This window comes from Pacificoceanicola niger (genome assembly GCF_048553275.1).
GTDB lineage: Bacteria > Pseudomonadota > Alphaproteobacteria > Rhodobacterales > Rhodobacteraceae > Pacificoceanicola.
The window spans coordinates 1-42,005 of the sequence record NZ_JBLZMW010000026.1; the positions used below are offsets into that span (position 1 = coordinate 1).

45 protein-coding genes are annotated in these 42,005 nt (G+C 62.3%); 24 read left to right on the forward strand and 21 right to left on the reverse strand.

Features of this window, described 5'->3' with window-relative positions:
- Positions 1 to 25: 25 nt before the first annotated feature.
- From istB to ACN2XU_RS22290, 11 genes are all read left to right on the forward strand, one after another.
- A complete protein-coding gene (gene istB, locus ACN2XU_RS22240; protein WP_419412591.1) occupies positions 26 to 793 on the forward strand; it encodes an IS21-like element helper ATPase IstB in 768 nt (255 codons plus the stop codon).
- Between the two features lie 367 nt (positions 794 to 1,160).
- Positions 1,161 to 1,331 carry a twin-arginine translocase TatA/TatE family subunit gene (locus ACN2XU_RS22245; RefSeq protein ID WP_419412551.1) on the forward strand — a complete coding sequence of 57 codons (171 nt, stop codon included), beginning with the start codon at positions 1,161 to 1,163 and terminating at the stop codon, positions 1,329 to 1,331.
- Between the two features lie 170 nt (positions 1,332 to 1,501).
- Positions 1,502 to 3,682 (forward strand): 4Fe-4S binding protein, encoded by a 2,181-nt coding sequence (locus tag ACN2XU_RS22250; RefSeq protein ID WP_419412552.1) that lies wholly within the window; start codon positions 1,502 to 1,504, stop codon positions 3,680 to 3,682.
- Positions 3,683 to 3,695: 13 nt separating this feature from the next.
- Positions 3,696 to 5,594 (forward strand): TAT-dependent nitrous-oxide reductase, encoded by a 1,899-nt coding sequence (nosZ, locus tag ACN2XU_RS22255; RefSeq protein WP_419412553.1) that lies wholly within the window; start codon positions 3,696 to 3,698, stop codon positions 5,592 to 5,594.
- A 14-nt stretch (positions 5,595 to 5,608) separates the two neighbouring features.
- Positions 5,609 to 6,862, forward strand: coding sequence for a nitrous oxide reductase family maturation protein NosD (locus tag ACN2XU_RS22260; protein WP_419412554.1), 1,254 nt, complete (start codon positions 5,609 to 5,611; stop codon positions 6,860 to 6,862).
- The gene (locus ACN2XU_RS22265) at positions 6,859 to 7,764 is read left to right on the forward strand and encodes an ABC transporter ATP-binding protein (protein ID WP_419412555.1); all 906 of its coding nucleotides are present in this window, start codon (positions 6,859 to 6,861) and stop codon (positions 7,762 to 7,764) included. Before ACN2XU_RS22260 ends, ACN2XU_RS22265 begins: the two co-directional genes overlap by 4 nt.
- Complete coding sequence (locus tag ACN2XU_RS22270; protein WP_419412556.1) at positions 7,761 to 8,588, forward strand: ABC transporter permease; 828 nt, start codon at positions 7,761 to 7,763, stop codon at positions 8,586 to 8,588. Before ACN2XU_RS22265 ends, ACN2XU_RS22270 begins: the two co-directional genes overlap by 4 nt.
- On the forward strand, positions 8,585 to 9,112 hold the full coding sequence (locus tag ACN2XU_RS22275) for a nitrous oxide reductase accessory protein NosL (RefSeq protein WP_419412557.1): 528 nt from the start codon (positions 8,585 to 8,587) through the stop codon (positions 9,110 to 9,112). The genes ACN2XU_RS22270 and ACN2XU_RS22275 overlap by 4 nt, the downstream gene beginning before the upstream one ends.
- The gene (locus tag ACN2XU_RS22280) at positions 9,109 to 10,005 is read left to right on the forward strand and encodes an FAD:protein FMN transferase (RefSeq protein ID WP_419412558.1); all 897 of its coding nucleotides are present in this window, start codon (positions 9,109 to 9,111) and stop codon (positions 10,003 to 10,005) included. Before ACN2XU_RS22275 ends, ACN2XU_RS22280 begins: the two co-directional genes overlap by 4 nt.
- A 200-nt stretch (positions 10,006 to 10,205) precedes the next feature.
- Positions 10,206 to 11,327, forward strand: a complete 1,122-nt coding sequence (gene nirK, locus ACN2XU_RS22285) for a copper-containing nitrite reductase (protein WP_419412559.1) — start codon at positions 10,206 to 10,208, stop codon at positions 11,325 to 11,327.
- Between the two features lie 72 nt (positions 11,328 to 11,399).
- The gene (locus tag ACN2XU_RS22290) at positions 11,400 to 12,188 is read left to right on the forward strand and encodes a formylglycine-generating enzyme family protein (protein WP_419412560.1); all 789 of its coding nucleotides are present in this window, start codon (positions 11,400 to 11,402) and stop codon (positions 12,186 to 12,188) included.
- Positions 12,189 to 12,203: 15 nt separating this feature from the next.
- Here ACN2XU_RS22290 and hemN read toward each other — a convergent pair whose 3' ends face one another.
- From hemN to ACN2XU_RS22330, 8 genes are read right to left on the reverse strand one after another with little or no spacing between them, the layout of a single operon-like run.
- A complete protein-coding gene (gene hemN, locus ACN2XU_RS22295; protein ID WP_419412561.1) occupies positions 12,204 to 13,559 on the reverse strand; it encodes an oxygen-independent coproporphyrinogen III oxidase in 1,356 nt (451 codons plus the stop codon).
- Between the two features lie 51 nt (positions 13,560 to 13,610).
- Positions 13,611 to 14,282, reverse strand: coding sequence for an NnrU family protein (locus ACN2XU_RS22300; protein WP_419412562.1), 672 nt, complete (start codon positions 14,280 to 14,282; stop codon positions 13,611 to 13,613).
- Entirely contained in the window at positions 14,279 to 14,497 is a 219-nt protein-coding gene (locus tag ACN2XU_RS22305) for an NnrT protein (protein ID WP_419412563.1), read from the reverse strand. Before ACN2XU_RS22305 ends, ACN2XU_RS22300 begins: the two co-directional genes overlap by 4 nt.
- Positions 14,494 to 14,667, reverse strand: coding sequence for a hypothetical protein (locus ACN2XU_RS22310; RefSeq protein WP_419412564.1), 174 nt, complete (start codon positions 14,665 to 14,667; stop codon positions 14,494 to 14,496). The genes ACN2XU_RS22305 and ACN2XU_RS22310 overlap by 4 nt, the downstream gene beginning before the upstream one ends.
- Position 14,668: 1 nt before the next feature.
- Positions 14,669 to 16,546, reverse strand: coding sequence for a nitric oxide reductase activation protein NorD (locus tag ACN2XU_RS22315; RefSeq protein WP_419412565.1), 1,878 nt, complete (start codon positions 16,544 to 16,546; stop codon positions 14,669 to 14,671).
- A gap of 4 nt (positions 16,547 to 16,550) precedes the next feature.
- Positions 16,551 to 17,345, reverse strand: coding sequence for a CbbQ/NirQ/NorQ/GpvN family protein (locus ACN2XU_RS22320; protein WP_106268896.1), 795 nt, complete (start codon positions 17,343 to 17,345; stop codon positions 16,551 to 16,553).
- Between the two features lie 3 nt (positions 17,346 to 17,348).
- On the reverse strand, positions 17,349 to 18,692 hold the full coding sequence (locus ACN2XU_RS22325) for a cbb3-type cytochrome c oxidase subunit I (protein WP_419412566.1): 1,344 nt from the start codon (positions 18,690 to 18,692) through the stop codon (positions 17,349 to 17,351).
- A gap of 13 nt (positions 18,693 to 18,705) precedes the next feature.
- Positions 18,706 to 19,158: a c-type cytochrome gene (locus ACN2XU_RS22330; RefSeq protein WP_106268900.1), complete on the reverse strand. Its 453-nt coding sequence runs from the start codon at positions 19,156 to 19,158 to the stop codon at positions 18,706 to 18,708.
- A gap of 125 nt (positions 19,159 to 19,283) precedes the next feature.
- Here ACN2XU_RS22330 and ACN2XU_RS22335 point away from each other — a divergent pair, with 125 nt between their 5' ends.
- Entirely contained in the window at positions 19,284 to 19,493 is a 210-nt protein-coding gene (locus tag ACN2XU_RS22335; protein ID WP_419412567.1) for a DUF1858 domain-containing protein, read from the forward strand.
- Positions 19,494 to 19,496: 3 nt separating this feature from the next.
- Here ACN2XU_RS22335 and ACN2XU_RS22340 read toward each other — a convergent pair whose 3' ends face one another.
- Positions 19,497 to 20,186: a Crp/Fnr family transcriptional regulator gene (locus tag ACN2XU_RS22340; RefSeq protein WP_419412568.1), complete on the reverse strand. Its 690-nt coding sequence runs from the start codon at positions 20,184 to 20,186 to the stop codon at positions 19,497 to 19,499.
- Positions 20,187 to 20,285: 99 nt separating this feature from the next.
- On the opposite strand from ACN2XU_RS22340, the gene ACN2XU_RS22345 reads away from it, so the two are divergent.
- From ACN2XU_RS22345 to ACN2XU_RS22360, 4 genes are all read left to right on the forward strand, one after another.
- Positions 20,286 to 20,714, forward strand: a complete 429-nt coding sequence (locus tag ACN2XU_RS22345; RefSeq protein WP_419412569.1) for a pseudoazurin — start codon at positions 20,286 to 20,288, stop codon at positions 20,712 to 20,714.
- 74 nt (positions 20,715 to 20,788) lie between these two features.
- Positions 20,789 to 21,985, forward strand: a complete 1,197-nt coding sequence (locus tag ACN2XU_RS22350) for an NnrS family protein (protein WP_419412570.1) — start codon at positions 20,789 to 20,791, stop codon at positions 21,983 to 21,985.
- A gap of 124 nt (positions 21,986 to 22,109) precedes the next feature.
- Positions 22,110 to 23,363, forward strand: coding sequence for a molybdopterin molybdotransferase MoeA (locus ACN2XU_RS22355; protein ID WP_419412571.1), 1,254 nt, complete (start codon positions 22,110 to 22,112; stop codon positions 23,361 to 23,363).
- A 3-nt stretch (positions 23,364 to 23,366) separates the two neighbouring features.
- Positions 23,367 to 23,891, forward strand: a complete 525-nt coding sequence (locus tag ACN2XU_RS22360) for a DUF2478 domain-containing protein (RefSeq protein ID WP_419412572.1) — start codon at positions 23,367 to 23,369, stop codon at positions 23,889 to 23,891.
- A 67-nt stretch (positions 23,892 to 23,958) separates the two neighbouring features.
- Here the strand turns inward: ACN2XU_RS22360 and ACN2XU_RS22365 are convergent, their stop codons facing one another.
- From ACN2XU_RS22365 to napF, 8 genes are read right to left on the reverse strand one after another with little or no spacing between them, the layout of a single operon-like run.
- Positions 23,959 to 24,231: a hypothetical protein gene (locus ACN2XU_RS22365; RefSeq protein ID WP_419412573.1), complete on the reverse strand. Its 273-nt coding sequence runs from the start codon at positions 24,229 to 24,231 to the stop codon at positions 23,959 to 23,961.
- Positions 24,232 to 24,252: 21 nt separating this feature from the next.
- Positions 24,253 to 24,939 (reverse strand): NapC/NirT family cytochrome c, encoded by a 687-nt coding sequence (locus ACN2XU_RS22370; RefSeq protein ID WP_136464681.1) that lies wholly within the window; start codon positions 24,937 to 24,939, stop codon positions 24,253 to 24,255.
- Between the two features lie 12 nt (positions 24,940 to 24,951).
- A complete protein-coding gene (locus tag ACN2XU_RS22375; protein ID WP_419412574.1) occupies positions 24,952 to 25,392 on the reverse strand; it encodes a nitrate reductase cytochrome c-type subunit in 441 nt (146 codons plus the stop codon).
- Between the two features lie 21 nt (positions 25,393 to 25,413).
- The gene (gene napH, locus ACN2XU_RS22380; protein WP_419412575.1) at positions 25,414 to 26,325 is read right to left on the reverse strand and encodes a quinol dehydrogenase ferredoxin subunit NapH; all 912 of its coding nucleotides are present in this window, start codon (positions 26,323 to 26,325) and stop codon (positions 25,414 to 25,416) included.
- Positions 26,322 to 27,143 carry a ferredoxin-type protein NapG gene (gene napG / locus ACN2XU_RS22385; protein ID WP_419412576.1) on the reverse strand — a complete coding sequence of 274 codons (822 nt, stop codon included), beginning with the start codon at positions 27,141 to 27,143 and terminating at the stop codon, positions 26,322 to 26,324. The genes napH and napG overlap by 4 nt, the downstream gene beginning before the upstream one ends.
- 19 nt (positions 27,144 to 27,162) lie before the next feature.
- Positions 27,163 to 29,655, reverse strand: a complete 2,493-nt coding sequence (gene napA / locus ACN2XU_RS22390; protein ID WP_419412577.1) for a nitrate reductase catalytic subunit NapA — start codon at positions 29,653 to 29,655, stop codon at positions 27,163 to 27,165.
- A gap of 1 nt (position 29,656) precedes the next feature.
- Complete coding sequence (locus ACN2XU_RS22395) at positions 29,657 to 29,935, reverse strand: chaperone NapD (RefSeq protein WP_419412578.1); 279 nt, start codon at positions 29,933 to 29,935, stop codon at positions 29,657 to 29,659.
- Entirely contained in the window at positions 29,932 to 30,468 is a 537-nt protein-coding gene (gene napF, locus ACN2XU_RS22400; protein WP_419412579.1) for a ferredoxin-type protein NapF, read from the reverse strand. The genes ACN2XU_RS22395 and napF overlap by 4 nt, the downstream gene beginning before the upstream one ends.
- 253 nt (positions 30,469 to 30,721) lie before the next feature.
- On the opposite strand from napF, the gene ACN2XU_RS22405 reads away from it, so the two are divergent.
- Positions 30,722 to 32,083: an ISNCY family transposase gene (locus tag ACN2XU_RS22405; protein WP_419412580.1), complete on the forward strand. Its 1,362-nt coding sequence runs from the start codon at positions 30,722 to 30,724 to the stop codon at positions 32,081 to 32,083.
- Positions 32,084 to 32,327: 244 nt separating this feature from the next.
- Here the strand turns inward: ACN2XU_RS22405 and ACN2XU_RS22410 are convergent, their stop codons facing one another.
- Positions 32,328 to 32,702 carry a helix-turn-helix domain-containing protein gene (locus tag ACN2XU_RS22410; protein WP_419412581.1) on the reverse strand — a complete coding sequence of 125 codons (375 nt, stop codon included), beginning with the start codon at positions 32,700 to 32,702 and terminating at the stop codon, positions 32,328 to 32,330.
- Between the two features lie 2 nt (positions 32,703 to 32,704).
- Positions 32,705 to 32,998, reverse strand: a complete 294-nt coding sequence (locus tag ACN2XU_RS22415; RefSeq protein ID WP_419412582.1) for a type II toxin-antitoxin system HigB family toxin — start codon at positions 32,996 to 32,998, stop codon at positions 32,705 to 32,707.
- A gap of 201 nt (positions 32,999 to 33,199) precedes the next feature.
- Between ACN2XU_RS22415 and ACN2XU_RS22420 the strand changes: the two genes are divergently transcribed.
- The 3 genes from ACN2XU_RS22420 to ACN2XU_RS22430 all read left to right on the forward strand — a co-directional run bounded on the left by ACN2XU_RS22420 (position 33,200) and on the right by ACN2XU_RS22430 (position 37,811).
- Entirely contained in the window at positions 33,200 to 34,585 is a 1,386-nt protein-coding gene (locus tag ACN2XU_RS22420; protein ID WP_419412592.1) for an IS1182 family transposase, read from the forward strand.
- 350 nt (positions 34,586 to 34,935) lie between these two features.
- On the forward strand, positions 34,936 to 36,498 hold the full coding sequence (locus tag ACN2XU_RS22425; RefSeq protein ID WP_419412583.1) for an LA2681 family HEPN domain-containing protein: 1,563 nt from the start codon (positions 34,936 to 34,938) through the stop codon (positions 36,496 to 36,498).
- Positions 36,499 to 36,809: 311 nt separating this feature from the next.
- Positions 36,810 to 37,811 carry a GSU2403 family nucleotidyltransferase fold protein gene (locus ACN2XU_RS22430; protein ID WP_419412584.1) on the forward strand — a complete coding sequence of 334 codons (1,002 nt, stop codon included), beginning with the start codon at positions 36,810 to 36,812 and terminating at the stop codon, positions 37,809 to 37,811.
- 83 nt (positions 37,812 to 37,894) lie between these two features.
- On the opposite strand, the gene ACN2XU_RS22435 is transcribed toward ACN2XU_RS22430, so the two are convergent.
- Positions 37,895 to 38,182 carry a helix-turn-helix domain-containing protein gene (locus ACN2XU_RS22435; protein ID WP_419412585.1) on the reverse strand — a complete coding sequence of 96 codons (288 nt, stop codon included), beginning with the start codon at positions 38,180 to 38,182 and terminating at the stop codon, positions 37,895 to 37,897.
- Positions 38,183 to 38,250: 68 nt separating this feature from the next.
- Between ACN2XU_RS22435 and ACN2XU_RS22440 the strand changes: the two genes are divergently transcribed.
- From ACN2XU_RS22440 to ACN2XU_RS22455, 4 genes are all read left to right on the forward strand, one after another.
- Positions 38,251 to 38,664, forward strand: a complete 414-nt coding sequence (locus ACN2XU_RS22440) for a hypothetical protein (protein ID WP_419412586.1) — start codon at positions 38,251 to 38,253, stop codon at positions 38,662 to 38,664.
- Positions 38,665 to 38,950: 286 nt separating this feature from the next.
- Positions 38,951 to 39,346: a hypothetical protein gene (locus tag ACN2XU_RS22445; protein WP_419412587.1), complete on the forward strand. Its 396-nt coding sequence runs from the start codon at positions 38,951 to 38,953 to the stop codon at positions 39,344 to 39,346.
- 656 nt (positions 39,347 to 40,002) lie between these two features.
- Positions 40,003 to 40,704 (forward strand): hypothetical protein, encoded by a 702-nt coding sequence (locus ACN2XU_RS22450; RefSeq protein WP_419412588.1) that lies wholly within the window; start codon positions 40,003 to 40,005, stop codon positions 40,702 to 40,704.
- Positions 40,704 to 41,369, forward strand: a complete 666-nt coding sequence (locus ACN2XU_RS22455; RefSeq protein WP_419412589.1) for an RES family NAD+ phosphorylase — start codon at positions 40,704 to 40,706, stop codon at positions 41,367 to 41,369. Before ACN2XU_RS22450 ends, ACN2XU_RS22455 begins: the two co-directional genes overlap by 1 nt.
- 20 nt (positions 41,370 to 41,389) lie before the next feature.
- Here ACN2XU_RS22455 and ACN2XU_RS22460 read toward each other — a convergent pair.
- On the reverse strand, positions 41,390 to 42,005 hold a 616-nt coding region (locus tag ACN2XU_RS22460), incomplete at its 5' end, for a HipA domain-containing protein (protein ID WP_419412590.1).

Below are 42,005 nucleotides of genomic sequence, written 5' to 3' on the forward strand. Positions count from 1 at the left end.
AAACTTGTTGGTTGTCTTGCTCATGATGCTCCACCTTACTCAGGAGTTGGAGCCTCCGGCAAACCCGGCGCGGTTCATACCGACATTCTTGCGGGAATACGAGAAGGTTGCGCGTCAATGTGCTGCCGAGGGGCTGGATCATGTGCAGTTCCTGACGCGGCTGGTCGAGATGGAACTGATCGACCGTGAGCGGCGGATGATCGAACGGCGGATCAAAGCCGCCAGATTCCCGGCCACCAAGAGCTTGGACAGCTTCGACTTCAAGGCGATCCCCAAGCTGAACAAGATGCAGGTGTTGGAACTGGCGCGTTGCGAGTGGATCGAACGGCACGAGAACGTCATCGCTCTCGGCCCCAGTGGCACTGGCAAGACCCATGTCTCATTGGGGCTCGGCCTCGCCGCATGCCAGAAGGGCATGTCGGTTGCCTTCACCACGGCCGCCGCGCTGGTCAACGAGATGATGGAGGCCCGCGACGAACGACGCCTGCTTCGTCTGCAAAAGCAGCTGGCCGCCGTCAAGCTCCTCATCATCGATGAATTGGGCTTCGTGCCGCTCTCCAAAACCGGCGCCGAACTCCTGTTCGAACTGATATCACAACGCTACGAGCGCGGGTCCACGATGATTACGAGCAATCTGCCGTTCGACGAGTGGACTTCAACCTTTGGCACGGAACGCCTGACTGGCGCACTGCTTGACCGACTGACCCACCACGTCAACATTCTCGAGATGAATGGCGAGAGCTACAGGCTCGCACAAAGTCGGGCCCGCACGGCCGAACCGAAAACACCCTGACGGCCTGCCACCCCAACCCAACGATCACTTACAGTCCGCACCGTGCTACTTCGGGCGAGATTTTGGGGGCAGCTACGGCCGGGCTACGCCCGACCTCCGCTGCCCCCAAAATCATGGTCTCCACATGCCGCGAGCGCCCCCGTAACTGGCCTGGTTTTGCGCCGCCACGTGGCCGGATTTTACTCCGGCGTTGACAAGTCTTTGCGCTTCAGCGCGAGTTCACACTGGGCGAAGTGATACCCAAAAGGTTGTTGCATCGCAACGACGGTAGGGGATTCCCTTTGTATCCATCGGACTGGCTCCGGCTACGGGGCATGGTTCAATGTTCGGCGCCTTACGCGATCGAGCTGCTCAAAAGGAACTCATTATGTTGAATACGATCGGTTTGCCGGGGCTGGCCCTTATCCTTCTGGTTGTTGTCGTGCTCTTCGGACGGGGAAAGATCTCGTCGATCATGGGCGAGGTAGGACAAGGTCTGACAGCCTTCCGGCGTGGCGTCCGCGAAGGCCAGCATGGGGATGAAACCTCAGACGCCTGAGTCACGGACAGAGTAAGGACAACGATCATCGGGGCCGATCAGGGCCCCGTTTTTCATTTTCGGCCAGCGCAAATCGTCTGCGATATTGCGGAAACGCAAACTTCGACCGGCCGATCGCCGCTACCCCTTGCCTGACAGGACGACCCTGATGCGAGGCGAAGCGAGACCCTATGCAACACGTGATGATTCGGATGCTGCTTGCGTTGGTCCTGCTGTGGGGCAGCGCGTTTTCGGCCAAAGCCGATCCGCTGATCGGCAAATTTCTGGGAAAACTGGAGATCGGCTCGGTTGTGCCCGGCGCAACCAGTCTCGGGCCGGTACGTGATGATGGTCTTGTGCCCGCGTTGAAAGGCACTGAAACGGTTGGTTGGATATTCCTGACGTCGGATTTCGTCCCAACCACGGGGTATTCCGGCAAACCGATCCATGTCGCCGTCGGCATTGCTTCGGATGCCGTCCTGACCGGCGCGCAATTGCTGAAACACTCGGAGCCGATCGTTTTGGTCGGCATTCCCGAGGCTGACATTCGCGCCGTGATCGAACACTACACGGGGTTCGACCTGCGCGGCGTTTCCGGTCCGCGTGACGCCGATGAACTGGAAATCGTCTCGGGGGCCACGGTCACCATCATGGTGATAGACGACTCGATCCTGCGTGCCGGGATCAAGGCGGCGCGGGCCCTTGGTCTGGATGGCTTTGCCGCGCCCGAGGCGCGTGGGCCTGTGCGTGAGATTGATCGCGACGCCGGTCAAGTCACCGATTGGCAAACGCTGGCGGGCAATGGCGCCTTGCGGCGGCTGACGCTGGACGTGGCTTTGATCAACTCGGATTTCGCGGCGCTTGGCGATCCGCGCACTGCGAAGAATGCCGAGCCGGGGCCGGAGACAGATCCCTATGTCGATATCTGGACTGCGGTGGTCAACCAACCTGCGATCGGGCGGTCGCTGCTGGGCGATGCCGGGTGGGAAAACCTTTCGACGCGGCTGGAACCGGGCGACGAAGCCATCGCCGTGTTCGGGGCCGGGCGCTGGTCGTTCAAGGGGTCGGGCTATGTGCGCGGCGGAATCTTCGACCGGTTCCAGCTGATCCAGGGCGACATGTCCGTGCGGTTCCACGACCGCAACCACAGCCGCATCGTGCAGGTGGCCGCCGAAGGCTCCCCAGCGTTCACCGAGATGGACATCTTTGTGATCCCCGCCGAGGCCGGCTTCGACCCAGCCGCGCCGTTCCGGCTGCAGTTCCTCGTCAGCCGGGCGGTTGGCCCGATCGAGAAGGTCTTTCTGACCTATGATCTGGGATACGAACTGCCCGAAGCCTACACGCGCACGACTGCCCCGGCGCGGGTCGCCGAGACGCAACCCGACGTGCCCGACGCCGATGCCCGCGATGCCCTGTGGCAACGCATCTGGCAGACGAAGCGCCTTCAGGTCATCGTACTGGCCGTCGCGCTGGCGTTGCTGTCGGGGATCTTCTTCTTTCAGGGCTTTGCCACGCGGAACGCCCGTCACTTTGCCATCCTGCGCAACGCCTACCTCGTGTTCACGCTGGTCTTCGTCGGCTGGATCGCCAACGCGCAGCTGTCGGTCGTCAACATCCTCGCGGTGGTGAACGCGCTGTTCAGCGATTTCCAGTGGAACACCTTCCTGATGGATCCGCTGATCTTCATCCTGTGGTTCGCGGTCGCGGCGGCGCTGCTGTTCTGGGCGCGCGGGGCCTATTGCGGCTGGCTGTGCCCGTTCGGTGCCCTGCAGGAACTGTCGAACAAGGTCGCACGGCGATTCCGGGTGCCGCAGGTGACACTGCCCTGGGGTCTGCACGAACGGCTCTGGGCGGTGAAATACATCCTCTTTCTCGGGCTGTTCGGGATGTCGCTGTACTCGCTGGAACTGGCCGAACGCTTTGCCGAGGTCGAGCCCTTCAAGACCGCGATCATCCTGAAATTCGCGCGCCCGCTGCCCTATGTGCTGATCGCGCTGGCCTTTCTGCTGCCGGGTCTGTTCATCGAACGCTTCTACTGCCGCTATGTCTGCCCCTTGGGCGGCGGGCTGGCGATCCCGGCGCGGATGCACATGTTCCGCTGGCTCAAGCGCTACAAGGAGTGCGGCACCCCCTGCCAGCTTTGCGCCACCGATTGCCCGGTCGATGCGATCCACCCGACCGGCGAGATCAACCCGAACGAGTGCATTTCCTGCCTGAATTGCCAGGTGCTTTACCAGGATCACGCGCGCTGCCCGGTCGTCATCAAGACAGACAAGCGCCGCGCCAAGGATGCGGCATCGACAGCGGCCCTGACCGCCCATGCCGAACGGCCGAACCTCGGCCATCCCAACCAGCTTTCACACGCGAAATGAAGGAGAGAAGATCATGACAGACGAAACCAAAGGCGTATCCCGCAGGGGCTTGTTCAAGGGCACGGCAGGGGTGGCGGCGCTGGCCACCGTTGCGGGCACGGGCGGGCTTGGCCTGCTGGCCTCGGCGCGCAGTGCGCATGCGGCGACCGGCGCGCCCGAAATCGCCCCCGGCCAGTTGGACAGCTATTATGGCTTCTGGTCCTCGGGTCAGTCCGGCGAGGTGCGCATCATCGGCGTGCCGTCCATGCGCGAGCTGATGCGCATCCCGGTGTTCAACCGCTGTTCGGCCACCGGCTGGGGCTCGACCAACGAAAGCCTCAAGATCCTGACCGACGGCCTGCTGCCGGAAACCAAGGAGTTCCTCGCCAAGCGGGGCCGCGTCACCTATGACAACGGCGACCTGCACCACCCGCACATGTCCTTTACCGAGGGCACCTATGACGGGCGCTACCTGTTCGCCAATGACAAGGCGAACACCCGCGTCGCACGCATCCGTTGCGACATCATGAAGACCGACAAGATCATCGAGATTCCGAACACCTCGGACATCCACGGTCTGCGCCCGCAGAAATACCCGCGCACCGGCTATGTCTTTGCCAATGGCGAACACCGCATCCCGCTGCCGAATGACGGGGTGATCCTTGACGATCCGACACAGTACCATTCGATCTTCACCGCCATCGACGGCGACACGATGGAGATCGCCTGGCAGGTGATCGTCGACGGCAACCTCGACAACTGCGATGCGGATTACGAGGGCAAATGGGCCTTCTCGACCTCGTATAACTCCGAAGAAGGCGTGACGCTGGCCGAGATGACCGAGAACGAACAGGACTGGGTCGTCGCCTTCAACATCGCCGCGATCGAGGCGGGCATCCAAGCCGGGGATTTCAAGGAATACAACGGCGTCAAGGTTCTGGATGGGCGGCACGGGTCGAAATACACCGCCTATATTCCGGTCTCCAACAGCCCGCACGGTTGCAACATGGCCCCCGACAAGGTGCACCTGTGCATCAACGGCAAGCTGTCCCCCACCGTCACCGTGATCGACGTGACCAGGCTTCAGGCGGTGTTCGACGGGGCAGAGCCGCGTTCGGCTGTGGTGGCCGAGCCGCAACTGGGTCTTGGCCCGCTTCACACCGCCTTCGACGGCAAGGGCAACGCCTACACCACACTGTTCCTCGACAGCCAGATGGTGATGTGGAACATCGAGGACGCGGTGCGCGCCTATGACGGCGCGGATGTGGACCCGATCCTGAAAAAGATCGACGTACATTACCAGCCCGGCCACAACCACACCACGATGGGCGAGACGCTGGAGGCGGACGGCCAATTCCTGATCTCGCTCAACAAGTTCTCCAAGGACCGCTTCCTGAATGTCGGCCCGCTGAAGCCCGAGAACGATCAGCTGATCGACATTTCCGGCGGCGGGATGGAGCTGGTGCACGACGGCCCGACCTTTGCCGAGCCGCATGACTGCATTCTGGTGCGCGCCGACAAGGTCAACCCGGCGTCGGTCTATGACCGGGCCGATCCGCTGTGGGAAGAGGCACGGGTTCAGGCCGAAAAGGACGGTGTCGATCTGGATTGGGGCGCCGACGTGATCCGCGACGGCAACAAGGTGCGCGTCTACATGCACTCGGTCGCGCCCGCCTTCAGCCTTGACAAGTTCGAGGTCAACCAGGGCGACGAGGTTACGATCTATGTCTCGAACATGGATGAGGTCGACGACCTGACGCACGGCTTCACGCTGGGCAATCATGGCATAGCCTTCGAGGTCGGGCCGCAAGCTACGGCGTCTGTCACCTTCACCGCCGATCGGCCCGGTGTGCATTGGTTCTACTGCCAGTGGTTCTGCCACGCGCTCCACATGGAGATGCGCGGCCGGATGCTGGTCAAACCGGTCGCGTAAGAGGAGGGCCCGTCATGCGTTTCCTGATCCCGGTCCTTGTGTTGATCCTCACCCCGCTCGCCTGTCTGGCGGAAAGGGTAGAGGTGCGGCCGGGGCAGGGGGCGCTGGCACGGGCCATCGCGACCGCCCGGCCCGGCGATGACCTGGTGCTTGGGGAAGGCACCTATGCCGGGCCGGTGCAGATCGACAAGCCACTCACACTCACGGGGCCTCTCGCCCGGATCGCTGGTCCGGGCGAGGGATCGGTCATCACGGTGACGGCCCCGGACGTCACGATTTCCGGCGTCACGATCACCGGCGCGGGTGCGCGGCTCAGCGCGTTCGACAGCGGCATTCGCCTGCTGAAGGGGGCGCAGGGCGCGCGGGTCGAGGGCGTGACCCTGATCGGCAACCTGATCGGCATCGACGTGCATGGCGCAACGGATGTCACGATCCGGGGCAACCGGATCGAGGGCCGCAACGACCTTCGGGTGCCTGAACGGGGTCCGGGCATCTACGTCTGGAACGCACCGCGCCTTCTGGTCGAGAACAACACGATCACCAAGGGCCGCGACGGCGTTTTCATCACCACATCGAACGAGGCCGTGTACCGGGGCAACCGCTTCAGCGACCTGCGATTTGCCTTTCATTCGATGTACGCCAACCGGATCGAGGTGACGGACAACATCAGCCAGGGCAACGACATGGGTTTTGCCTTCATGTATTCGACCCGGCTGACCGTAGAACGCAATCTGTCCGAAGGCGACGCCAACCACGGCTTTTTCATGAACTTCGCCAACAAGGCCAAGCTGCGCCAGAACGAGGTCCGCACTGGTGGCGAGAAGTGCCTGTTCGTCTACAATTCCAATCACAACCTCTTTGAAGCCAACCGGTTTGCGGGCTGCGGGATCGGCGTGCATTTCACCGCCGGAAGCCAAGGCAACGTGCTGACGGGCAATGCCTTTGTCGGCAACCGGACGCAGGTGAAATATGTCGGAACCCGCTGGCTGGAATGGTCGGACGGCGCGCGCGGCAACTACTGGTCCGATCAGGCGGGCTTTGACGTCAATGGCGACGGATTGGTCGACAGCCCGTATCGCCCCAATGACAGCATCGATCGGCTGGTCTGGTCACAACCGGCGGCGCGCCTGTTGATGGGAACGCCTGCCGTACAGCTCATCCGCTGGTCGCAATCGCGGTTTCCGGGCCTGCTGCCCGGGGGCGTGATCGACAGCCATCCTCTGGTCTCGCCCGAGGGTGCAGGCCTGCCGCAGGGAGATCCCTCATGACACAACCCATTCTCGACATCCGCAATGTCAGCCTGTCTTTCGGTGCGCTCAAGGCGCTGGACGGCGTGACACTGGCCATGTCGCCCGGCGAACGGCTGGCCCTCTTGGGCCATAACGGCGCGGGGAAATCCACGCTGTTCAAGGCGATCCTCGGGTTTCTGGCGCCGGGTGAAGGGGCGATCACCGTGGCCGGGCACGCGCCCGGCTCGGACGCGGCGCGGATTGCCATGTCCTATCTGCCCGAAGTCGTGTCCTTTCCGCAAAGCCTGACCGGGCGCGAAGTGTTGGCCTATTTCTCGGGTCTGCGCGGGGCGTCCCGGGCCGGGATCAACGGGCTGCTGGACCGGGTCGGGCTGGCAGACGCCGCCGACCGCCGGGTGCGCACCTATTCCAAAGGCATGCGGCAGCGGCTTGGCCTTGCACAGGCCCTGATCGGCGCGCCCCGCTTGCTGTTGCTGGACGAGCCGACAAGCGGGCTTGACCCTGTATCGCGCCACGATTTCTATACGGTCATCGCCGAGGCCGCGGCGCGCGGCTGCGCCGTCTTGCTGTCTTCGCACGGCTTGGAAGAGGTGCAGGGGCAGACTGACCGCGTTGCGATCCTGTCGCGGGGGCGCCTGCGTGCCTCCGGGACATTGGCAGAGCTTGCTGCTGCCGCCGCGCTGCGGACGACCATTCGCGTGACCGCAAAGCAGGGGCATGCAGACCGACTTCAGGCCGATCTGGGCGGCCGCCGGGTGAACGGATGCCGGCTCGATATCGACTGCGCGCCCGACGCCAAACTCGGGGTGTTGCTTCAACTCGGTCACCACCGGGATGCCCTGCACGAAATCGACGTCTTTGCCCCCGGGCTGAACGACATCTACCGCCATTTTTCGGAGCACGAGGGGGATCAGGCATGACCACGCGTATCGGCACGATCTTTGCGCAGGAATTCAGGCTGGCCCGGCGCAACCTGTGGGTCGGATTGGCGACCGGCATCCTGGGCCTGTTTGCCGTGGTGCTGGGTATTTTCGGCGCAGGGCAGGGGGCGGCGCTGGACGCCGATGCCCTGACCCTGACGGCGGCGAGCCTTGCAACGCTGTCGGTCTACCTCATCCCGTTGATCGCACTGCTGATGTCCTACGATTCCTTCGCCGGAGAAATCGAGCGCGGCGCCTTGGCCCTGACACTGGCCAGCCCCGTCCGCCGGTGGGAGATCTTTGCCGGAAAGTTCGCGGCCCAGTCGCTGGCTGTCGGCGTTGCAATTGTTCTGGCTTTCGGCGCTGCGGGCGCGTTTCTGGCGCTGTCCTTTGGCACCGGGTCCGACGGCATCGCCGCATGGCTGCGCCTGATGGCCACGGCCTTTGTCCTGGGGTCGGTCTTTGTCGGCTTTGGCCTGATGCTGTCTGCCATGGCCGGGCGCACGGCGACTGCGGCAGCTTCGGCTGTGGGGCTTTGGCTGGTTCTGGTGGTGATCTATGACTTGGCACTGCTCGGCAGTGTGATGGCGGCCAGCGACGGCATCTTCGCGTCACAGGTTTTCCCCTGGCTGGTGGTTGCCAATCCGGCAGACGCATTTCGCCTGTATAATCTCGCTTTGATCGAAACCGCGCCGGTGGCCGGAATCGACGGGCTTGCCTCAACCCTGCCATTCCCGCCGACAGCGGCGCTTGCTGTGCTGGGGCTATGGCTTTCGGCGGTGCTGGCACTTGGCATTCGCCGTACGAAAAGGATCGTCCCATGAAACCTGTTGTCCTTGCCATCCTTGTCCTGGGCCTCGCCGCCTGCAAGGAGGACATCGCCACCATTACCCCGGTTGAGATGACCGATGAGGCGCTTGGCCATTATTGCCAGATGTTCGTCGCCGACCATCCCGGTCCCAAGGCGCAGGTTCACTTGAAGGGCCAGTCTGCCCCGCTTTGGTTCAGCCAAGTCTCTGACGCGGTGGCCTATATGTATGACCCGGAACGCGATGCCGAGGTCATGGGTGTATTCGTGTCCGACATGTCTCGTGCAGAAAGCTGGGCTTTGCCCGGTCTCGACAACTGGCTGGCGTCCGGCAACGCGGCCTTCGTGATCGAAAGCGACCGGCTTGGCGGGATGGGCGTGCCCGAGGCCATCCCCTTTGGCTCCACCGATGCGGCGGCGGCATTTGCGGCGGATCATGGCGGGCGGGTCGTCGCGTGGGACGCGGTGCCCGAAGCCTATGTCAGGCCGGACATGGCGCAGATGTCCGGCCATCAGGCGAACTTGGGAGTGGACCAATGACGCTGACCCGCAGACGTTTTCTGACACTGGCTGGCGCGACTTGTGCGGCCACCCGATTGACAGCTGGTACGCCGGTGGCCGTCTGGCGCGGAACCGCGCTTGGGGCCGGGGCGCAGGTCGTCCTTTCAGGTCTGTCCGAGGATGAGGCCACCCCCATCTTTCGCGCGATCGAAGCGGAACTGTCCCGTATCGAAGGGCTGTTCTCGCTTTATCGCGCTGACAGCGCCCTGTCGCGCCTGAACAGGGATGGCGTGTTGCACGCGCCGGACCCTGACATGCTGGCCCTGCTGTCTTTGGCACGTGAGATGTATCATGCCACCGAGGGCGCATTCGACCCGACCGTGCAGCCGCTGTTTGCCGTCCATGCCAAGGCGGCTGCTTTGGGCCGGACGGCGTGGCCTGACGAGATCGCTGCGGCACAAGATCTTGTCGGATTTGACCGTGTGACGATGGATGAAAGTTCCGTGCGCCTCCGGCGGTCCGGGATGGCCCTGACGCTGAACGGCATTGCGCAGGGATATGCCACGGACCGCCTGTCGGGGCTCATGCGCCGACAAGGCTTGCACGATGTGATGGTCAACGCGGGCGAGATCCGGGCAATGGGGCGTTTGAACGGGCAAGGCTGGCCGGTGCGCTTGCCTTCGGGGCGCAGCTTGGCCTTGACGGACCGGGCTGTCGCGACCTCGGACGCTGCCGGGACGATGATCGCGGCGTCTCTCGGCGTTGGCCACATCTTCGCTCCGAATGGCGGGACCGGGCTTCGCGCCGGTCCGATCAGTGCCCTGCACGACAGTGCTGCCGTGGCGGATGCAGCGTCGACGGCTGCCGTCGTCCTGCCCGATGATCGGCTGCACCTGCTCGGCAAGGTCGGGGTCGATCTCCTCCGCGCCTGAAAAACTAACCTTCTCAACTGTCGCCCCCGCGCAACTCGTGGGGGCGTTGCTTTTTCTTATGGCCCCGAGTCGGCAGACCCCTGCCCGCACCGGTCAAACGCGCGCCAAGTTGGGCGGAGTTTGCCTTTTCGCAACGTTCCGCGCCGGGCCTCTGGGTAACCTTGATTCAACGCGCAGACATACCGAGAAGGAATGAGAACATGCTTACGAGAAGAGCCGCACTGATGGGCGCAGCCGGTGTTGCGTCGCTTCCGATCCTGGCCAAGGCTGTCAGTGCCGAAACGGTGGCGGCCCCGCTTGCGGCCTCTGCGGACCTGTCGAGCCTCACCCGCATCAAGCGTGAACTGGTCGCGCCGCCCTTCGTGCACGACCACGAACAGGCCGCACCCGGCGCGCCGCGCATCGTCGAATTCGAGATGACCATCGTCGAAAAGGAGATCGAGGTCGATGACGGGGCCTACCTTCAGGGTATGACCTTTGACGGGTCGATCCCCGGGCCGATGATGGTGGTGCATGAGGGCGACTATGTCGAGCTGACCCTGATCAACCCCGAAGACAACATGCTTCAGCACAACATCGATTTCCACGCCGCGACAGGGGCGTTGGGCGGGGGCGCGCTGACCCATGTGAACCCCGGCGAAAAGACAATCCTGCGGTTCAAGGCGACCCGTCCGGGCACCTTCGTCTATCACTGCGCGCCGGGCGGCCCCATGATCCCGTGGCACGTGGCCTCGGGCATGGCGGGCACCATCATGGTTCTGCCGCGCGACGGGCTGAAGGATCACGAGGGCAACCCGGTCGGTTACGATCGCGTCTACTACATCGGCGAGAACGAGTTCTACATCCCGAAGGATGAAAACGGCGAATACAAGCGTTACGCCGATGCGGGCGAAAGCTATCCCGACACGCTTGACGTCATGAACGGGCTGATCCCGACGCACGTGGTGTTCAATGGCAAGGTCGGTGCGCTGACCGGCGACAACGCCATGACGGCCAATGTCGGTGAGCGGGTTCTGTTCGTCCACAGCCAGGCCAACCGCGACACGCGTCCGCACCTGATCGGCGGGCATGGCGACCTTGTGTGGGAACACGGCAAGTTCAACAACGTGCCCGACCGCGACATGGAGACATGGTTCATCCGCGGCGGCTCGGCGGGGGCGGCGCTGTACACCTTCCTGCAACCGGGGGTCTACGCCTATGTGAACCACAACCTGATCGAGGCGGTGAATCTGGGTGCGACCGCGCATGTGAAGGTCGAGGGCGATTGGAACAATGACCTGATGGAACAGGTCCTTGCGCCGACGGATCTGGCCGCCTTCTGAGTTTGGCACAAAAGGAAAGGGCAGGGGCGGTCGCATGATGCGGGCGCCCCTTGCGTTTTCGAGGAGAGACCGATGAAATTCTTATTGCTCTTGCCGCTGCTTGGTGTGGCGGGCGTGATGGCCATGCTGGAACCGCGCCCCGACGCGCCGCCCTTTGCCCCGCCCGACATGGTACGCATCGCCAGCGGAGAGATTGCCTTTCGTCCGTTCGGGAATTTTTCGCAGAACGGCAAGACGCGTACGCCTCGGCGGGTCTCGATGACCGTGCCGGGTTTCGAGATCATGAAATATCAGGTGACGGGCGGGCAATACGCGGCCTGCGTGGCCGACGAAGCCTGTGAACCGGCCCGGATTGTGCTGTCGGACGCGCCTCAGACCGGGGTGAACTGGAACGACGCCAGCGCCTTTGCCGCGTGGTATGCGGACCAGACAGGAGAGCCGTGGCGCCTGCCGACCGAGGCGGAATGGCAACTGGCCGCAGCCGAGCGCCATGGCGACAGCGGGCCCGACTACGCCGCCGCCGATCCCGGTGCGCAGATGCTGGCCAGCTACGAAAACGGCATCACCCTGCGCCGCAAGGCCGATCCCGCCCTCTACCGGGCGGGGGCGTTCGGGCTGAATTCCAATGGGTTGGCGGACGTGTCCGGCAACGTATGGGAGTGGACCGACGGGTGCATGCAGAACGGGACACTTGCGACAGATGGCACGGTGGCCGAGACCGCCCCCTATTGCGGTGTACGCATTGCCGGGGGCGTGCATCGTGCCGCGGTGATCGATTTCGTCCGCGATGCCAGTGTCGGCGGCTGTGCCGTTGGCCTGCCGCCGGATCACCTTGGGTTCCGGTTGGTGCGGGGGGAGTGACCCCCCCAGACCTGCCTAAGAAGCCTGACTGTATCGGATGCCCTCGGGCACATGCGCGTCAAAGGCGCTGGCGATGATCCGCGTCAGCGCGCGGCCCTCGGGCGCGATGGTCAGCGCGTCATCCGTCACCTTGACCAGATCGCCGAACCGCTCTCCCACCAGCGCGATCTGGGCGTCCAGCGTTGCAGCCTGCACGCCAAAGCCGTCGCGCAGCGCCACCCGGTCCAGCCGGAAATCGCACATCAGCATCTCGATGGCGCGGGCGCGCAGCAGGTCATCACCCGTCATCATGTGGCCCCGGGCCACCGCCAGCTGGCCGGACTCGATCCGCTGGATATAGGCGGCGGTGGCGGGCGCGTTCTGCACGTAGCCATCCGGCAGCCGCGAGATCGACGAGGCCCCAAGGCCGATCAAGGTGGCGCAGGTGTCATCGACATAACCCTGGAAGTTGCGCCGCAGATGGCCGCTGGCGGCGGCGCGGGCCAGCCCGTCTTCGGGCTTCGCAAAGTGGTCGATGCCGATGGCTGTCATGCCCGCGCCGGTGAACCGGGCGGCGGCAAGGTTGGCCAGCGCGTGCCGGGCCTCTTCGGCGGGCAGCGCGTCCTCGGGGATCAGCTTTTGGCGCTTCGACACCCAGGGCACATGGGCATAACCGAACAGCGCGACACGGTCGGGATTCAGGTCCAGCACCTTGGACACGGTATCGTCCAACCGTTCGGCGGTCTGGTGCGGCAGGCCATAGACGAGGTCGGCATTCAGCGACCGGATGCCCGCCGCGCGCAGATCGTCGACACAGGCCCGCGTGATGTCAAAGGGTTGCAAGCGACCGATGGAGGCCTGCACCAGCGGGTCAAAGTCCTGAATACCGATGCTGGCGCGGTTCATACCCTCGGCAGCCAGCGCCACGATCTTGGCGCGGTCAACCATCGTCGGGTCGATCTCGACCGAGAATTCGCAGTCCTCGGTGGGCGGGATCACCGCACGGACGGCCTGTGCCAGACGGTGGATCATCTCGGGCGGCAGGATCGTCGGCGTGCCGCCGCCCCAATGCATCCGCCCCATGCGCAGACCCTTGGGCAGGATATTCTTCAGCAGGGCCAGTTCCTGTTCCAGCGTGCCGAGGTAGCTTTCCACTGGCGACAGCGTCTTTGTCCCCTGCGTGCGGCAGGCGCAGAACCAGCACAGGCGTTCGCAGAACGGGATGTGCAGGTAGACGGAAACCGGCTGGTCCGGGTCCAGCGCAGCCAGCGCGCGGGTTTGCTCGGCTGCGCCCACCTCGGGCGAAAAGACCGGGGCGGTGGGATAAGAGGTGTAGCGGGGCACCCGTTGGTCGAACAGGCCAAGGGATCTGAGGCGGTCAATGTGTTTCATGCGCCCGATATGCGCCTTTTCGCAGGGCGCGACTTTGCGCAGGATCAACCTTCAGACCGGAAAGGGCGAGACGCCGACGACCAGCGCGTGCAGATGCAGCGTAGCGATCCACAGGATCAGGCCGATGGCGGTGCGGATCAGCAGGCGGCGCAGGTTGGCGCGGCGCCAGTGCGGGTTGGCAAGCGGGCGCAGCGAGAACAGCGCCGTGTGGCTGAGCAGGTCGGATACGCGGCGGGCCTTGGCATCGAACGCCGGGATGGCGGCCAGCGCCATGGCGGCAAAGCTGCCGAACAGGATGACGTGGGCCAGATCGCCATTCGGCACCAGATGCGCCCCGGCCCAAAGCGCCAGCGCAAGGAACAGCGGATGGCGGGATATGGCGGCGAAACCGGGCCGCGCGGGATCGAATGTCTTGCGGCCTCCCAAGGTATAGGGCTGCGACATCCCGACCCCGCAGGCGACCAGCACCAGCGCCACGGGCATCGCCACGTTCGGCACCCAGCGCGTCCAAGGCATTTGCGGCCAAAGCTCGACATAGGGCGCGCGCCCGGCGGCCGAGATCACCCAGACCAGCAGCGCCAGCGAGATAACGCCATAGACCGAGAAATAGACCCGCCGTCCGACCGCGCCGATCAGCCTGTCCCGCAGCCCCCAAAGGCGGGGGACGAAATGGCTGGCGGCGAACAGTGCCAGCGCAAGGGTGTATTCCGTCCAGCCGGTCATGCCTCATCGACTTCCTTCATCAACCGTGTGATGTGACAGGCAAAGGCATAGGTCGCGGGTAGGCCGATCACCAGCCCCCCGGCGGCAGACTGCCAGGGCGTCAGCACGGGCCAGCCCAGCCACGACCCGATCAGCGACGCAAAGAACAGGTTCACCCCCATCGCGCCTGCGCCAAAGGGATAGAGCCCCGCCAGCAGTCTCCAAGACGGTCTCATCGGCGGCTGACCAGCATCTGCGCGGCGACCAGTGCCGCGATCAGGGCGACGGAGCCGACGAAGAACCAGAACTCGGCGACGTCGGTTTGCGGCTGTGGGATAGGCCGGTCGAACCCGGCGGCCAGCGCAGGGGCAGGGATCAGGGTGGCAAGGACGAAAAGGCGTTTCATGTCAGCTCTCCATGGTCAGGGTCTGGTAGATGTCGGGCAGGGCGCGGGGCAGGCGCTGCGGATCGGGCAGCAGGGTAAAACCGGCGCGGCCAAAGATGCGGGCGAACCAGTCCTGCCCGTCCTGATCGACGATCACGCCATGCACCGCCTGCCCCAGCGCGCGGGCTTCGCGCACGGCCATGCGGCTGTCCTCGATACCGTGCGGGCCTTCGTAGTGGTCGAGGTCATTGGGCTTGCCATCGGTCAGCACCAGCAAAAGGCGGCGGGTTGCGCCCTCGTCGGCCAGCTGCGCCGAGACATGCCGGATCGCGGCCCCCAGCCGGGTATAGTGGCCGGGGCGAAAACCGCCGATGCGGGTGGTGACGGCATGGGTCATGGGTTCGGCAAAGGTCTTGGCCCGGTGCAGGAACACGCGGTCGCGTTTCAAAGACGAGAACCCCCAGATGCCCAGCCGGTCGCCCGCCGTATCGATGCCGCAGGCCAGCGCGGCCAGCGCCTCGCGCGCGGTGTCGATCACCGTGGTCTGCCCAAGCGCGGCCTCGGTCGAGCGTGAGCAATCCATCAGGATCGCAACGCTCAGGTCACGCGCCATCGGGCGGCCGGATTGCCAGACGCGATCAGATCCTTCATGCCCACAGGCCATGTCGGTCTGCGAGGTGACAACCGCGTCAAGGTCCAGATCATCGCCGTCCAATTGTCGCGGCAGGATCACGCGGCGGGGATGCAGGGGCGCGAACTGGCGGCGGACGCGGGCCACAAGGCGCGGATCGGGGGCATAGTCGGCGCGGGGCACGGCCTCTGCCTCCAGCACGCGGGTATGATCGGGCATGTAGGCGCCGGTGCGGCGGTTCCATTCGGGATAGGTGAACTTGCCCGCAAGGCGTTCGTGATCGGCATCCTGCGGCGACAGGTCCAGCGACAGGCGCAGGCGGGTGGCGGCGCGTTTGATGTTCTGCGACAGGGTCAGGTGATCCTGATCCTCGGCGGCCTTGGCGGCGTTGTCCTGATCGTCGTCATCGACCATGCGGTTGATGTTCAGGCTTTCGGCCCAGGACATGATCGATTCAAACCGGTGGACGATAAAGCTGTCGTTGCGGTTGGCCTGATCGCGGTCTTCGCGGCGGGCCTCCTTGCGGGTGGGCAGGGCCATCGCGGGGGCGGCGGCCTCGTCGCTCGCGGCGGCGGGCTTGTCGCTGCGGGTGCGGGGCCGCAGGCGTGGCCAGATCGGCAGGGCCGCAAAGGTCCGGTAGCCGCGCGGGGCAGGGCAGGCCAGACATTCACGCTGGGACGCGTGGCCACAGAGCTGGTCCAGCAGCATCCGCTCGATCCCGGCTTCGCAGCGCGGCAGGCCGGTGCGATGGCGGTTCAAGGTAATGTGAGTGCAAAAATGCGCATACGGCACCCGGAGGCCCGGACAGGCGACATAGGCGCGGTCAGACGCCTGCGCCAGCGCGTCGATCTCGGCTCGGTCGGCGGCGAGCGGATCAGCGAGCGGTGCGGGCAGGTCGACACAGGCGGCCAGCGCTGTCAGCCACAGATAGCACGCCCGGTTCAGATCGCGCGTGGGAAAGGTGTCGATCACCGGCGGCAGGCGCAGGCGGTCGCCGTCGAAATCCGCCACGTGCAGCTTTTCGCGCGGGGTTCCAATGCGCCGCAGCCGGTCGGGGCGATGGTCGGATGTGGTCAGCGGGGCCGGGGTGATCTCCACCCCCGCCGCGCCGCCAAGCGCCCGGAACAGCGTCAGCACCGAGGGCCGCATGGCCTCGAACATCACCGCGCGGGATTCGTCCCTCGGAACGGCCCCCCAGCGCGACGCCATGTCGTGCCAGAGGTTACCGACGGTCTCTTCGGGCTCCATCAGATCGAGGACGTGGATCATGGCGTCACCCGTAGATCACGGCGGCCAGATCGCGCAGCGCCTGCTGCACATCCGGCTCGTCGGAAAGCGGTTCGATGATGGCGGCCTCGATGGCGCGATCCACCGCCATGCCGCGCGCGATCATCGTGGCCGCATAGATCAGCAGGCGGGTGGACACGCCTTCCTCCAGGTCCATGCCCGACAGCGCGCGGATCTTGCCCGCCAGCCGCACCAAGGCACCGGCGCGCGCCTCATCCAGCCCGCTTTCACGCATGACCACCGGGGTTTCCACCTCGGGTGTCGGGAAATCGAAGCCGATGGAGACAAACCGCTGCCGCGTTGACGGCTTCAGCTTTTTCAGCACGTTCTGATAGCCGGGGTTGTAGCTGGCCACCAACATGAAGGGTTTCGGCGCCTGCAGCTCCTCACCTGTGCGGTCGATGACCAGACGCCGCCGGTCATCGGTCAGCGGGTGCAGGACGACGGTCACGTCCTTGCGAGCCTCGACCACCTCGTCGAGATAGCAGATGCCGCCCTCGCGCACGGCGCGGGTCAGGGGGCCATCGACCCAGACGGTTTCGCCACCCTTCAGCAGGTAGCGCCCGATCAGGTCCGCTGCACTCAGGTCGTCATGACAGGCGACGGTGTGCAACGGCAGGCCAAGGCGCGCGGCCATGTGTTCGACAAAGCGGGTCTTGCCGCAGCCTGTCGGCCCCTTCAGAAGAAGGGGCAGGCAGTTTTCATAGGCCGTCTGGAACACCGCGCATTCGTCGGATTGCGCGTGGTAGAACGGCAGGTCGGGGGTGCTCAGGTCTTTCATTCTTCACTCTCCCGGAACGGCCACGGGGCCGGGCTTCACCACCTCGCGGCGCACCACGAGCATCGAGTAGATGAACAGCAGGGCACCAAGGACCACGGCGATGCCGGAGCCAAAGCGCATCAGGTAGAACAGGCCAAGCTGGTCCTGCACGTCCATGAAGTAATCGCCGACGATGCGTTGCATGTGCGTCTGGATCGTCCCGGCAAAGGTCAGGGTAAAGGTCATGAAGGCCATGCCACCGGTCATCAGCCAGAAGCTCGCCATGTTCAGCACCTGGTTATAGGGATCGCGGTTCCGCAGGATCGGCATCGCATAGGTGAACATCGCGAGGTTCAGGGCCACATAGGCGCCGTAGAAGGCAAGGTGGCCGTGGGCGGCGGTGATCTGCGTGCCGTGGGTGTAGAAGTTCACCCCGTGCAGCGTGTGCAAAAAGCCCCAGACACCCGCGCCAAAGAAGGCGACGGTGGACGACCCCAGCGACCACAGCAGCGCGGCCTTGTTTGGGTGGTTCTTGCGGCCCTTCCAGACCATGACAAAGGCAAAGGACATCATCGCAAAGAACGGCACGACTTCGAAGGTCGAGAAGATCGAACCGATCCACTGCCAGTAGCCCGGCGTGCCGATCCAGTAGAAATGGTGCCCTGTGCCGAGGATGCCGGAAAACAGCGCGGTCGCCACGATGATGTAGAGCCATTTCTCGATCACTTCGCGGTCCACGCCCGTCAGCTTGAGCATCAGGAAGCCGAGGATCGCGGCCATGACCAGCTCCCACGTGGCTTCGACCCACAGGTGCACGACCATCCACCAGTACATCTTGTCGAGGCTCAGGTTGTCAGGGTTGATGAAGGCAAAGACCCACAGCAGGCACAGCAGCCACAGACCCATCATCAGGATATTGGTGATCGCCGTCTTGCGCCCGGCCAGAAAGGTCAGCGAGACGTTTACGAGAAAGATCACCGCCGCGACCAGGATGCCGAACTTGACCCACAAAGGCTGTTCAAGGAACTCGCGCCCGCCATGGATGCCGACGAGGTAGGACCCCACCGCCCCCAGCGTTCCGACCACGAGGATCGCCAGCTGGATATAGGCAAGCTTGACCGAGAATATCTCGCGCTCTGACTCTTCGGGGACAAGGTAATAGGCCGCGCCAAAGAAGCCCAAGAGCAGCCAGACGATCAGCGCGTTGGTGTGGATCATGCGCACGATGTTGAACGGCAGGACCTCGGACAATGTGTTGGGCGAAACGTAGATCCAGCCCAGCAGCAGCCCGCCCAGCACCTGGATGCCGAACAGCGCCATGGCCGCGAGGAAATAGGCGCAAGCCACTTTTTGCGATTGGTATTTCATGGTTCTGTCTCCCTCAGCCCGCGTCGTTCGGCGGCCAGTTCTGAGTGTCGGTCTGATCGGCCCAACGGAGGAATTCGGCGAGCCCGCGCATCTCCTCTTCGGTGATCTCGAAATGCGGCATCTGGCGGCGGCCCTCGATCCCCGAGGGCTGCGCGGCCATCCAGCCATCCAGCATCTCGTACGCGCCTTCGGGGTCGTCCAGGACGCCCCATCGGGTCATCACGTTGCCGACCTCCGGGGCGAAATAGGCGCCCTCGCCATGCAGCGTGTGGCAATTGATGCAGGAATTGCGCTCCCACACATGTTTGCCAAGCACGACCTCATCGGTCAGGGGCATCCCGGCGGTGGCCTTGTCCACGATGTGCCGGTGGCTTTGCGCCGTGAGGGCCACGAACACGACGACGAAGAATATGGATCCCCCGTAGAACACGTTCCTTGCCCGCGATTTGGTTAGGAATTCAGACATGTCGCGGTCCTGTCGAATTGTTTCGGATAACCGCTGTCTACCGGGGCCTGACGGGCCGCTTGTTGTGCAAACGCAAAGAAGCGGACGAAAGGTGCGGGCAACATGTGGCTATGAAAGGACCGCCCATGTCACAGCCCGATTTCGACGACCCGGACCTGCCTCTGGCTGACTTGTTTGCCGCCTGGCCGGACATGGCAGGCGCCTTCATGGACAGGCGCATGCTGTGCCCCGGCTGCCTGATCGCGCCGTTTCACGCCATCACCGATGCCTGTCTGGAATACGATCTGGACGAAGACGCGTTTCGCGATGACTTGCAGGCCCGCATAAAGCCGTAGGGGTCACGCCTCGCTCAGCACCACCAATGCATGCGGGTCGGTGACCACGATATGCTTGCGGGTCGATTCGACGATCCCGTCCTTTTGCCACGCCGACAGCAGCCGGCTGACCGTGTGCAATGTCGTCCCCGTCATGTCCGAGATGTTCTGCCGCGTGACCGGAAAGGCGATCTCGATCCCCTTGTCCGACTTGCGCCCGCTTTGGTGGACCATCCGCAGCAGGGCGCAGGCGACGCGCTTTTCCACGGCCTGCGTCGCCATTTCCGTCAGGGTTTCCTGAATCTGGCCGAGGCGCTGACCAAGCGTCTTGTAGCTTTCGGTGGCAAAGCCGGGATAGCGCGCGATGAAGTCGTCCCAAACCCGGACCGGCCATGACAGCGCGATGGACTCGGCCGCCGCGATGGCTGTCGCCGGATAGGTGTCGCGCTGCAAGGCAGGGGCTATGCCGAACAACTGTCCCGGGGAAATGTGCAGGACGATGATCTGATCGCCCCCCGGCGTCGAGCGGATCACGCGCAGGTAGCCGTCAAGCAACAGGTAAAACCGTTCCGCGTCATGCCCTTCACGAAAGATCGCCGTGCCCTCGTCATAGCGGCGCGACACCGCCTGATCGAGGATCTCGCGGATCTGCGCCCGGTCCAGCAGGGAAAACGGCGGCAGGCCGGTCAGCAGGCTTTCATCGAGTTTCGGCACGGTTTCGTATCCGGAGTTTGTGCAAGGGCAACGTTCGGGCCGTCCTTGTACGGCAAATCAGGGGCAGACGAAACAGAGGAAACCGAAAGGACCGATCCGATGATCAAGACCGCAATGATGACCGCCGCCCTTGCCATGGTCGCCAGCTTGGCAAGCGCCGAGACCTTTGAAATCCAGATGCTGAACAAGGGCGAGGCGGGCGTGATGGTCTTTGAACCCGCCTTCGTGAAGGCCGCGCCGGGCGACGTCATCCACTTCGTGCCCACCGACAAGGGCCACAACGTCGAAAGCATCGATGGCATGCTTCCCGATGGTGTCGACAGCTTCAAGACCAAGTTCAACGAAGCGCTCGAACTGACCGTGGAGGCCGAAGGCGTCTATGGGGTCAAATGCACTCCGCATTATTCCATGGGCATGGTCGCGGTGATCCAGGTTGGTGATGCCGTGAACCTCGATGCGGCCGCCGCGGTCAAGCAAAAGGGCAAGGCCAAGGCCCGCATGGCGGATATTCTGGCTCAGGTCGAGTGACGCATCGTCCCGCGTCTTCAGACTTGTTCGGGCGACACGCGAGAGTCGCCCGATCTTATTGAAGGAGTTGCCCTATGTCTTCGCGTGCGCCTTTTGCCGGACCATCCGTGTTTTCCTACGGGTTCAGGCCTTTCTTCTTGGCCGCGACCGTGTTTGCGCTGTTGATCTTGCCACTGTGGTGGTCGGTCTGGCGAGGAGCCGTCGTTCTTGACGGACCATTTGCGCCGACCGACTGGCATGCGCATGAGATGATTTTTGGCTACGGCGCTGCCGTGGTCGCGGGTTTTCTGTTTACAGCAGTCCCAAACTGGACCGGACGGCTGCCCACGCGAGGCTGGCCGCTGGCTGTCCTGCTGGCGCTTTGGCTGGCGGGGCGTTTGTCGGTGGCCGGGATGATCGGGTTCGGGCCGGTCCTCGTGTTGCTTGTGGACCAGGTCTTCCTGTTGGCCGTGGCCGCGATGATCGCGCGCGAGGTCGTGGCAGGCAAAAACTGGCGAAATCTCAAGGTGCTGGTGCCTGTGTCCCTTCTTTGGCTGGCAAATGTCCTGTTTCACGTCGAAGCGATGAACGCGGGCACCGCCGACCATGGCCGCCGGCTTGGAATGGCGCTTTTGATCTTCCTGATCATGTTGATAGGCGGCCGCATTGTCCCCAGTTTCAGCCGGAACTGGCTGGTACAGCGGGGCGCCAAGTCCCTGCCAACCGCGTTCAACCGGTTCGATGCGGTTTGTCTTGTCTTCGGTGCCGCTGCCTTGGTCGGTTGGGTCGCCGCGCCTGTCGGCATGGGCACTGCGGTTCTTGCTGGTCTGGCCGCCGTCCTGCACCTGTTTCGGCTCGCACGCTGGCGTGGCCACGCAACTTGGCGTTCGCCGCTGCTTTTGATGCTGCATCTTGCATACCTGATGGTGCCGATGGGATTGGCGGCGGTGTCGGCCTCGGCGCTGGACCTGATCGCGCAGAATGTCGGAGCACATGTACTGGGCATCGGGGCCGTGACGGCGATGACCGTGGCCGTCATGATGCGGGCAACGATGGGCCACACGGGTCGTGCCTTGATCGCCGGGCGCGCCCTGGCCAGCGCGTTTGCGCTTGTGCTGACCGCGATGGTGTTCCGGGTCACGGCAGGGCAGGTCACGATTGGCGCTTTGGATGGCATCGACCTTGCAGCCGTGGCCTGGACCGCTGCCTTTGCAATCCTGGCGTTGCGGCTGGGGCCGTGGCTTCTGCAGCCCAAGGTCGCGCAGAAAGCCGTCTCCCGTTCGGCCCAATGACCTGCGTCGGCAATTCCTTTTTGCGGTTTGATCCAGATTAAGTCGCGCACTGCGGGACCTGTTAAACCTGCTCTGGAAAAGCATCTATTCGAGATTGGCCGCCACAGACAGCCCGGAGGACCGGATGAAAGACATGACAGCCGAACAGGACTGCAGCTGTGGATGTGCAGCGTCCGGAAGCCTTGGCCTGAAAGACGCGATGGCGCTGTCCGCACGGCTGGCCGCGCCCGTGCGAGAGGTCGAGGAGCTGGCGCTGTCGCAGGCCTCCGGTCGCGTTCTGGCGCGGGCCGTATGTTCGGCTTTTCCTGTCCCCCGTTTTGACAATTCCGCGATGGACGGGTTTGCGCTGTCCAGTGCGGCGCTGGAGGGCGCGGGGCCGTGGGAGCTTCCCTTGGCAGGCCGTGTCGCTGCGGGTGCGTCGGGCGCGCCGGTCGCCTTTGGAAACGCCGTGCGCATCTTCACCGGCGCCCCCTTGCCCCACGGAACGGATACCGTTGTGATGCAGGAACATGTCGCGCTGGTCGGTGATCGTGTCCAGATCAACCAACGCCCGGCGAAAGGTGCGCACGTCCGCAGGTGGGGCGAAGAAGTGGCCCAAGGGGCTGAAATTCTGCCCATCGGCTGCCGGATGACACCCAGAGCCATTGCCGTGGCCGCGTCGGGCGGGGTCGGGCGCGTCACGGTGCGCCGCCGCGTCCGGGTCGCCCTTTTGAATTCGGGCGATGAGGTGCGGCCAGCTGGCGCGACCTTGTCGGATGCTCAGATCCCGGATGTGAACGGGCCGATGCTGGCAGCGCTATTGTCTCGGCCCGACACGGACCTGGTCATGCACAGGCACGTGCCCGATACGCTCGACGCAAATCTCGAGGCGCTGTCACAAGCCAGCGCCGCCGCTGATCTGGTGGTGACGACAGGTGGCGTCTCGGTTGGGGCCGAGGATCACATGCGGGCCGCCGCGGCCGTGTTGGACGCGCGTATCGACATTCCGTCGGTCGCCATCAAACCCGGCAAACCCGTGGTGGTTGGACAGATCGGCGCTGCGCGCTGGCTGGGACTGCCCGGCAATCCCATGTCGGCCTACGTGACCTGCGTGCTGCTGGGATTGCCATTGCTTGACGCACTCTGCGGCGCGCCGGGCGCGCAGCGCTTGCATCGGGTGCGCGTGCTGAACACGGTCAGACACCAACCGGGCCGCTCCGAGGCCCGGCCAGCGGTGCTCGATGCAACGGGCTGTTCGGTGACCATTGGTGGTCCTGTGCATTCGGGACGGATGACGCCGATGGTGTTGGCCGATGGCTGCGTCCTGATCCCCGCCGACGCCGAGGCCTTGTCTCCCGGCGATACGGTGGATTTCTTGCCATTCAACCAAAGGGTTTGACCGATGTCACAGTTTGTCCAAAGCCGGCTTGGCTATGTTCTGCCGGACACGCGCGGTGGCGCGGATGCGCTGCTGTCGGCACTTGCCGCGCGTTTGCAGTCCGAAGGCCGGGTCGTAGCGGGGCTTGTGCAATGCCGGGCCCCCGAAGGGTCCGACCATCCGTGCGACATGGATCTTGCCGTCCTGCCGTCTGGGCCGCGCATCGCCATTGCCCAGAAACTTGGCAGCGGATCACGTGGCTGCCGGCTTGATCCCGCGTCACTTGAAGCTGCGTCGACCGAGGTCTGTCAGGCGCTCAGGTCGGGGGCGGATGCGCTGATCATCAACAAGTTCGGAGCACAGGAATGCCAGGGGCGCGGACTATGCGACGCCATGGTGCTGGCAATATCGCTTGGCATTCCCGTGCTGACCGCCGTCAACCGGCTGAACCACGATGGTTTCCTGCAGTTTGCCGGAGGGTTGGCCACGCGGCTGGACCTGCGGGAGGACGTTTTGCACGATTGGCTGCGCGCGCCGGTTCCGGCCTGACTCAAGCCTGTTGAACACTTGTCTTCAAACTGAAACCCGGCCTGATCGACCGGGTTTCATGGCTTTGTCAGACGGTTGCCCCCCTGCGCCGGATTGTGCAGCCGATCAAACCAGCCAGGACACCGACGACCAGTGCGACCGCGTATTCCAAAGGGGTGATCGGAACATGGGTCGAATGCGACCCGCCCAGCAAGAGCGGCGAGACGACGCCGACCCCGCCGCCCAGAATGGCGGCAACCATCGGGTTGCGGGTCATCATGCCCAGGGCCACGCCCAGAATGCCGGGCAGGCCAAGGATGCTGGCGCCGATCGTGCCGAGAAGGTCGAGAAAGCTAAGCATGTTGGGTCTCCTTACCTTCCGTCACTCGGTGCCCGAACCGAGATAGGACCTGATCGCAGCGACATCGTCATCAATCTCGCGCGTTGCCTCGGCGAGGGTTTCCACGACGTGATTGTATTCTTCGAGATAACCCGGCGGGAGATCATGCGCGATCCCTTGGTGGCAGTCGATGCAGGTCATGCCAGTATCGATGGCCTTCTGGTGGTTGTCCGCCGCGCGGGTCTCTTGAATGGTGAAGTCCATATACTCGAAGGCATGGCAATTGCGGCACTCGCGCGAGTCAGAGGCCTTCATCTTCTTCCAGACGGCGGCCGCCATTTCGAGACGCCGTTCCTCGTATTTCTCGGGCGTTGAAATCGTGCCGAGCACCTCATGATAGACGTCTTTCACGGCCATGATCTTGGCCTTCATCTTGTACTGCCATTCATGAGGAACGTGACAATCCGAGCAGATCGCCCGCACGCCGGAGTGGTTGTTGTAGTGGACGGTTTCACGATACTCGCCAAGGTTCGTTTCCATCGTGTGGCACGAGGTGCAGAACTCTTCGGTATTGGTCATTTCCAGCGTCCAGTGGAAGCCCCCCCAGAACAGGATCCCGGCCAGAAAACCGGCAATCAGCAGAAAGCCGGTCGAAAGAACGGCGGTCGGGGTCCAGATGGCATCCCAGATGCGACGGATCAGGCGGCGCTTTTCTGTCGGTTCGGACATGGGTCGTCTCCCTTAGCGCGAACTTGAGGGCTGAAAGGTGTTGCCCACCAGAGCCGGCGCATCCGCTTGCGGGACGTGGCACTGATTGCAGAACCAACGGGTGCCCGCGACGGTGTCCAACTGTGTACCATCCCGATCGAGATAGTGGCTCATGGACAGGGTCGGTGCGCCGCGGTCCCCTGCGTTGGACCAATCGTGGCACGTCAGACACTGGTTGGTGCGCAGATCGATCTGATACTGATCCAGAGAGTGCGGCACGATCGGCGGCTGTTGGCGATAGTTGCGTGCCTCGCGACCCTCTTGCTGCTGATAGATGTCGTCGACGATGTTCAGGCCGTCGATGTTGGTGTTGCGCAGGGTCTGCACGTTGGCCGCCTGTTGAGCCACTGACAGCCCCACAAGGACGACGGTGGACGCGAAGGCGGAGACCCCCAGTATGGCAAGAAGTTTCATCTATGCTCTCCGTGTTTTCGGTTAGGCGGCTTTTTCCGCGACATGAGGCTTGGCCGGTTGAACCGCATCGTCGATGCGATGGTCGAACCGGTGGGTGAAGGAAAAGACATCGACGGAACAGACGTCGATGCAGCGCCCGCAATTGGTACAGTCGGGGCTCAGGATCAGGGGCGTTTCGTTGCCCTTTCCGCGCAAGGCGGGTGTGATGACCTGCATCTCGGGGCAGACGGCAAAACAGTCCATGCAGTCGTCGCACGCCGCGCGTTTCGAGGCGCTGACGCGCAGCAGCGACCCTTGGCCCAGCAGGCCATAGAAGGCGCCAACCGGACACAGGTGGCCACACCAGCCGCGCCGGGACACGAACAGGTCGAACAGGAAAACCGCAGCGACGATCCCCCACGCGGCCCCCATGCCAAAGACCAGCCCGCGGTGGACCATGGTGATCGGGTTGAGGATTTCCCAGGCGATGCTGCCGGTCAGCCCCGAGACGACCAGCACGGTGCCAAACAGCCACAGGCGCGTATGCCGCTTGGGTTGCCAGCCTTTCGGGATATCGAACCTGGCATGCAGCCAGTGCGCCGCGTCGGTGACCGGGTTGATCGGACAGACCCAGGAACAATACATCCGCCCGCCGATCAGCGCATAGGCCACCAACACGATCAGCGCGCCGACCAGCGCCGTCACTTCCGGCCAATGGCCTGCCAGGATGCCTTGGAGGGCGATGAACGGGTCGGTCAGCGGCAGCACGTTCAGTGTGCGCGATCCCGCCAGCGTGCCGTCCACGATGCGCCAACCGAACCACGGTCCGACAAGGAAGATCGCCAGAAACAACAGCTGTGACGTGCGGCGCGCCAGCAGCCATTTATGCGCACCGAACCAGCCCTTTGCGGCAATCGCTTCCTGTCCGGTGGGAAGCCGTGTCTTTGCGCTCATTGGCCCGCCTCCGTTCCGGGAAGCTGGAAAACCGGCTCAAAGCCGCCGGGTGCGGCAAGGTTGTCGGTGCCGGGGCCTGGAAGACGATCGGGCAGATCGATCACCCCATCGACCAGAGGCGCGCCGTTCTGTTCCTGCTCTTCCCAGCCCTTGCGGTAATGGTCTGCACTCGTGGCCCGGGCAATCCGGACGGGCAGAACCTTGATCGCGGCCTCGGGCAGAACGCAGGATTTCTCGCAGATACCGCAGCCGGTGCAGCGGTCGGCGTGGACGGTCGGCGCAAAGATGGCGTGATGCCCCGAGCGGTCGTTGTGCGAAAGCTCAAGCGTGATCGCCTCGTCGATGACCGGGCAGACGCGGTAGCAGACGTCGCAGCGCAGACCGAGGAAGTTCAGGCAGTTTTCCTGATCGACCAGCACCGCAGTGCCCATCTTTGCATCGTCGATGTCGGTCAACGAAGGATCAAGCGCCCCGGTCGGGCAGGCGGCAACACACGGGATGTCCTCGCACATCTCGCAGGCCACCTCGCGCGCGGTGAAGAACGGTGTGCCGGTGGCGGGACCGTCGTAGCCCAGCTCGGCCAGCTTCAACGTGTCATAGGGGCAGTCACGCACGCACAGCCCGCAACGGATGCAGGCGCCCAGAAAATCATCCTCTGGCAGGGCGCCGGGCGGGCGCAACGCCTCGGCGGGTAGCGCGCGCGCATCGGTGGTCAGATACGCAAGGCCAAGGCCCGCCACCGCACAGCCACCGGCCATGCGCGCGGTATCCGTCAGGAACCGGCGTCGGACAGGTGACATGGGGGCGGTGGCGGGCATTTTTCAGACTTTCAACAGGTTACGCGCGCTCGACCTTGCAGGCGCATTTCTTGAAGTCGGTTTCCTTCGACAGCGGGCAGGTCGCATCCAACGTCAGCTTGTTGATCAACTGCCCCTCATCGAACCACGGCACGAACACCAGACCGCGCGGCGGCTTGTTGCGGCCGCGGGTTTCGACACGGCTCAGCATTTCGCCTCGGCGGGTCGAGATCATGATCTCTTGCCCGCGCCGCAGATTGCGGTCCCGCGCATCGTCGGGATGCATGAAGACCACGGCGTTCGGGAAAGCCCGGTGCAATTCCGGAACGCGACGCGTCATCGAACCGGAATGCCAGTGTTCCAGCACGCGCCCGGTGCAAAGCCAGAGGTCGAATTCCTCGTCCGGCACCTCGGCGGCTTCTTCGAAGGGCGCAAAGATGATGTTCGCGCGGCCGTCAGGCCGGCCGTAGAACTGCACCTCGCTGCCCGCTTCGACGTAGGGGTCATAGCCCTCTCGGAAGCGATAAAGCGTCTCTTTCCCATCGACCACCGGCCAGCGCAGGCCGCGCGCCTGGTGATACATGTCGAACGGCGCAAGGTCGTGACCGTGGTGACGACCGAAATCCGCGTATTCCTCGAACAGACCCTTTTGAACATAGAAGCCGAAATGCTTGCTTTCCTGGTTCTCGAAGCCTTCGGCGGTTTCCGACAGCGGGTAGGCGTTCACTTTGCCATTCTCGAACAGGACCTCGTACAGGGTCTTGCCGCGCAATTCGGGTTTCTGCGACAGCAACTCCTCGCCCCAGGCTTCCTCGACGGTGAAGCGTTTGGCAAATTCCATGACCTGCCACAGGTCAGACCGTGCCTCGCCCGGCGCATCCACTTGCTGGCGCCAGAACTGGGTGCGGCGTTCGGCGTTGCCATAGGCGCCCTCCTTTTCGACCCACATGGCGGTGGGCAGGATCAGGTCGGCGGCCATCGCGGTCACGGTCGGGTAGGGGTCCGACACGGCGATGAAGTTCTCGGGGTTGCGATACCCCGGGTACCCCTCTTCGTTGATGTTGGGCGCCGCTTGCATGTTGTTGTTGCACTGCACCCAGTAGGCGTTCAGCACGCCATCCTTCAGCATCCGGTTCTGAAGCACGGCGTGAAAGCCGGGCTTTGGCGGAATGGTGCCCGCCGGGATATTCCACGCGGTTTCACAGATCTCACGGTGCTTGTCGTTCGTCACCACCATGTCGGCGGGCAGACGGTGGGCAAAGGTGCCGACCTCGCGCGCGGTGCCACAGGCCGAAGGTTGCCCGGTCAGCGAAAACGGCGAATTGCCCGGCTCGGAGATTTTGCCCACCAGCAGGTGCACGTTGTACATCAGCCCGTTCACCCACGACCCGCGGGTGTGCTGGTTGAAACCCATCGTCCAAAGCGACATGACCTTGCGGTTCGGGTCGGCGTATTGCTGCGCCAGCCGTTCGAGCTGTGCGGCGGGTACGCCGGAAATCTCGGAAGCCTTCTCGACGGTGTATTCCGCCACCGATGCCGCGTATTCCTCAAAGGTCATGTCCGCCAGCTTGCCCGAGTTCGGGTTCGCGGCAGCCTGTTGCAGTTCGTGTTCGTCGCGCAGGCCATAGCCGATATCGGTATCCGTGCGCTTGAAGTTGACGTGCTTGTTGACGAAATCCCAGTTCACCGCGTCGTTCTGGATGATGTAATTCGCGATGTAGTTCAGGATCGCGAGATCGGATTGCGGCCGGAACACCATGCCATTGTCGGCCAGCTCGAAGCTGCGGTGTTCGTAGGTCGACAGAACGTGGACTTCGGCACCGGGCTTGGTCAGGCGGGTATCCGTCAGGCGAGACCACAGGATCGGGTGCATCTCGGCCATGTTCGACCCCCACAGGACAAACGTGTCCGCGTGCTCGAAGTCGTCGTAGCAGCCCATCGGTTCGTCGATGCCAAAGGCACGCATGAAGCCGACCACCGCAGACGCCATGCAGTGCCGCGCGTTCGGGTCGATGTTGTTCGACCGGAACCCGGCTTTCATCAACTTGGCGGCAGCATAACCTTCCCACACGGTCCACTGGCCCGAGCCGAACATGCCGACCGAGGTCGGGCCTTTCTTGGCCAGCGCCTCTTTCCACTTCTCTGCCATGATGTCGAAGGCCTCGTCCCAAGACACCGGTTCGAACTGGCCATTCTTGTCGTAAACGCCGTTGGTCTTGCGCAGCAGCGGCATGGTCAGGCGGTCCTGGCCATACATGATCTTGGACAAGAAATAGCCCTTGATGCAGTTCAGACCGCGGTTCACCGGTGCTTCGGGGTCGCCCTGCGTGGCGACGACGCGCCCTTCCTTGGTACCCACAAGCACGGAGCAGCCGGTGCCGCAGAAACGGCAGGGCGCCTTGTCCCAGCGGATGCCGGCATTGCCGGCAGCCTGAGCAACAGCGTCGCCCGGCAGGGTCAATCCTGCTGCGGCGGCAGTCGATGCAGCGGCGGTGGCCTTGAGAAAGGTGCGGCGGGATTCAGATACGGTCATGTCAGATCTCCGGCTGAAGGACGGGGTCGGCGGCGGATGCCGCCTGCGACAGGTCTTCGAAATGGTGGTAATTGAGGGACAACGAGATCACGCCCGGGATCTGATGCAGGCCCATGATGATCTCCGAGGCCCGCGCCTCGTTCGTGTCTTCGACCACGACGACAAGGCGGCCGTCGTCGGTCGCGGCGTGGATCTCGACGCCATCGGTGCTTTCCATGCGCGCCCGCGCGGTGGGCAACTGAGCCTGCGCGACATGGATCAGGCATCCACAGATGTTCATTGGACAGTCTCCTTCCCGGCATGATCGAAATGCTCAAAGCGCACGGCCTGCGCCGGACACGTGAACGCGCATTCGCCGCAACCCGAGCACTGATCCGTGTCGATCTCGGGAACGGCGCGACCGGCCGTCATCAATCGAAAACGGATGGCGCGAGGCTCGCAGGCATCTTCGCAGGCGCGGCAGGCGATGCCCTGAAATGACAGGCAATTGGTCTGGATCGTCGCGCGCCAGGGCCAAAGGGTGATTTTCTCGGCCAAGAGCGCACCGCTGGGGCAAGCTGCGCTGCAGTCGCCGCAAAACGTACAGGCTCCACGTGTGAAATCGACGATGGGATGTGCGCTACCCGTCTTCACGATGATGGCCTCCGGGCAAGCGACGACACAGTCGCCGCAGTTTGTGCAGAGTTCGACAAATGTTTCCTGTGCGCCGGGTGGATACATCGCCAACCCATCGCTCTGCCGGAAACGCCCGCGCAGGAAATTTCGTCTGCCTTCCAGTGACCTCATCAGAGCCCCGCCAGTGTCGAGTTCCAAAAGTGTCTAAATATCAATCAGAGGAACAACTTTGACCTGAATCAAGCGCCCAACACATTCTTTTTGGGGAATATTTTGGACTCAAGACGCCAATGTGCTGAGGATCCACCGTATGATCATCACGGTGTTTTCTGAACTGTATTTACATAATCAGGATTACCGGCCCATACGGTGTAAGCAAAGTTAGACTGACCCACATCTGCAAATCAGAAGTGTCACACTCCCCCTGTTGCTGACAGGATTGGAGTGGACCGTGGGACTGGTGTTGATGAGCGAACGAGATCTGAACCGTGTCGAGATTTTGAGCCAGGTCGTGCAAGGCCGCATGACGGCAACGAGTGCGGCGAACCTGCTTGCGCTGAGCCGCAGACAAGTCCAACGCCTGTTGAAGTACTTCCGAACCGAAGGCCCTGCCGCGATCCGGCACAAGGCGCGCGGTCGGCCGTCGAACAATCGGATCGATCCGGCGGTGCGCGCTTTGGCCTTGACGTTGGTGCAGGAACAGTACGCTGATTTCGGACCGACGCTGGCGGCCGAGAAGCTGGCCGAAGACCATGGCCTGAAGGTGTCCCGCGAGACGCTGCGCAAGTGGATGCAGGATGCCGGGTTATGGTTGTCGAGAAAGCAGCGGCGGACATTCCACCAGCCGCGCCTGCGCCGGGAATGTTACGGCGAGCTGATCCAGATTGACGGCTCGGACCATCACTGGTTCGAGGACCGCGGGCCGCCCTGTACCCTGCTGGTATTCGTGGATGACGCGACCAGCACCTTGATGCACCTGGAATTCGTGAAGTCGGAAAGCACCTTCAGCTACTTCGGCGCCTTGGAACGCTACCTGCATGAACATGGTCGCCCCGTGGCTTTCTACAGCGACAAGCACAGCGTGTTCCGGGTGGCGCAGCAAGGTGCCCGGACGGGCCACGGCACCACCCAATTTGGGCGCGCGCTCAACGAGTTGAACATCGAGATCCTCTGCGCGAACAGCTCTCAGGCCAAGGGCCGTGTCGAGCGGGCCAATCGCACGTTGCAGGATCGGCTGGTGAAGGAGCTGCGGCTGGCGGGCATCTCGGACATGGCCGCGGGGAACGTTTTCCTGCCGGGGTTCATGGAGCGCCACAACGCGCGTTTTGCCAAGACCCCGCGGCGGCCCGACGACCTGCACCGTGCGTTGAACATGGAGCCAGACCGCATGCGCGAGATCCTGTGCCTGAGGGACGAGCGCTATGTCGGTGCCCAGCTTGCGTTTTCCTACGACCGGCACCGGATCATTCTGAAAGAGAACGACATCACGCGCGGCCTGCCTGGGACGTATGTCGACAGCTATGAGTTCGCAGATGGTCGGCTCGAGTTCCGCTGGAAAGGTGTCTCGCTACCCTACTCCGTTTTCGACATGGACCAGCGCGTGACCCATGCCGCGATCACCGAGAACAAGCACCTGAGCGCCGTGCTTGAGCACATCAAGGCCGAGCAGGAAAAGGCGCCACCCAAGAAGAAGCGCGCAGGCAAGCAGCGCACGATCTACGAGCCGACCGGCCGCCGCAACACCGGCTGGTCCTCCCTCGCCGACCGCAAGCGCAAGGCTGACCGCGCAGCCGGTCAGGGCTCCGATATGTGAGGTCTCCGCCCTGCCCGGCTGCGCTCTCGGCGCTCAAGATGGGACATTTCTGCTTTGCTAACCACGCGACAATTCAACTTGATTGCAACATACGGAATTCTCAAGCGACGTTTGACAATTTTGAACTTATATTCAGTGCCTTACGGCGCACTGGCATGTTCAGTCCGTTATTGCTTTCACCATGCAGCGGCCTGAAGCAGGCCCCTTCTCGCCAAGAATTCATCCGCGAGGCCCAACTCTTCGGTCATTGCTCGAGGTGGTACGGCTGGATCAGGGTCTCGGCTGGAATCTTCCAAGCTGCGTTGATCTTGCGGATCATCTCAAGGGACAGGCCACGCTTCTTCGAAAGGACCTCGCTGGCGCGCGGACGGGATCCAAGCACTGCGGCCAGTTCTACGGGCCCCTTGTGGGTTTCCTCCATGTAGACACACAGCGCCTGGATGGGATCAGGTGCCGCGATCGGATGATGGCGGTTTTCATATGCTTCGATGAGATCGGTCAGGACATCGAAGCGATCTGCCTCGGGCGTTCCGGGCGTCGGCGGCGAAACGAAATACTGCTCGACCTCGGCCAGCGCCCAAGTGAGGTCCTCTTCGGTCTTGATCGGTCGAATATCCATGTTCACACAGTTCCCGGGTTGATCCTGTCGTATTCCTTGTGCGTGCCGACAAACTTGATCAGCACACGATGGTAAGGGCCATAGGCCACATGCGCGACCAGCCTGTAGTCGTTGCCTTTGATGTTGAAGACGATCCTGTCCCCAACTTGATCCGCTGAGTTGAAGGTCTTCCTGACATCGGCGAAGTTCTCCCATTGCGCACCAGCGACACGGTCGTGCCAGACCGTCAACGGCAATTCCGCCCGAGGATGGCGAGACCAGAACTCGCGCAAGGTGCGCTTCGAAAGAACTCTCATGGGGCCATAGTATTTCCCAAAATGGGAACAGTCAAGGCAAGCTTCCCACTACGGGAACAAGGCTCTGCGAACCCCTACCCGGCATACACTCTCCATGTGACCGCAGCGAACATCACCATCGGCTTATTTCGTTGAAAAACTCACGCTTGATCGAAGGCCCGTCGGCTGATTCAATTCCCGCAAAGAGTGGGAGGATCGGCGATGATGGGACCGCGGCAGGAGGCGCAGCCGGCGCTGTTTTATGAGTTCTCGCTCGAGGATCACGTGCCCCGGAGCCACCTCCTGCGCTCCATCGACCGGTTCGTGGACCTGTCCGGCATCCGCAGCTACCTCGCCGATTTCTACAGCCATACCGGGCGGCCGTCGGTCGATCCCGAACTCCTGATCAGGATGCTGCTGGTGGGCTATTGCTTCGGCATCCGGTCGGAGCGGCGGCTCTGCGAGGAGGTGCATCTGAACCTGGCGTATCGGTGGTTTTGCCGCCTCGACCTGACAGATCGCATCCCGGATCATTCCACGTTTTCGAAGAACCGGCACGGGCGTTTCCGCGACAGCGAATTGCTCCGCCATCTGTTCGAGACGACCGTCGCGCGGTGCATCGAAGAGGGCCTGGTCAGCGGGCAGCGCATGGCCATCGACGCCAGTCTGATCGAGGCCGATGCCAACAAACAGAATTCGACGCCAAAGGAGGAGTGGGACGCCGGGTCGATCAATCCCGCCGACGCGCTAAGGGCGGTGCGCGAGTATCTCGATACCCTGGACGAGGCTGCGTTTGGCGCAGCGAGCGAGGTTCAGCCCAAGTTCACGTCCCATTCCGACCCGGCCAGCCAATGGACGGCCGCCCGCAAGGGCCCGGCATTCTTCAGCTATTCCGACAACTACCTGATCGACACCGACCATGGTGTCATCGTGGACGTTGAGGCCACGCGCTCAATCCGGCAGGCCGAGGTTGGATCGACCAAGACCATGCTGAAGCGCGTGAAGGCCAAGTTCGACTTGCACCCAGAGCGCCTGATCGCGGACACGGCCTACGGCACCGCGCCGATGTTAGGATGGTTGGTTGACCGCAAAATTGCTCCGCACATCCCTGTCTTCGACAAGTCTGGGCGCAGCGACGGGACCTGGTCCCGGGCCGACTTTGAGTGGGATGCCGAGAACAATCAATACATCTGCCCTGAGGGCCACGAGCTGAAGCAGTTCCGCCGGAACTACTCCGATCCCAATCGCGGGCCGACCGGCAAGGGCGTCGCCAAATACCGGTGTTTGAAGCACACCTGTCAGGCCTGCCCATCAAAGGCGCGCTGCTGCCCGAACATGGACTTCCGGTCTATCACCCGCGAGGAACATGAAGATGCTCGGCAGGTCGCCCGCGACATTGCGAAGACCGACCAATACGTGATCTCGATGAAACTGCGGAAGAAGGTCGAAATGCTCTTCGCCCACCTCAAGCGGATTCTCGGCCTGAACCGGCTCCGATTACGCGGACCATACGGCGCAAATGACGAATTTCTTCTCGCCGCAACCGCCCAAAACCTCCGGAAACTGGCTAAGATCCTTCCTGCACCGCAGCAACCGCGAAAAGCCTGACAGGAAAGGCGCTCGCGCCATGTTCAGCCGTCGACATTCTGCGCCCGCGAACGGGTGTTTTTCCACGGAATCGGCGGAGAACGGGCGTTCGCTGCTCTTGCGAACTTGGACGCCATGTAAGCAAAGGCGGACTTGGGTAGCCAGATCTCTCCACATTCTTGCTGCAAAAGTTTGCGGAGAGTATTAGCTTCGAGAAAAACACAGGAGTTTTCGATTATGAGCAGTCAGATCGCAAGCCAAGGCAACCTATTCACACCCGATTTTTTGCCCGAATCTATTCAGGATGATTCGGAATGAAATACATGAGCGCGCTCGCCGTCGGAAACCCGGTCGCGGAGATCAAGGTTTAGATGGAGAGACGCTCTCTCATCGAAGAGCTACACGCTCTCGCGGATGAAGATCCTGCCGCCGCTCTGGCACGGATTCGTGAACTCGGAGATAGCGCCGAAGAAGCCTTTGCCTCCGCTGCCATCCTCATTGACTGTGGCGGGCACTTAGGCAACTCCATAGCCATTAACAGGGGCGTAGAAATACTGGAAGAGTTGCGCAAGGATTCCGAGCCCGACCCTGGCCTCGCCTACAATCTCGCCAATGGTCTGCAAACCCGCGCACGGCTGGTATATGGGCCGTGCTCTCCCTATTTTGGCCAGTCTTTTGAGGATCACTTTCAGGCTCGAATTCGCTTCGGGGAGGCGGCTCGATCGCCACATGCACCGTTTGAGTTGGCCTCTCAGGCGCTAACCAATATGGGCACGCTCTTTCAGGATACCTCGCGTTGGATTGAGGCATTAGACTGCTTTCGAGAAGCCCAAAATGTCTATCCGAAGAACGCAGTAGCAATGCTCAAAGAGCTCACGTTGCTTCAGAAACTTGGCGATTTGTTCCAGTCAGACCCGCATAGTTACCAGTGTTACGGCCATATACCGACAATCGTCGATAGGATACGCATCCTCGCCGGAAACATTGACCGCAACTTAGGTACGCTCATCGCCTTCTCTGGTACAGCAGCGCTTCCATTCGCACAGCAGCAAATTGCAATGGCAAAGGCGCTTCCTTCCAGATCACAAGGAACGATCGACAAGCCCTATTTTCAGTTCGTCTCCAAGAATCAACTTGCGTTATTTCTCCATTGCAGCGCGGAAGGCTTTGAAGCGGGGATTTTCGATGTGCTGACCATCCCGACCATTACGAGAACAATGGATGATGAGGACGGTGTACCTGAAATCTATGCTATGCTGAACGTGATGAAGACCGATTTTGCTTTTGCGCGGCAGGTCTACTTTGAGGTCCTCGAAGATGACGCTGACACGCCCTACTTTGAGACTACGACCCACGGGGACACATTGGATTACGCGCTTTATGGGGTGCGCTATTCGGCACTGACCAGTGCCCAGCGCATCGCCTTCGACATCCTGGACAAAGTTGCAGTCGCCATCGCTTTTTATCTGAAAATTCCCAAGGCCCATAAGGTGAGTTTCGCAACACTCTGGGGGCGCACAGAAAAAGGCGGATCGTTTCGGATTCACGATGAAATCGCTCGATGCCTTTCCAAGGGCAATTTCGGCCTGATAGCCCTACACAATATCTTCCATGATATGTCGAGTGATAATAGCCGAGGTGTCGGCATCATGGAGGCGCACAAGAGCTATCGAAATTCCTCCACCCACCGTTTCACGGTGCTTCATGATTTTGGCAAGCAAGAACGCAAATCCCCTTCGCTCGCAGTGGACCATCAGGACATCATGGAATTTGAGCGGATGACACTGGACTCGCTGAAGCTCGCTCGTTCAGTGATATTCTACTTTGTGGACATGATCATGTTCGCGGAAGCGAGCAGGCCAAAGCGCGATGGTGGCATCACAGTCCCAATGTCAGTCCCGGATCATGCATACATTCGCGGCCGGTACGATTGAGCAGCGACGTGTAAAGCAACGCATGAATGTCGGTTTTGCGGGCTGCAACAGCAGCAAGTTGGCTGGTCGGTGAATGTCCGTTGAGGGCCGTTCACGACCTGAGGGACGACCATGGTTCGCAAATTTTCAGTGTTTGTTTCCTGCGCACAACCGACCTCGGGCCCCTCAAGATGCTGCGCAATTGGTTTGGCCGCTTGTCTTGCAATCCAGCTTGTCTGGGAAGGGCATGTCCGCAAACCGTGTTGGTCGGCTTCGCTCTTGCCTTGTTAGGCCAAGATACCTACACAGAGAGAAACTTTGTGTAGGTAAACATGCCCACTTCCATTCCGCTGAGCATACAGACGACCTATCGCGATCTGCTCGACCGCCATGCGCGACGGCCCATGCCCGAGATCGAAGGCTCGGTCTCGCTCGTCCGAAATGGCGGCCATGACTATTGGGTGGTGCGCCGACGCATTGGCGCACGGGTCAAAGAGACACGTGTCGGTCCCGATAACGAGGAGACGCGGATCAGGGCCGAACAACTTCGAGAAGAGAACGAGGCCGTGCGGAACTGGGCACGCGAGGCTGGTATGTTCGTGGCCCAGTTGCGCGCCGCGCGCATGCCGACGCCGACGACCGGGACCGGCAAGCTCATCAATGCGCTCGCGCGGGTCGGCTTCTTCCGTGCGGGAGGTGTCCTCGCGGGGACGCATGCCTACGGCCTCTATGCGCTGGAGCTCGGCGTCCGCGCTGAGGACGCGCTTGCACTGACTGAAGATGTAGACATCGCCGCATCACCCACTGTGCGCGTCATCTCCGAGAGCCGTCGGAGCCTCGTGACTGACCTCGAGGGCGTCGGATTGACGCCGGTTGCAGGGCCTGGCGAGGCCCACCCCTTGAGGTGGCAGACCGAGGACGGTGTTGTCCTCGACGTGCTGACGCCGAAGCGGCGCGGCGGCGATATCGCCGTCCGGCACGACGGCCTGGGCGTCTGGGCGCAAGCGCTGAGCTACCTCGACTACAGTCTCCAAAATCCGCTTGATGCGGTCGCACTCTATCGGGAAGGCGTGCCTGTCCGAATACCTGCGCCGGAGCGGTTCGCGGTGCACAAGCTGATCGTCGCCGCCATCCGCAGCGGCACACACCGCGCGAAGACCGAGAAGGACCTCTCCCAAGCGGCCTGGCTCATTGAGGCACTCGTCGAGGCGCGTCCTTTCGAGTTGGCCGAGGCAGTCGAGAACGCGCGCCGACGCGGACCAAAGTGGCGCCGGGCGATCGACGCCTCGCTCGCCCGGCGCGCGGACGTAGCGGAGATGATCGACGGTCTGTAGGTGATCCGTGGCACACTCGGAAATGCCAAGAGCACACCAACACGGTTTGCGGATATGCTCCTACCAAGATGATCTGCCAGTTGTCAGTTTCCTCGATTGTCGGTTTCGATTTCAATTGGTGACGGATCGCTCCGCAGGTCGCCGATTTGTCGCTTCAAGAATAGCGCAGGGTCGTCATCCAAAACTCCGATCCACTCCCAGCACTCAAGAATATCAAGCCGACGCTCGCACAGTTCGACTTTTGCGACGTAGGATCGATTGCGACTTAGCAAGCGCGCAAGTTGCGTTTGTGACAAGCCCTTCGCGTGGCGGAGGCCGACAAGCGCTTCGATCAGATCGCGGTATTGCTTGGTGTGCTGCGTGCCGGCCATGGGGGCTCTCGGATGTGGACATGCACCGGTAACCCATGTAAGCAATGCTCCCAAAATAGGAGCAAAAGATGCAAGACGACGGTTATGTTCTTTTGGACGGTAGGGTGTTCGAGAAAGGGTGGCTTCACGTGATGCGTTTGCGCTTGACCGGCCGTGTGCCGATCCAAGTCGCGAAGACTTGCTTGAAACTGGGTCTGCTCGATTATTGCTGGGATAAAGGGCTTGAAGACCTGCGTTTGACATCGCTGGGTGCGAAGCTGACGGACCCCGGACCTGCCTCATTCACGGTGGACAATTGTGATCACGTCGCACGAAGTATGCTGGACCAGGGTTTCCAGCTGACATGGTTTTCAGTCGACGAGCGCAAGGAACTTTGCCGCGGCAAGGGAACGGAGTTCGGTCAAGTGTATCATGACATGCTGACCGCCGGGCTCGCGCGAGCATCGGCTTTGCCGGGACTTAAAGACAACAGCCGTGTGTGAGGTCACAAACAGATGAAACTTGAACTACCCCGCGAAGCTGGCGCATGCTCGCGGCAAATTCACAGGCTTTCAAGCGACACGAGGTCGGCGCGCTGGTCAGGATGTGTTTTGGGACCAGGAGACGTGATCAACGGGGATGGCGGTTGGAGGCGAAAGCAGCGAAACCCGCAATGAACGGAATGTCGCATATGGCAGATGTCCCATGGTTTGGATCGAGACGCGGCCTGCTGATTGCCAAGTACGTCTGCGAGACCAACAGTGTCCCTTTGCATAGGGGGCTTGGAGCTTGACCGCAGAGATGTTCGAGCTTCGCAAACATGGCTTTCGAAAACTGCCTATTTCAGGACCAGGCCACTTGGAGTGGTTCGAACGGAACATCAATGGGTTCGACGGAGACGGGTATGACCCGCTCAGGTTGAACGTCTACCTGACGCGCGACGGGGGCTTCACGACCATATGGTTCGGTTTGTTGGACTCAGCTGCCGCTGAGCACAAGCTTGGTGTTGTCGCTGATCTCAGCGTGAACCTTTCGGAGCTCTACGAAGAAATCTTGTTTAGAGGCGACATCGAATCCCCTGCTTTCGGCGCAACGCTTCTTGAGGCGATCCGAGTGGATCAGAAACGGGCATGCGTATTGAAAATGTCAGGAAAATTTGGCTTGGAATGTCATGCAATCAAATGATGTCAACACTGAAGCAGACCGCGATGACACGGGAACTGAGGACAAACCGCCAATTCTTCAGTTGAAGCCTCTGGATGGTGTCACGTATATCGCGGTCAGCGATAAGTCTGACAAAATGGACGATGATCTATTTGATCTGTTGATACGGTGTAACCCCGACAAAGCGCCGCCGGGTTGAACCAATGGCGCTCGCAGCATGCCCTTGGTATTTAGTAGTGTCCGTATTTCGTGTTGGCAGAAATGTGCGGAAAAAAGTGCACTCCGCCGGTTTGCTCCGGAGCGGCGATTTTCATGTAACTGCGGATCAGAGCGGGCGGTCGAGACAGTCAGCCCATGCCATGAATGTCGAAGGTCGAACACCCTGTCCAAGCTTGGGTAGGGCATTTTCAGATATCCTCAGCTACTTAAACGACGCGAGACACAAGGTTGTATCTACTCAACTCTCGAAGAAATCGTCGGGAGTTGAGTAGATCAGTGCCCATGTCGAGACTGATGACAGGAGGCAACACAAGACCATGTCGAGCATTTGGCTGAAGAGCCCCGCCGCAATACGGTACGGAGCTTTGCTGCTTCGGACCACGGCATGAACCTTGCAAAAGGGAAGGATGTGCTATATATGTTAGGAACACAGAACTCCATATCTGAGGTAGCAACGTATGCATTTCCTCCTACAGACTGAAGAGGACTCCACCGCCATCGTCGCCGAGGCGACGAAGGGTACCCATGGTGCGCGCCACGTCATGAGCTACGAGCAGCTCGAAGCTCATGCCACTAAAAGCGGTATGTTGATGGTTTTTGTAGGGGATTTCGAGGGCCCGGAGCACCTGCCGGAGCGCCAAAAGGCGATCCGTTTCGCAGAGGCGGCCGAAGCGGCTCTCTCTCTTGAGCTGAAGGCGCTCGCCGACGGCTATCGCAGGCTGATCCGGGAGAGCCTTCCCTCTGGCCGCAACCTTGCCGTCAAGGCGGCGCTGAACCGGATTCGGGTGCAGGAGCAGTTCCTGGCTGAGCTGGATATGGCCGATCAGGCCGAGGCTTGCGAGTTGCTACGGCTGTCGAAATCGAACCCATCCGCGACGCTGCGGCGCGTGGAGGATCGTGGCGAGATCATCCGCATCGACCGGGACGGACGGCCCTTTTATCCGCTTTTCCAGTTCGATGTAGAGAACGGACGCATTTATCCGGTGATCCGCGAGATCAACAGTCTTCTCCCGGAGGCATGGAGCAATTTCCGCCTCTGCTACTGGATGAGCCGCAAGCATGCTGATTTCGGGCGCGCGCCCGCGGAGCTGCTGGGGAAGGCAGATGCAGAGATCATTGACGCCTTCCGGCGGGCTATCGAGCCAGTGGTGCATGGCTGATGCCGGCAACGATCGCCATTGATTTGGCGGATCCGGTCCCGGATAACTTCCGAGCTCCGCTCTCCAAGGAGCTTTCGGCCGGCATGGAGCTGCACCGGATCCATCATGGCGACTATGGGTCTTGTCAGTTCAACGGGACAGATCGCGGAAATGCGCGTTTCTCCCCGATCCGCGATGCGCGGGGCGATGTCATCCCGACTATCTATGCCGGTCAGTCCTTCCGTTGTGCGATTTGCGAAATCATCCTGCGCGCGCCAGATGCAGCCCCAGATCCCGGCGCGCTGACGGTGGTATCCCCACAGGACTTCGAGGCCTATCAGCACTCCGCAATCCGGACCAAGCGGGACCTGAAACTGATCGACCTGACCGCAGTGGGGCAGCGCGCGGTGGGGCTGATGGGCAATGCGCTACTCAGCGGCGGCACGCTTCACTATCCGGCGACACGCGCCTGGGCGGAAGCCATCCACACCCATGTGAGATGGGCGGAAGGGATCTTCTACACCTCTTACCAGTGCGGTCCGGAATTCGCGTTGGTGCTCTTCGGAGATCGCTGCGTGGACGCCTTGGATGAGATTGCGCCAGCACGCCCGGTGCGCGCGGCCTCGGTCAAGGACGAGATTCGCGAGATCGGGGAAATGATCGGGATCGAATACGTCGACATCTGACCATACGCGTCGCAACAAGCTTACTCTAAGCGGCTACAGTAGTGACTGATATGTGAATGTAGCGAATAAAGAAGGCGGCGCCTGCTATCTGGGAAGGCGTCGTCATCAACACTTATGGCATAGGCTGGGTCGAGACAGACGATTTTTGCGGGTGAGCCCTCGAAGGCGTAGGAGTTGAGGACCGCTCGGTTGGCGAGCGCACTGCGGTCCGTCTCTGTGAGGCGCGCCTCCTCGGCCGCCTCCGCAAACGCCGCGTGAATCGTTTCGACCTGGTGTGCGATGATCTCCACGGCCGCCGCGGCCGAGAGGCCGAACATCGGGGCTGCTTCGATCGCAAGCGCCACCCTGCTCTCGCGCGAGGTGCCATGCACCCGAATCGCCTGGTTGGCCTTCCGGCCCAGCCGCGGGCGCAGCTCGATGTCGTAGGCAGGCGTGAGCGTGAGCCCTTCGCCATCCCAGACGGCCGCGTGATTGCGGGCGTGATCGTCGGTGTTCCCGATCAGGAGGTTGGAGACCATCCGGCGGAAGAGCTCGATCTGGGTTTTGAACTGATGCGACCTGAACCGCGCCGGGTTTGCCGGAGGCTCCAACTCCTGAGTAAGGTGGAGCATCATGAGCAAGACAACCAACAAGTTT

What these genes read in the sequence shown, in the direction of transcription:
- ACN2XU_RS22280 (WP_419412558.1), top strand. Translation starts at nt 9,109, where the DNA reads ATGACGCTGACCCGCAGACGTTTTCTGACACTGGCTGGCGCGACTTGT.
- ACN2XU_RS22260 (WP_419412554.1), top strand. Translation starts at nt 5,609, where the DNA reads ATGCGTTTCCTGATCCCGGTCCTTGTGTTGATCCTCACCCCGCTCGCC.
- ACN2XU_RS22245 (WP_419412551.1), top strand. Translation starts at nt 1,161, where the DNA reads ATGTTGAATACGATCGGTTTGCCGGGGCTGGCCCTTATCCTTCTGGTT.
- ACN2XU_RS22270 (WP_419412556.1), top strand. Translation starts at nt 7,761, where the DNA reads ATGACCACGCGTATCGGCACGATCTTTGCGCAGGAATTCAGGCTGGCC.
- ACN2XU_RS22370 (WP_136464681.1), bottom strand. Translation starts at nt 24,939, where the DNA reads ATGTCCGAACCGACAGAAAAGCGCCGCCTGATCCGTCGCATCTGGGAT.
- ACN2XU_RS22350 (WP_419412570.1), top strand. Translation starts at nt 20,789, where the DNA reads ATGTCTTCGCGTGCGCCTTTTGCCGGACCATCCGTGTTTTCCTACGGG.
- ACN2XU_RS22440 (WP_419412586.1), top strand. Translation starts at nt 38,251, where the DNA reads ATGCAAGACGACGGTTATGTTCTTTTGGACGGTAGGGTGTTCGAGAAA.
- napG (WP_419412576.1), bottom strand. Translation starts at nt 27,143, where the DNA reads ATGCCCGCCACCGCCCCCATGTCACCTGTCCGACGCCGGTTCCTGACG.
- ACN2XU_RS22305 (WP_419412563.1), bottom strand. Translation starts at nt 14,497, where the DNA reads ATGAGACCGTCTTGGAGACTGCTGGCGGGGCTCTATCCCTTTGGCGCA.
- ACN2XU_RS22275 (WP_419412557.1), top strand. Translation starts at nt 8,585, where the DNA reads ATGAAACCTGTTGTCCTTGCCATCCTTGTCCTGGGCCTCGCCGCCTGC.
- ACN2XU_RS22310 (WP_419412564.1), bottom strand. Translation starts at nt 14,667, where the DNA reads ATGAAACGCCTTTTCGTCCTTGCCACCCTGATCCCTGCCCCTGCGCTG.
- ACN2XU_RS22430 (WP_419412584.1), top strand. Translation starts at nt 36,810, where the DNA reads ATGCCCACTTCCATTCCGCTGAGCATACAGACGACCTATCGCGATCTG.
- nirK (WP_419412559.1), top strand. Translation starts at nt 10,206, where the DNA reads ATGCTTACGAGAAGAGCCGCACTGATGGGCGCAGCCGGTGTTGCGTCG.
- istB (WP_419412591.1), top strand. Translation starts at nt 26, where the DNA reads ATGCTCCACCTTACTCAGGAGTTGGAGCCTCCGGCAAACCCGGCGCGG.
- ACN2XU_RS22450 (WP_419412588.1), top strand. Translation starts at nt 40,003, where the DNA reads ATGCATTTCCTCCTACAGACTGAAGAGGACTCCACCGCCATCGTCGCC.
- ACN2XU_RS22415 (WP_419412582.1), bottom strand. Translation starts at nt 32,998, where the DNA reads ATGAGAGTTCTTTCGAAGCGCACCTTGCGCGAGTTCTGGTCTCGCCAT.
- ACN2XU_RS22325 (WP_419412566.1), bottom strand. Translation starts at nt 18,692, where the DNA reads ATGAAATACCAATCGCAAAAAGTGGCTTGCGCCTATTTCCTCGCGGCC.
- ACN2XU_RS22355 (WP_419412571.1), top strand. Translation starts at nt 22,110, where the DNA reads ATGAAAGACATGACAGCCGAACAGGACTGCAGCTGTGGATGTGCAGCG.
- ACN2XU_RS22335 (WP_419412567.1), top strand. Translation starts at nt 19,284, where the DNA reads ATGTCACAGCCCGATTTCGACGACCCGGACCTGCCTCTGGCTGACTTG.
- napH (WP_419412575.1), bottom strand. Translation starts at nt 26,325, where the DNA reads ATGAGCGCAAAGACACGGCTTCCCACCGGACAGGAAGCGATTGCCGCA.
- nosZ (WP_419412553.1), top strand. Translation starts at nt 3,696, where the DNA reads ATGACAGACGAAACCAAAGGCGTATCCCGCAGGGGCTTGTTCAAGGGC.
- ACN2XU_RS22250 (WP_419412552.1), top strand. Translation starts at nt 1,502, where the DNA reads ATGCAACACGTGATGATTCGGATGCTGCTTGCGTTGGTCCTGCTGTGG.
- napA (WP_419412577.1), bottom strand. Translation starts at nt 29,655, where the DNA reads ATGACCGTATCTGAATCCCGCCGCACCTTTCTCAAGGCCACCGCCGCT.
- ACN2XU_RS22360 (WP_419412572.1), top strand. Translation starts at nt 23,367, where the DNA reads ATGTCACAGTTTGTCCAAAGCCGGCTTGGCTATGTTCTGCCGGACACG.
- ACN2XU_RS22345 (WP_419412569.1), top strand. Translation starts at nt 20,286, where the DNA reads ATGATCAAGACCGCAATGATGACCGCCGCCCTTGCCATGGTCGCCAGC.
- ACN2XU_RS22300 (WP_419412562.1), bottom strand. Translation starts at nt 14,282, where the DNA reads ATGACCGGCTGGACGGAATACACCCTTGCGCTGGCACTGTTCGCCGCC.
- ACN2XU_RS22435 (WP_419412585.1), bottom strand. Translation starts at nt 38,182, where the DNA reads ATGGCCGGCACGCAGCACACCAAGCAATACCGCGATCTGATCGAAGCG.
- ACN2XU_RS22420 (WP_419412592.1), top strand. Translation starts at nt 33,200, where the DNA reads ATGATGGGACCGCGGCAGGAGGCGCAGCCGGCGCTGTTTTATGAGTTC.
- ACN2XU_RS22375 (WP_419412574.1), bottom strand. Translation starts at nt 25,392, where the DNA reads ATGAAACTTCTTGCCATACTGGGGGTCTCCGCCTTCGCGTCCACCGTC.
- hemN (WP_419412561.1), bottom strand. Translation starts at nt 13,559, where the DNA reads ATGAAACACATTGACCGCCTCAGATCCCTTGGCCTGTTCGACCAACGG.
- ACN2XU_RS22410 (WP_419412581.1), bottom strand. Translation starts at nt 32,702, where the DNA reads ATGGATATTCGACCGATCAAGACCGAAGAGGACCTCACTTGGGCGCTG.
- ACN2XU_RS22290 (WP_419412560.1), top strand. Translation starts at nt 11,400, where the DNA reads ATGAAATTCTTATTGCTCTTGCCGCTGCTTGGTGTGGCGGGCGTGATG.
- ACN2XU_RS22365 (WP_419412573.1), bottom strand. Translation starts at nt 24,231, where the DNA reads ATGCTTAGCTTTCTCGACCTTCTCGGCACGATCGGCGCCAGCATCCTT.
- ACN2XU_RS22455 (WP_419412589.1), top strand. Translation starts at nt 40,704, where the DNA reads ATGCCGGCAACGATCGCCATTGATTTGGCGGATCCGGTCCCGGATAAC.
- ACN2XU_RS22315 (WP_419412565.1), bottom strand. Translation starts at nt 16,546, where the DNA reads ATGATCCACGTCCTCGATCTGATGGAGCCCGAAGAGACCGTCGGTAAC.
- ACN2XU_RS22330 (WP_106268900.1), bottom strand. Translation starts at nt 19,158, where the DNA reads ATGTCTGAATTCCTAACCAAATCGCGGGCAAGGAACGTGTTCTACGGG.
- ACN2XU_RS22320 (WP_106268896.1), bottom strand. Translation starts at nt 17,345, where the DNA reads ATGAAAGACCTGAGCACCCCCGACCTGCCGTTCTACCACGCGCAATCC.
- ACN2XU_RS22395 (WP_419412578.1), bottom strand. Translation starts at nt 29,935, where the DNA reads ATGAACATCTGTGGATGCCTGATCCATGTCGCGCAGGCTCAGTTGCCC.
- ACN2XU_RS22265 (WP_419412555.1), top strand. Translation starts at nt 6,859, where the DNA reads ATGACACAACCCATTCTCGACATCCGCAATGTCAGCCTGTCTTTCGGT.
- ACN2XU_RS22425 (WP_419412583.1), top strand. Translation starts at nt 34,936, where the DNA reads ATGGAGAGACGCTCTCTCATCGAAGAGCTACACGCTCTCGCGGATGAA.